This is a genomic window from Vibrio sp. V38_P2S17PM301, assembly GCF_009904845.1.
Lineage (GTDB): Bacteria > Pseudomonadota > Gammaproteobacteria > Enterobacterales > Vibrionaceae > Vibrio > Vibrio proteolyticus.
The window spans coordinates 1-46660 of record NZ_WXWO01000085.1 but is presented as its reverse complement, the minus strand read 5'-3'; the positions used below and the strand labels follow the sequence as shown (position 1 = coordinate 46660).

Below are 46660 nucleotides of genomic sequence, written 5' to 3'. Positions count from 1 at the left end.
GACCTGCTTTATATCCTTGAGATTGCGCTCGTTCCAGGCGGTCACGCTTTTGTCTCTTCATAGTGTCGTCCTCATACATAAAAAAGTGTCTAACGTACTACTATTAAATATTTGTGGAGCTTTTATGACTCCACTATTAAGAATCGATCAAAACGGCCGCTTTCTCAAGGTATAAAAAAAGCACAGATTCAAATTTGTGAACCTGTGCTCTAGTATACAAATTGACCTATTTTTTACGGAACCCTAGGAAGCCAAGCACTGTCAAAGCCAAGAAACCCAGGCTACCACCGCTGCGGCTTACTGGCGGACGCTCAACACTACGCTCTTGAATATCAGCGTTAGTCGCACTTTGGATTGGAACCAATTTCACCGCCACAATTTGCTCGGCACCGCTGCCGCCACCACAATAAGAGTTGTGCTCAATCGTGTCGTAACCACCGCTACATTTCAGGGCTGTCGCCGAGATGACGCCGGCATCGTTGATATCTGTAGCATCAATAACGCGGAACTGGTTGTTGTTACCTGTAGCGTTTCCATCATTGGTTAGATCATCCAGGATCCAAGCACGGTTACCAAAAACACTGTTTGGTGTCACGTCACCGATAGAAAGAGGATAAATAAAGCCACGTTTACGACGAGGTTTGCCATCAACTTCGCGGTTCTGTTCCGCGTCAGTCTGACCAACTAACTCGTTGAGATTGTTGATACTCCCCGCTTGGCCACCCGCACCTTTAAAGAAAATAGACTGACCAGAATCCGCCATGTAAGTGGCTGAAGGGCTTGTCACATCACTGACGTAGAACACTTTGTTCGCCGCCGAGCCGTTTTCTGGTTTGTTACCCGCTAGCTTAGCAACACCGATAGCCACACCGTTGGCATTGACCTTCTCAACCACAGAGTTGGAGTATTTGTAATCACTGCCACTGGTTGCGTTCGACACCTGCTTACTTGCGCAGTTAGACAATGTACCCGTTGAAGTATCACGGTCACAGCTAAACACGGTGGCATCAATACGCTGATCTTTGTAGGTGTTGTAGCCCACACCATAGAACTTGCTCTCTTTGACCAGAACATCGCGCATACTGGCTTGAGCTATTCGGTCAGAGTCCTGCTCTTTAGCACCACTTCCCCAAGAAAACTCTGTAACAGACGACGTATCATTGCTGTTCCAGACTGCTGCTTTCGATGAGTGGTGATCGCCGTTACCATTTTTCTTGAAGCGGGAGATGCTACCGACCACATAGTCGCCAGTATCATCTGAATTGAATGCTCGCGACTCAACAACGTTTGGTTCATTGGTTGGTAAAAACAGGCTAAATGGCGCAAACGCTTTGTTACGCGTGCTGCCATCACGGCTATTGCCAATCGCATTACCATTTTTGTCGAGGCTATTCAGAGACGTGTTCGAGTCAAAAGACTCACCACCAGCACCAACGATTTGCGCCTGACCATTAGTGTAATCGCCAGACAGCTCTTTGCTGTAACCTTCCCACTCTGTCTGCGCCCAAGACTCGCAAGTTGAGTAGCCTAGTTGCGCATTACAGTAGCTTTCAAAATCATTTTTATCGTCGATATAACGAAAGCGATTGTCCATCGCAAAAGGAAGCTCTTCACGGTAGCTGACGCCCTCTGCCCATTTGCGCCCTTCCACGCCCATCGCGTAGGCATCACCATTGCCACATGACGTACTGGTGAAACAGTTTTCTCCGTCTGCAGAAGGTTGAATTGCAACACCGTATGACTCGGCGTATCCAGATAAAGCAGATGGTGTAACCTCAACCACTTTGTAAATCGCAGCATTGGCGTTCATTGCGGCAAATACAGTGGCCGCAACTGCTGATAACTTGAATGTATTACTCATTGTTATTACTAACTATTCCTGTTGCATGGCTTCGAGCTCTTCCCAACGCTCGAATGCACTTTCTAATTCCTGCTCCGTAGCGGAGAGCTGATCCAAGATAGATTGGGTGGTATCGACAGGCTGACTAAAGAACTCCGGCGAATTCACCTGCTCTTGTAGCGTTTCTATCTCGGTTTCTAATTCTTCCAAACGCGCAGGCAAAGCCTCTAGTTCGCGCTGTAGTTTATACGATAACTTTTTCGACTTAGGCTTCTGTTGCGTTGTTTTGGGAGTTTCTTCAACTCGTTGCTGCGTTTTGGGTGCGTTATCAGCCGAACGAGCCTTACGCACCTGCAAACGCTGCTGTTGAGCGTCATGATATCCACCAACAAACTCTTCAATCTCACCATCGCCTTCGAAAATCCAGCTTGTCGTGACCGTATTATCGACAAATTGACGATCGTGGCTGACTAAAAGTAACGTGCCCTGATAATTGGCAAGTAAATCTTCTAAAAGTTCCAACGTTTCGATATCTAAATCGTTGGTTGGTTCATCGAGCACCAGCAAATTATTGGGTTTAAGGAAAATACGTGCGAGAAGCAAGCGGTTCTTTTCCCCACCAGATAACGCTTTTACGGGTGTTCTTGCGCGTTTAGGCGCGAACAGAAAATCCTGGAGGTAGCTCAAAGCATGACGCTGACGTCCAGCAACCATAACTTCCTGCTTGCCATCAGCAAGGTTATCGATGACGGATTTTTCTGGATCGAGTATCTCACGGTATTGATCAAAATACGCCACTTCCAGCTTGGTGCCACAATGCAATCGACCGGAATCCGGTTGAAGATCGCCCAGCAGAATTTTCAACAGGGTACTTTTGCCACAACCATTCGGGCCAATCAGTGCAATACGCTCCCCACGCATCACATTAAAACTGAAGTTCGATACGATCTTCTGACCGTCAATGCTGTAGCTGAGATCCTCAGCTTCAAATACGATCTTACCAGAGCGTGATGCATCATCGATCTGAATATTGGCTTTGCCTTGCACATCACGACGACTTTGACGCTCTTCCCGCAGTTTCTTCAGTGCTCTTACCCGGCCTTCATTACGCGTACGACGAGCTTTAATGCCCTGACGAATCCAAACTTCTTCCTGAGCGAGTTTTTTATCAAATTCTGCGTTTTGCATCTCTTCGACACGCAGCATCTCTTCTTTCTCTACCAGGTAATTCTCATAATTGCCCGGGAAAGAACTCAATTGGCCTCGGTCCAGGTCAACGATACGTGTCGCCATCGATTTAATAAAGGCTCGATCATGAGAAATAAAGATAATAGAACCACGAAAGTCCTTCAAAAAACCCTCGAGCCATTCAATGGTCGTGACATCCAGATGGTTGGTCGGCTCATCCAGCAACAGGACATCCGGGTCGCTCACCAACGCCCGGGCCAAGGCGGCTTTCCTTTGCCATCCACCCGACAAGTCGGTCAACTTGGTATGACCATCCAGTTTCAATGCGCTCAGAACATTTTTGATACGATCTTCAAAACGCCAGGCACCAGAGTGTTCAAGCTGCTCCTGAATACGCGATAACTTGTTAATATTGGTTTCTGAAGGGTCTTCGGTCACCAGATCTAATTGATCCTGATAGATCTTAAGTTGATGCCCGACTTCTTTCAGGCCACCAGCGACGTAATCAAAAACGTTACCGTCCTGATTACGAGGCGGATCCTGCTCCAGACGAGAAACAATGACATCCTGCATGATTTGCAGCTTGCCGTCGTCCATCTGAACTTCACCGGCCAACACTTTCATTAACGTGGACTTGCCTGCACCATTTCGGCCAACCAGACACACACGTTCATTTTCTTGCAGCGTAAAGTCTGCATTATCTAATAACGGGTGATCGCCAAATGCGAGTACCCCGTTATGGATGGTAAGTAATGCCATTATTTCCTAACCAATCTTTTAATTCTTCCAGGTCAAAAGGCCAATTGAGTTCCGAATCATTGTACTTAAGCACGGGGATGGTGACACCGTAACGTGAAAACAACGCATCATCCAGTGCAATATCAATAACCTGCACTGCATCTGCCATATCCAATTGTTTAACCAGTCCAAATGCCATCTCGCAGAGATGGCATCCTTCTGTACTGTACAACGTAATCAAATCAGTCTTCCTTGTGACTAATCAGCCAGCAGTTATGAATGTGTTTGTTGCGACTGAAATCCAGCGGCAACGTTTGAGACGAAATATTCTGTGCTTTCAGCCCCAGTTCCGTCAGTGCGTCCATGTCCATCTTGAAGTGACGCTTGTTATTGGAGAATACGATGGTGCCACCAGCACGTAACAAGCGCTTAAGATTTGTCATTAACTGTACGTGGTCGCGCTGAACATCGAATGTCTGCTCCATACGCTTAGAGTTAGAAAACGTCGGTGGATCGATAAAAATCAGATCGAACTGCTCCGATGCCTTTTCTAACCATTGCAAACAGTCGGCCTGTTCAAAACGATGCTGACGTCCGACTTGGCCATTCAGCTTCATGTTTTCCTTTGCCCAGTCCAAATACGTATTGGACATATCAACGGTTGTGGTGGATTTCGCACCGCCACATGCAGCATGAACCGTTGCAGACCCTGTATAAGCGAACAAATTAAGGAAGTCAGCTCCTTGCGCCATCTGACCCAGTTTCCGACGAGTCAGTTTATGGTCAAGGAACAGGCCGGTATCCAAATAGTCATGTAAGTTGACCAGAAGCTTTACACCATACTCCTGCACTTCCATCATTTGCGATTCCTGACCTAGCTTCTGATATTGAGAGCGGCCTTTTTGCTTTTCTCGTACCTTTAAAACAACTTTGTTAGCTTCTACCCCAAGCACCTGAATGGTCGCGCGGATAATGTCCGTCAGGCGTCGTTTCGCTTTTTCTTCTGGGATGTTTTTTGGAGCCGCATATTCCTGAATCACGACATTATCCAGATAGAGGTCAATCGCTACGTTATATTCTGGTAAATCTGCGTCATAAATTCGGTAGCAGTCCAATTTCTCTTTGCTCGCCCACTTGCCGATTTTACCCAGGTTCTTTTTCAAACGGTTCGCAAAATCAGGCGCAATTAATGACTCTTGATTGGTACTCTCGCCGCCATTCTCGCTCACCCGGGCTGAAATAGAATAGTTCTTTTGGTGACACGGTAACGCACCATTATTCAATTTGTATTGTTTGTCAGCGCGCATACGCAAACAGCTCAACAACTCATCTGAACTGGAGAATATCGATGCCTGGCATCCGCCAAATTGAGACTTAAGCTGCGCCCCAAACGCGGTGTACAGAGCAATTAATCCCGGATGAGTGCCCAAACGTTCACCATAGGGAGGGTTACAAATGATCACCCCCTCTTCGAAGCCTTCTGGACGACTAACCTGAGCCGCGTCTCCCTGTTCAAAGCGAATCAGTTCTTCAACACCAGCACGTCTGGCATTTTCGCGCGCTGTTTTCAACACCCGAGGGTCGTTGTCAAAGCCATAAAACTTAGCGTCAACTTTTTTGACACCGCGCCTTGCCTGTACATTCGCTTCAGATTTAATCTCTGCCCAGGTATCCGGTTCAAAGTCTTCTAGCACTTCAAAACCCCATTTCTTGCGCATGACGCCAGGCGCCATATTGGCCGCAATCAAAGCCGCTTCAATAAGCAAAGTACCTGAACCACACATAGGGTCTAACAGGGATTTAGATGCGTCCCACCCGCTTCGTAACACAATCGCTGCAGCAAGCGTCTCTCGTAGAGGTGCACGACCTGACTCAGTCCGATATCCACGCTGATGAAGACCACCACCGACCATATCGATACCGAGTAAAGCTTTGTCTTTGTGCAGGCGCACATGAAGGCGAAGATCCGCATGATCCTTACTGATCGACGGACGAGGTAAACCTTTCTTATTGAAACAATCCACCACCGCGTCTTTCACTTTCATCGCGCCATACTGGCTATTTCGAATCTCACGGTTTGTACCATTAAAATCCACCACAAACTTCTTCGAACTGTGGAAATGATTCACCCAGTTGACCGCAGACGCTGACAGGTAAAGATCCATGTCATCCTGACAAGTAAACTCGGCCAGCACACGCACAAATCTTGATGCCAACCGACTCCACAAACAGCAGCGATAGATCTGTTCATTTGTCGCTTTGAACTTAACCCCTGCCTGAACAGGTTTCGGATTGCTAATGCCTAACTGAATAAGCTCGTCAACTAACAGGTTCTCAAGACCGTTTGAGGTAACCGCAAGATATTGATGCATAGTGCTCTTTAGATAATAAAAATGACCCGTCATTATAGCCGACATCCCTGCATTGAGAAAATCTATCCTCCACTTTTCTCCGGTGGAGACACCAAACGGACATCAATTGACCAGCTTTGTCGCATTGTTTCTTAAAATTCTTCTCCATCAACTTCTCTTCGCACTCAATAACGTAAATAAAGACGCACAAGCGAAGTGAATACTTATTCCATGCAATATTGGTCTATACCACACAGACCTTTACAGTGTAAATTTATTACATTTTGACCTTAAAATGGGAATTTTTGAGGAATGACGATGAAATAATGGGCAAATAAGGAACAACAAAAAAGTGAAATTTTTGACCTATTTTAACTTTGAGACACCATGATGGTGTTCAATTGCTCTGGGTGTCCCTGCTTTCTCGCGTTCAGAATTGGTGGTGATAAGAGCGATTTCTGGCCGAATTGCGGACAAAAAAAATCGGCTCAGAGGCCGATATAGGAAATGAAACAAAAGGAACGAAACAAATGTATAGGGAAAGTGATTAGCCCACCATAGCGTATGAGTGGGTTTGAAATAACTGGTTGGCCAACAACATACGGTCGTGCATCACCTTAATAGCCTGACCAAACACAAGAGACTTACTGCCTGACATCTGGAATTCTTCAAGATCGATGTATGCAACTAAGCTGGCGTTATCCCCTACCTCTAACACGATGAAATGGCCCGAACTGGCGCTGTTGCTAAGTTTAACGATGTCACCTTCAGAGGGCTGACATTCGTCACCCTGTGCATCAAAAAACCAACTTTTAGGCTGAACAGGCTTATGGAATCGCTTCGCGGCAACACAATAAAGTGCCAATTCCGCCTGACGCGGCTCGCTCAGAGGCAGAAGAGAAATTTGTTCTTTAAACGTTTGGAATGCAGATGCATCATCAACCGAAAATTCGTTGATGCCAACGGCACAATCGACAAGCAGTTTACGCTCTAGATTGGTCTTGAATATCATGTCTTCGCCCAGGTCCAGCATTAAGTAGCCTTCCCTGTCTTCATAATACCAAGTCCATTTATCACTGGGTTTAAGCATCGTTCCAACTCTCAAATTCAGTTTATAATTAAACTTCCAAGGTAAAACGCTTAATTACCTTTGCCGACAATTACTGTAATTCTATGAGCGTATTGATAAAAAAAAAGAGGAAATGAATTTTCACTTCCTCTTTAAAAAACGAATTGCCACGACTAAATTTGAGGGTGACGGTGTCACTCAATCAAAGATTCTTAACGATGTCTCGCACCAATCCCGGACCATGGTAGATAAAACCAGAGTACACCTGAACCAGCTTGGCGCCGGCCAGCAGCTTTTCTTTGGCCGATACGTACGAATCGATACCACCCACCCCAATAATAGGTAGCTTGTCACCCAACTCTTCGTGAAGACGACGTACGACTTCCGTACTGCGCGACTGAACCGGGCGTCCACTTAATCCACCGGCTTCGTTCGCATGCTTCATTCCTTCCACCATAGTTCGGTCGAGTGTGGTGTTGGTTGCAATGACGCCATCGATATTATTTTTGATCAACGATTCACAGATCTGGGTGATCTCTTCGTCACTAAGATCCGGCGCGATCTTCAGGGTGAGCGGTACGTATTTGCCATACTTTTCCGCCAGTGCCGACTGCTTCTCTTTTAAAGATGACAGCAGTTCATCTAAAGCATCTCCATACTGCAGAGAACGAAGTCCAGGAGTATTCGGAGAGGAGATGTTCACTGCGATATAGCCGGCGTATTCGTACACCTTCTCCATACAAATCAAGTAGTCTTCAGTGCCCTTTTCAATTGGCGTATCTTTGTTCTTACCAATGTTGATACCCAGTACACATTCGAACTTCGCTTTTTTAACATTCTCAATCAGATTATCCACACCCAGGTTGTTGAACCCCATCCGGTTGATAATGCCTTCCGCTTCAACTAAACGGAAAAGACGTGGTTTGTCGTTACCTGGTTGAGGGCGAGGCGTAACGGTTCCCACCTCAACAAAGCCGAACCCCATTGCATCGAATGCCTCGATACACTCACCGTTTTTATCCAGACCCGCGGCCAGTCCAACTGGATTGCGGAAAGTCAGTCCCATGCATTCGACAGGTCGGTGTGGAAGTTGTTGACGGTAAAGAAGATCGAGAGGAGTGCCGGTGAAACGTTTGAAATTCTGAATTGCAAGATCATGTGCCTTTTCGGCATCAAGTTGAAAAAAGCCAGCTCTGGCTAGACGGTAAAGCATTGTGCCTCCGAAAGAAAAAAGCCCCGTATAAACGGGGCCTTATTATTTACTCATTTGCAGCACAATTCAAATTTAATAGCATCAATTCTCTCAATGCCACAGAGAATTTCGCAAATTCATGTACTGACCCCACTTTGAACTCATTGAGAATGTTGTCCCAACGTTGTAGTGAGACTTCGTTGGCCTGAATCCAGTCTTCCAGCGCTTGCATAACATCCAACTCTTCAGGTGCACAGCTGCAGCTCAGAACCTGGCCAGTCAACTGACGTTGCTGCCAATCCAGATCCTCACGGAAGGCCGCACGAGCCAGCGCTTGCCAGTTATTATCCACCGCCTGATTATTGATTTGTTTCAGGAACCAGTGCAATGACAAACGGTCACCCAAATTGAAATACAGTTTGGCGGTTTGTTCAACAGTTTTGCCTTTTTCACGGGACACTGTGGATATATCCAGTACTGAGTACAGGCTAGACAAACGTGCGACATAATTGGCCAATTCAGCCGAGATGCCCTTCTCAATCCACGCCTGTGCCATCTCATTGTGCTCAGCCACTTCCGATTCAACCAGCATATCATCCAGCTTCTCGGTTATGGTGTTCACATCGGACTGATACAGTTCCACCAGCAGTTTCACCGATTGCTTACCAGTGCGATTACGCAGTAACCAGCGAGCCAGTCGACGTAGCGTACGACGAACATAGAACATCAAATCGTATTGCGTTTGCGCTTCCGCTTTATTGTCTAGCTCTCGAATCTGCTGAAGCACTTTGTCCAGACCATAGATCTCACGGGATGCCGCATAAGCGTTAGCGATATCAACTACATTGGCACCAGTCTCTTCTTGCAGACGGGTGACAAAGTTACAGCCCATTTCATTCACCATTTGGTTCGCCAGCGCTGTTGCGATAATTTCCGCTCGCAACGGGTGGTTCTGCATATACTGAGAATAGTTACGGCGTAACTCAGTCGGGAAGTAGTTGATTAACTGCTGCGCATGATATTCATCGTTGGCGATATCATCGTGTACCAACTGTTCTTTCAACACCATTTTGCCATACGCAACCAGAACAGAAAGTTCAGGGCGAGTCAGTGCCAGGCCTTGCTTCTCACGCTCCAACAGCGTTTCATCATCTGGGATGTATTCCAATGCCCGATCCAACTGACCAGCTTTCTCCAAAGTATGGATAAAGCGGATCTGTTCTTTCACGGTAGAAACGCCCTGCTGTTCAGTCACTGAAATGGACTCAGACTGACAGTAGGCATCTTCCAGAACGATCTCGCCAACTTCGTCTTCCATCGATTCCAGGATCGTATTGCGCTGTTTGATCGTAAGATCGCCATTCGCCACTAAGCCATTAAGGAAGATCTTAATGTTGACCTCGTTATCTGAACAGTCAACACCGCCAACGTTATCGACAAAGTCGGTGTTCACGCGACCGCCAGTCAGAGCGTACTCAATTCGGCCAAGTTGCGTCATGCCCAGGTTACCACCTTCACCCACCACTTTGGCTCGCAATTCACGACCATCGATACGCAGTACATCATTCGCACGGTCACCTACGTCAGTATGCGTTTCCGTCGAAGCCTTCACGTAAGTTCCGATCCCGCCGTTCCACAGAAGATCCACTTTCATTTTCAGGATCATCTTAATCAGATCATTCGGCGCTACCGATGCCTTCTTGGTACCCAGCATCTTCTGAATTTCCGGCGTCAGTGAAATCGACTTGGCCCGGCGTGAGAAGATGCCGCCCCCTTTGGAAATCAGTTTAGGATCATAATCTTCCCAGCTTGAACGCGGCAGTTTGAACAAGCGATCACGTTCTTTCCAACTGCTTGCGGCATCTGGGGTTGGATCAATGAAGATATGCATGTGGTTAAAGGCTGCCTGCAGACGGATGTGTTTTGACAGCAGCATGCCGTTACCGAACACATCTCCCGCCATATCACCGACACCCACCGCAGTGAAATCTGTGGTTTGACAATCGATGCCCATTTCACGGAAATGACGTTTCACCGATTCCCAGCCACCTTTCGCCGTGATACCCATGGCTTTGTGGTCATAGCCGTTTGAGCCGCCAGACGCAAACGCGTCGCCCAACCAGAAGTTGTACTCCGCAGACACCGAGTTCGCCAGATCCGAGAATGTCGCGGTACCTTTATCCGCAGCAACAACCAAATATGGGTCATCCTCATCATGACGCACAACGCTCTGAGGCGGAATCACTTCCCCTTCAATGATGTTGTCAGAAACGTCAAGTAATGCACGGATAAAGCGCTTATAACAACGTTGTCCTTCTGCAAAGATCTCATCGCGGGTCGTCAATGATGGCTGGCGTTTACAAACGAAACCACCTTTTGCACCCACCGGTACGATAACCGTATTTTTAACTTGTTGCGCTTTCACCAGACCGAGAATTTCGGTACGGAAATCTTCCTGACGATCAGACCAACGCAGACCACCACGGGCTACTTTACCACCACGCAAGTGAACACCTTCAATATCCGGTGCATACACAAAGATCTCGTAGGCAGGTACTGGTTGTGGGATTTCTGGAATCTCACTTGGCTTCATCTTCAGAGACAACCAAGGTTTTGGCTGTTTGTTCTCATCAAGCTGGTAGTAGTTTGTGCGCAACGTCGCGGTAATCATTTCCATGTAGCGACGTAAGATACGGTCATCATCCAGGCTTTCGACATGATCCAGCTGCTCAGTAATATTGGCAATGAGATCCGCTTGTCCTTTCTGGCTGCCTTTGGTTTTTGGATCAAAGCGCTTCGAGAACAGCTCCACCAAACCTTTCGCCAAATCTGGGTAATGGTTTAGTGTGTCTTCAATGTACTGCTGACTAAATGGGAAGCCAACCTGGCGCATGTAGCGTGCATAAGCGCGAAGGATCGAAATCTCACGTCCTGTCAGTGATGCGCCCAATACCAAACGGTTAAAGCCGTCACTTTCCAGGTTACCGGCCCAAATGGCGGCAAAAGCTTGTTGGAAACGATCACGAGCTTCACGAAGATCCACAGTTTTCTCACTCTTATGCAGCATTGAGAAATCCAGGATCCAGTATGTCTGACCGTTGGACTTAATCACTTCGTACGGCGATTCGCCGATAACACGAAGACCAAGATTTTCCAGCATTGGCATTACATCAGACAAGTGAATTGGCTCGTCACGGTGATACAGCTTGAGACGTACTGCTTTGGAATCGGATGCTTCTTCTTGTGGACGGTAGAACAACATGCCGAGTTTATGATCATCACTCAGTGCTTCCAGTCGCTCAATATCCGCTACGGCGGAGCCTGGCATGACATCTTCTTTGTAAGAACGTGGGAAGGCGCGCAGGTATTCTTTTGACAAAGGCAGGCCTTTGCTTTCACCAAAGTTAGCTACGATCGCGTCAGACAGACGATCATCCCAGTTTGAAGATGCTTCCATTAAGTTTTGCTCGATCAGTTTTACATCAACGTCCATATTGTTGTTGTCAACACGAACAATATAGTGCGTTCTCGCCAGTGGGCTTTCAGAAAAGTAAGTGGTGAACTCGACTTCTTGTTCACAACCAAAATAGTTTTTCAATATACGCTGAGTTTGTCGGCGCAGCTCCGTGTTGTAACGATCTTTGGTGACATAGACCATACAACTGAAGAAACGCCCAAACGGGTCTTTACGGACAAACAAGCGCAGCAGATCGCGATCCTGCATCTGAACCACACCCATCCCCACTTCAAGCAATTCTTCTTCTTTTGCTTGCAGCAGCTCATCACGTGGGTAGTTCTCCATGATGTTGTGTAGCGCTTTGTAAGAATAGGAGCCTTCGCGGTAGCCGCTGGCTTTCAGGATACGTTCCACCTTCTCGCGGATCAGCGGAATGCTTTCCACACTCTGGTTATAAACCGCAGAGGTGTACAGGCCAGTAAAGCGATGTTCACCAATAACCTTACCGTTTTTGTCAAACTTCTTAATTCCGATGTAGTCGGTGTAGGCAGGACGGTGAATACGAGACTGTTTGTTTCCTTTCGTCACGATCAGCAGGTAGGGTTTCTTCGCTTCCAGACGAGCGGAGTCAGAAAACTCGGTCAGTTTTACGCTGCGTACACGGCTATCATCCTGGAACAGGCCCAGGCCTTTTTCTTTGGTCGGACGTAATTCGGTTACGCCATCCACTGAGACAAGATCGTATTCCTTGTACCCCATGAACGTGAAATTATGATCCCCCAGCCAACGCAGGAATTTGATCGTTTCTTCAAAACGATCCCCTTCGATCGGGATCTCTTTCTTATGTTTTTCTAGGTTGCCGGTTACCGTTTCCAGTTTGTCGACCATGGAGCGCCAGTCTTTCACGACTAGAGCAGTATCTTCAAGAATGCTGAGCAATTCCTGTTTAAGCGACGCCATTTCCTCTTTGCTGCTCAGGCGGTCAACTTCCACATGGAACAGAGACTGAAATACCCCTTCACCATTGTTGATCCCGGTTACGTCACCGGTTTCATCACGTTCGATCTGTGTCGGACCGTGAAGCATCAGGTGGGAAACAAGGTCTAGGCGGCTTAGCGCCATTTTGATGGAGTCAACAAGGAAAGGACTGTCAGGAAGGACGATTTCTACGATAGTGTGTGTCGATTGCCAGCCCTGTCGGCTGACGGTTGGGTTAAACACCCTGACTGATAACTCATCCGGCTTCTTATCATTGATGTGGTGCCACAAGCTGACCACCGCACCATAAAGGTCGGATTCATTTCTCTCAATCAAATCATCTTGAGAAATGTTGCTAAATAAATGTTGCGCAAGTTGAGTTACGAGGGGTTGATGAGCAAGCTCGAGTTTGTCTTGAATAAGCTTGTACACTTTTTCAAGAAGAACCGGCATCAGAGTTTCACGCGCGGTCATAAACGACTCCACTATAAGGCTATTTTTTATTGTAGGGGTTGGAGTAAGCATAGTGCCTACTACTGGTAATGCACGCCTTATTGTAAAAGCTTTATTGACAAATAGTTAATGATTTTAGAGCTGGTAAGAGGTGAAATGTTTGAGAATGTGATTAAGATTCTATTTAAATCGCTATGAAATTAGCTGCTCACAGAACTTCTAACTTTAAAAACTTATTGTTTTGGTCAGTTGTTAGCCGAAATCGACCTTTTACTCCAATCTGAGTTAAAAATGGACGAAAGCGTGATGCGGGTAATTGCAACCGCCCCCCCTGCTCAGTCACCACCAAAACAGATGCTGCCATACCAGAATAGTGTGCTAGAAAGGTCTGATACGAAATGTTAAGACGAAAAAAATACGTGTTCATCAGCTTAAAATCGGGGTGACCTTGGTCACCCCTTCAAAGGTTTATGCTTCCAGAGCCTTAGTGACTTTCTCATACAGATCGTTAGCCAAATTATCCATGCCCTTCAGCATTTCTAATTGGGCTTTGATCAGAGACTGACGCTCTTCATCATACTTGCGGAATTTAAGCAGAGGATCAATAAGACGAGAGGCCACTTGTGGATTCGAGCTGTTCAATTCGCGCAAAATCTCTCCGGCAAACGCATAACCTTCACCGCTCTTCGCGTGGAAACGCACTGGGTTCATGTTCAGGAACGAACCAATCAGGCTGCGGGTACGGTTTGGATTCTTAAGGCTGAATGCTTCATGACTCATCGTTTTCTTGATGACGTCCAATGCATTCTCCGCCGGATTACACCCTTGTAGCGCAAACCATTTGTCCATCACTAGGCCATCGTGTTTCCACTTATCGCTGTAATCCGCCATCAGAGTTTCACGGCAAGCCAGCTGAGCACTGTTGGCTCCAGCCATCGCAGCCATCGTGTCAGTCATGTTATTCGCCTGCGCGTACTGACTCTGTACCAACGCATCACCTTGCTCGGTATAGGCCAAGTAGCCAAGGCAGGCATTACGCAATGCACGTTTACCGATTGCAGCATGGTCAACACTGTAAACGTCTTGCTTGAGGCTATGGTAAAGCGCGCCAAATTCATCTTCCAACGCCTCAGCCAATTGCACTTTGATACCTTTCAGTACTGCAGCAATGGCATCAACATCTACCAGCTTGTACCAGCCAGAGACTTCATTATGAGAAGGCAGTGCCATCATTTCGGCGATAAATGCAGGTTCAAGCGTATCACTCAGCAAGACTCCACGGAATGCGTCGATAACCGCTTCCGGTAACACAATGTCTTCACCATTTTGCACACCAGCAACATTGCTACGAATGTATTTGGCCAGCAGCATCTGACCGGCATCCCAACGAGCAAACTCATTGCGTGCATGCACCATTAAGAAGATCAGGCTGTCATCTGAATAGTCGTACTCCAGTTTAACTGGCGCAGAAAACTCACGCAGCAGAGACGGAACCGGTTTCTCTGCCACCTTTTCAAACACAAACGTCTGTTTGGCCTGTTTCACATCAAGCACATTCGATACCGCTTCACCGCCAGAGATCAGCTCAATCACGTTACCTTTGGCATCATACAGCTCGACATCAAACGGAATGTGCAGCGCGTGTTTATCAGCCTGATCCTGAGTCGCTTCAGTCGACTGCTCAACCGTGAGCGTATACATTTGATCGGCCGCATTGTACTCATCCGTTACTTTCAAAGTTGGAGTGCCAGACTGGCTGTACCACAAACGGAATTGCTTGAGATCAATACCGGAGGCATCTTCCATCGCAGCCACGAAATCTTCACAAGTCGCCGCGGTACCGTCATGACGTTCAAAGTACAGCTTCATGCCTTTCTGGAATCCCTCTTCGCCCAGTAAGGTGTGCATCATTCGAATCACTTCACTGCCTTTCTCATACACCGTCAAGGTGTAGAAGTTATTCATTTCAATCACTTTCTCTGGACGAATCGGATGTGACATCGGGCTGGCATCTTCAGCAAACTGAGGACCGCGAATAATACGAACATTATTGATACGGTTTACGGCACGAGAGCCGAGATCGGATGAAAACTCCTGATCACGGAATACGGTCAACCCTTCTTTCAGGCTCAGTTGGAACCAGTCTCGGCATGTCACTCGGTTGCCAGTCCAGTTATGGAAATACTCATGACCAATAACCGCTTCAATACCCAGATAATCGGTATCTGTCGCTGTCTGATCATTGGCCAACACAAACTTAGAGTTAAAGATGTTCAGACCTTTGTTTTCCATCGCACCCATATTGAAGAAATCGACAGCCACAATCATGTAGATATCCAGATCGTACTCCAGGTCAAAACGCTCTTCGTCCCACTTCATTGAGTTGATCAGCGAAACCATGGCGTGATTGGCTCGATCAAGATTGCCTTTGTCGACAAAAATTTCCAGCGCCACATTGCGGCCTGATTTAGTGATGTAGCTGTCTCGCAATACGTCAAAATCGCCCGCCACCAATGCAAACAGATACGCAGGTTTCGGATGTGGATCCTGCCATTGAACCCAGTGGCGGCCACCTTCCAAATCACCTTCTGCAATTCGGTTACCATTACTAAGTAAATACGGATACTCAGCTTTGTCAGCAATCACTTTGGTGGTGTACTTCGCCAACACATCCGGGCGATCAAGATAATACGTGATGCGACGGAAACCTTCCGCTTCACACTGTGTACAGAATGCCCCGCCCGATTTGTACAACCCTTCCAGAGCCGAGTTAGCTTCTGGGTCAATCAGCGTAACAATCGTTAAATCAAATTCGATTGGCAGAGATAAAATCTCCAAGCCACTTTCTGTCAGGTTGTAGTCCGTCCATGGTGTGTCGTTGACCAGAATGTCCTTCAGCTCCAGACCTTCTCCATCCAGGCTCAGCGTTGTGCTGTCCTTCAACTGTCTTACCTTGGAAACGGCCGTAACAACGGTCGCGTTGTCATGCAAATCGAATGTCAGGTCAATATCAGTGATGGTGTGAGAAGGCGATTGATAATCTTTACGATATTTGGCTTGAGGAGTATGAGCCATTGTCTTAATCCTTTTGACGAGTTGATACCCTTATATCTGAGGGTGATGATACGCAGTTACAAGAGCGTAAACGAAAAAACGAGGTATTCAAAAAATACCTCGTTATTTTGCTGATATTATCTACAAAAACAGTGAAATATCTAGCGGAAACGGCAAACAAACATTATGTTATCTTATTCGGTCCAGCACTGCGAACATCTCTCCATCATCGCCTTGCAGCGTGAGTTGATCACGCTTCAAAGAATAAGTTGTCTCGTGCTCACCGTTTTCATACATCAAGACCAAATTATTGTCTTCGGTGTAGTAGACACCACGATGGATGGCCTCATCGCCTTCACCATTAGTGGCTCGAAACATAAAAATAAAGTCCGGCTGAAGCACCAAATCCATATGCTGAACGTCACTGGCTTGAATATCATCACCCGATAATTCAGCACTCGACCACACTCCTGCCAGGCCATTTGACAAGGCCTTGGTGAAAGTCACCCCGTTCAGGTTCAGTAAGTTATGGTTTCCTTCATACGCGTAAATCTGAGGCTCAGTCGTATTAACACCCAAGATGATCGTATCTTCATTGGCTGTATAAAAACCTTCCCAGTGATCCACACTGTAATCTTTCTTCTGGATATCAATGGAAAACGAGTACGTTGATCTCAAACTGAGTTTAATGGCGAGAAAGTTCTCCTGAGACTGCTCAGGCTCCGGATTAAGTAGGTACCAGTCACCCAACAGAAATGGTAAATCAAATTGAGTTAAATCATTTTTAGGTGGGGTCTCCCAACTCGCCGCGGTCAGGCTAAAACAAGCCAATAGCAACAAAATCCATTTCGTCATCGCGCATCTCCCGCACTTTTCTTTAAGCTTAGAACTGTTAATACGATAGCGCGATATTTTTGATATCCATCACAATAATTTAGAATACAAAAAAAGCGGGCATCACTGCCCGCTTCGATTTACTTTAGCTGGTTACTTGCTGTTTAGCATGTCTACCATGATAGCCACTGATTCATCCAGATACGCATCTGGCGCTTCGTAATCTTTAGGAATGTCATCCAACGATTTGAACGCTTTTTTACCTGTGGCTTTCTGACGCTCATTAATACGATCCAAACGTTGCTTATCCGCTTTGTCACTTTCCGCTTCACGAGTTTTCTCATTCAATGAAAGCATATTGTCGTCTTTTTCCGCTTTGTATTGCGCGATATCCTGCTGGATAAAACCAAACTCCATATCTTTAGCAACACGAGCTTCATGTTCAGACTGCAGCGTTTTGATAAGTGCAGAAAAATCATTCAACTTCCGGTAGTTGGCTTGATCGATGCTATCCCAAGGCAGCGCGTTATCTTCAACACTCTCACCGGTTTCACTTGGATCGATTGCCGTCGGATACGCGATATCTGGAATTACACCTTTATTCTGAGTACTGCCACCATCAATTCGGTAAAATTTCTGGATCGTGTACTGCACGTAGCCGAGCTGTTTATCGAACAGATCGTAGATATGATTCAGCGAACGATGCTGCTGAACCGTACCTTTCCCGAATGAGTTCTCACCTAGAATGATGGCACGACCGTAATCTTGCATTGCGGCAGCAAAGATCTCTGAAGCCGATGCGGAATAGCGGTTGATCAGCACGGTCATTGGGCCGTTATAGCTGATTTGCCCATCCGTATCACTATTCACATTTACACGACCGTAACTGTCACGAACCTGTACCACCGGGCCACTAGTAATAAACAAGCCCGATAACGCCGTAGCTTCTGTCAAAGCGCCGCCACCGTTATTGCGTAGATCGACAATAATCCCCTCGACGCCTTTCTTCTTGAGATCCGAAATCAGTTTGTCGGTATCTTTTGCCAGACCAACGTAGAAACTTGGCACTTCAAGCACGCCAATTTTCTTGCCATTCTTTTCAATCAGTTCTGATTTTACGGCGCGGTCTTCCAGGCGAATCTTATCTCGGACAATTGTGACAGTGTGACTTTTTACATCTTTACCTTCCGGCAAGACTTGCAGTATCACTTTGGTCCCTTTTGGCCCTTTAATCAGCTCAACAACATCGTCTAAACGCCAGCCAATGACATCAACGACCGCCTTGCCTTCCTGGCCAACACCAATGATTCTGTCGCCTTCACTCAATTGCTTGCTCTTAGACGCAGGGCCACCAGCAACCAGTGATCGAATCACAGTGTAATCGTCCGTCATTTGCAACACAGCACCGATCCCTTCCAGAGACAAATTCATTTCTGACTGGAACTGTTCGGCGTTGCGTGGAGACAGATAACTGGTGTGGGGATCGACCTGACGTGCGAATGCATTCATGTAGAGCTGGAACGCATCTTCGTTGTGAGTTTGGCTAAGACGTTTGATGGCGTTGTTGTAACGTTTACCCAACATCTCCTGAATCTCTGGCCAGGTTTTGCCCGTCATTTTCAGATTCAGTTGGTCGTATTTCACCCTCTTACGCCACAAATCATTCAACTCTGCTTCATCTTTCGGCCAGGCCGCTTTGGAGCGATCCAACTCAATCGACTCATCAGTATCGAACGTCATCTCTTTATCGAGTAACGATAATGCGTATTTAAACCGATCGTAACGCTTTTGCATCGACAGGTTATAAACCTCAAACGCAATCTGGTTATTGCCGGCTTTCAGTTGATAATCCAACTGAACTGACCACGCTTTGAAGGAGTCAATATCAGCCTGAGTGAAAATATTACGATTGTAATCCAGAAGTTCCAGATAACGCTCGAATATCGCTTCCGAGAACTGGTCATCCAGTGTGAAGTGTTTGTAGTGAGAACGAGTAAAGCGTGAGGTTACCCGCTTGGCAGCGGTTTCATGCTGAACTTCAGGTTGAAGAACGGGTAAATCGTCCTTCGCGATTTTGGCTTCAAGAGCCTGAACTGAAAAAGCTGCCAGCCAGAGGCCAGCAGCGATCATAGTTAGTTTTGAACGGCATTTCATGCGTAGGAGTATCTCCTTTATGCGCGCAGGTGCTCCGCTTTTACAACCATTTGAAGGCCGTTTGCTAGTTGAACACGCACATCTTCCTTATTGATTTCAACAATGGTCGCAGCCATGTTTCCTTTACCCATGTTTACGTTAACCTGCTTGCCGACGGTCATTTCATCTGCATTTAAAGCACGCGTTTCAACTGGTTTATTTGGTTTTTGAGACTTAGGTTGGGCGCGGCGAGCCTGTTGAGGCTTTTTGTTCGCTTTTGGTTTTGCTTTACCTTCATCACGGGCTTTTTGAGCTTGCTCTTTGCGACGAGCCTGAACACGAGCCTTACTTTCAGCAAGTGCTGTTTTTGCGTGTTCAACGTGTTCTTCTTCTAATACACCACATTCGTTGCCATCTAGGTCAACACGAACTGCACCCGGTTTAACACCGTGCAGGTAACGCCATGAAGATGTGTATTGTCTTAACGCTGCGCGAAGCTGGGTCTTACTTACTTTCGGGTCTTCATTCAGACGGTCAGCAAGGTCCTGAAAAATACCAATTTTCAGAGGTTTTGCTTCACCTTCTAAAGTAAAGCACTTAGGGAAACATTCAGCAATGTATGCGATAACTTCTTTGCTGTTTTTTAACTTTTCAGTGTTTTCCATGAGGATTCCTGGTTAATGCGGTTTTCCGCGAGCATTAAGATAAATATTTCAGGTATTATAGTGACCTGCAAGCGAAAAACCACAGTCTAGAAGCAAATTATGCGTTGGCTGCGTGCGAATTGAGCAGCTTTTCAACTTCTGACATCAAAAGTGTTAATCCTTCCTCATCAGTGTCGCTAAAACGACCAACTGAAGGGCTGTCGATATCTAATACACCAACAATGTTGCCATTGATTGAAAATGGGATAACAATTTCCGAGTTACTTGCCGCATCGCAAGCAATATGTCCTTCAAAAGCGTGTACATCATGCACACGCTGAACTGCATTGGTTGCCACAGCAGTACCACATACGCCGCGACCAACCGGGATACGTACACACGCTGGTTTGCCCTGGAACGGTCCAAGCACCAACTCGTCATCTTTCATCAGGTAAAATCCAACCCAGTTCAGGTCTTCCAATTCCATGTTTAACAACGCACTGAGATTCGACAGGTTAGCGATAAGATCTTTTTCTGATTCCAAAAGCGCAACTGCTTGCTTAGTTAAGCGCTGATAATGTTCTATTTTCATATTAACTTCCAAGTGAAAACTAGAGACTTCCAAATAGGTTATCAGTACAATACCAAAATCTAAATAGGATTCATTCTCATTATAATGACTAACAACCCTGACACTATTAGCCGTTCCTGGCTTATAAAACAAGTAAAAAAACATAAGGCCAAGCTGATTCTCGCCAACCTGATTGCGGTGGTGGCCACTTTGGTCAGCGTCCCTATCCCACTGCTGATGCCACTCATGGTAGATGAAGTTCTGCTGAACAAGCCTGGTACGGGTCTGGCGATGATGAACGCGGTGATGCCTCTGCAATGGCAAACAGCAACAGGTTACATCATGTTAACTCTGCTGTTGGTTGTTTTAATGCGCACCATCAGTCAGGGATTAAACATCGTCCAAAGCCGCCAGTTTACACTGGTGTCGAAAACCATCACGTACAAAATGCGTGAGAAAATGATCGATAAACTCGGACGCATCAGCATCCGCCAATACGAAACTAAAGGCAGCGGTGGCATCAATGCTCATTTGATTACAGACATCGAAACCATTGATCAGTTCATCGGTTCTACTTTGAGCAAATTCATCATCAGTTTTTTAACGGTGATCGGTACCGCGATTGTATTGCTATGGCTGGAGTGGCGTCTCGGATTGTTTATTCTGCTGGTGAACCCTGTCGTGATCTACTTCTCGCGAAAACTCGGAAGCAAAGTCAAGCATTTGAAAAAGAAAGAAAACCAATCGTTCGAAGCCTTCCAGAATCGTCTGGTAGAGACGCTTGATGGGATCTATCAACTCAGAGCAGCCAACCGGGAACGGGAGTTTTTGCAACAGCTGAAGCTTCAAGCCAATGACGTACGCCTGGCTGCGGACAAGTATGCCTGGCAATCAGAAGCTGCCGGCCGCATTTCCTTTCTGCTTTTTTTACTCGGTTTTGAACTGTTTCGTGCCGTTGCGATGCTGATGGTGCTATTTAGTGACCTTACGATTGGTCAGATCTTTGCCGTGTTCGGCTATCTTTGGTTTATGCTTGGTCCAGTCCAGGAGTTGCTAGGCATTCAGTTTTCCTGGTATAGCGCCAAAGCCGCACTAAATCGGATCAATGCCCTGCTCGACTTAGAAGAGGAACAGCGACCAAAAAGTAAAATCAACCCGTTCACTGATGATCGTGAAGTTGACGTGATGGTCGATAACGTCAGTTTTGCTTATCACTCCGATCATCAGGTATTAAACAACCTGTCGTTGTGCATTCCTGCTGGTAAGAAAGTCGCGCTGGTTGGCGCCAGTGGCGGGGGTAAATCGACTCTGATTCAATTACTTATCGGCGTCTATCAGCCTTCGTCAGGTGAGATCCGTTTCAACGGCGCATCAACCACCGATATCAGCTTTGACGTTATTCGTGATCAAATAGCCGTGGTATTACAACAACCTATACTATTTAATGACAGCTTAAGGCATAATCTGACCCTCGGGGGGCACTACGATGACTTGTCATTATGGCGGGCATTGGAAGTTGCTCAGATGCAGGATGTCACGATTCAACTCAGTGAAGGGTTGGATACGCAAATTGGTAAAAACGGCATTCGTTTATCCGGTGGACAACGACAACGTCTGGCGATTGCCCGGATGGTACTGAGCGATCCAAAATTCGTCATTCTGGATGAAGCGACATCGGCGTTAGACACGGCCACTGAAGCGGCACTGCATAAAGCCCTGTCCGAATTTCTGAATGGACGGACAACATTAATCGTGGCACACCGCCTGTCGGCGGTAAAACAAGCCGACCTCATCTATGTTTTGGAAGACGGTCAGGTAACTCAAACGGGGACGCATGGAGAACTGGTTGAACAGGACGGCTTGTATCAAACACTATACGGGAGTGTACAGTCTTCCGCGTATTAGTGACAGCGTAACCAAATTAGCGGGCACTCAGTGAGAAACGCCCGTCCCCTGAACGCCCATCAAGCGGACGTCAATACCGTCCGCTTATGCCAAGGCTGTGAGCTGCCTGTCGATGTCGTGGATGTCGAGCACGGTAAAAGTGCTTACTGCCCCCGCTGTGGCACGCGGCTCTACCGAGGAGGTTCCGCTTCTCTGTCTGGCAATCTGGCAATCGCCATTACCTGTTTACTGCTGTTCCTTCCGTCTCATTTGTTTAACTTCATCAGTATCCGTCTATTTGGTGTCATGATTCCGGCCACACTGCCCGATGGCGTATTTACTCTGATGCAAGAAGGCTTTGTCATGTTAGGGATACTGGTACTGTTCTGCAGCTCTATCGCCCCATTCATTGTCTGCGCCTCAGTAGTCGCCGCACATGCTGCGTTGCGTATCCACTCCTTCAAAACACTGCGTGTGTCGCTGTGGTTGATCCAACACCTTAAACACTGGGTGATGCTTGATGTGTTTCTGGTGAGTATCGCCATTAGTTGTTTTAAACTGCAGGATTATTCAGACATTTTTGTCGGACCCGGCCTGTACGGACTTGTGCTGTTGCAACTCGCCGTTGTGCTATTGATCAGTCGAATTAGCGTACGTCGTTACTGGGAAGCCTGGAGTCCGGAGATCAATTACGCCTTCCAATGCAAAGAGTTACACTGTCACAACTGCCACCTGTCCCAGCCGGAAGGCAAACAGTGCATTCGCTGCCATGAAGCGATTCACCATCGTAAACCACGCTCCATTCAGAAAACCTGGGCCTACTTGGTCGCCGCTGCCATTGCTATTTTTCCAGCGAACCTGATTCCAATATCGATTTTGATCACCAACGGACAGCGCTTGCAAGATACCATCTTCTCTGGCGTCGCCTCTTTGGTAAACAATGGCATGTCCGGTATTGCTGCCATTATTTTTATTGCCAGTATTGTGGTGCCTGTCGCCAAGATACTCGGTTTAAGCTATTTGTTACTGGCCATCAAGTTCAAACGTCAGGTGTATCATCGCCAGCGAATGACTATCTTTTTTGTCGTCAAATGGATAGGAAAATGGTCAGTGATGGATTTGTTTGTTATTTCTATAATGATGACATTAGTCGATCGCGGACAAATCCTTGATTTCACGCCGGGTTACGGCGCTGTAGCTTTTGGTGTGGTGGTTGTACTGACAATGCTTGCTGCCGAAAGCCTCGATCCGAGACTTATCTGGGACAACTACCGCGAATCTACACCACAAAATGAGTCAGAGAATGAGTAAAGAATCATCGAATCAAAACTCGTATACACCAGACGTAAAACGTAACAAAGGTATCTCGCCACTTTGGATTTTACCCATCCTCACTATGGTATTGGCCGGGTGGCTGCTGGTGAAAGCGATACACGATGCCGGTGACCGGATTCAAATTTATTTCTCTGATGCGCAGGGGCTGGTCGCTGGACGAACAACCATCCGCTATCAAGGTCTCGAAGTCGGAATGGTACGTGACATCAAACTTACCGACGATCTGCAAAATATTTATGTCGATGCCGATATCTATCCCGAAGCCACAAAACTGCTGTCGAAAGATACCCGCTTTTGGCTGGTGAAACCAACGGCCAGTCTTTCCGGGATTTCCGGTTTGGATGCGCTGGTCTCGGGAAACTATATCGCCATTCAACCCAGTGACGTCAAGTCGGAACCGCTCAACCAGTACACCGCACTCGACCGGGCACCTGCGGATCTCAAAGGTCGTGAAGGACTGACCATTACGCTCAAAGCGCGCGATCTGGGTGGCGTTTCCATGGGGTCACAGATCGTTTATAAAAAAATCCCCATTGGCGAAGTGTACAACTATCAATTAGACCCGGACGCCAAGTCGGTATTAATTCAGGCTTACATCAAAGATGAATACCGCAAGATCATCACAGACCAAAGCCGATTCTGGAACGTGAGCGGTATCGGAACCAGTATCGGCTTTGATGGTGTGGATGTACGTTTGGAGAGCTTTAGTGCCCTTTTGAGCGGTGCCATTGCGGTGGATTCTCCGGATGGCGGTCTGCCGGTTGAAGAGAACACGCAATTCAGGCTCTACCAGGATCTTAAGACCGCAGGGCGCGGTATCCCAATCAAAATCATCCTGCCCGATGACAACCAGATCAGCGCGCACGGCGCACCCATCATGTATCGAGGTTTGGAAATTGGTCAGGTCACGGACTTACAACTAAGCGAAGGCAGACAGCAAATTATCGCCTCCGCAGCGATACAGCCGGCATTCAGTGACATGCTCAACACGGGCAGTAAATTTGTCCTTGAAGAGGCCAAAGTATCTTTGTCCGGCATTGAAAACATTGCCAATTTAGTAAAAGGCAACTATCTGACCATCTATCCGGGTAACGGCGATCGTTCACGCCTGTTTACGGCGGATCGCAAAGATGAGTTCAACAAAGAACAAGCGCGTTCTGTAGTGGTACGCCTATACTCTGATAACTCTTACGGGCTGGACGTCGGGGCTAACATTCTCTACAAAGGTATTGCTGTCGGCTCCATCACACAGGTCGCGCTGGAGCATGACAAAGTGCGTTTCGATACACTGATAGACAATCGGTACGCCAATCTCATCAAATCCAGAAACCGCTTTTATGTCACTGGCAGCGCCAGTGCTGAATTGACAGAATCTGGTCTTAACATCTCTGTCCCGCCCGCCAAACAACTGTTGTCCGGATCCATCAGTTTTGTCAGCGAAGGCGCAGAAAAAGCGGCCGAGTCCTACCCGCTCTATCCAAACAAATCCCTCGCTGAGCTGGCCAAGTACAATCAATCCGGCTCTAAGCGCCTGACCCTGTTTGCCAGTGAACTACCGCCTATTTCAGCAGGCAGTCCACTGCTGTATCGAAACTTGCAGGTCGGCAGTATCGCCGATTTTCATTTGGTTGACGGTGGCGTCGTCATCACTGCTACGATTGAAAATCAATATCAACACCTGCTTACACCACAAACGGTATTCTGGAACCGTTCTGGTGTTGAGGTTGATGCTAGCCTGACGGGAATCAACGTCAAAGCCGCGCCACTTAAAACGCTTATCCAGGGTGGCATCGCCTTTGACTCTCTACCGGGAGTTGAAAACAAACTCAATAAAAAGTGGAAGCTCTACCCTGACTTTAAGTCGGCGCGAAAATTTGGCCATGTTATTACCTTGCTCGCCCAGGGGGATACGGGCATCAGTGAAGGCACCCCTCTGAAATACAATGGTGTACAGGTGGGTGAAGTATCACTCGTTTACCCAAGTTTCAAAAGTAATGAAGTCGAGGTGAAAGTGCGCGTCTTACCTGAATTTGCCGATCACATCGCACGAGCCGGTAGTCACTTTTGGATGGCGGAGCCTGAAATTGGCCTTGGTGGTGTTAAAAACTTGCAGAATCTGCTGAGTAAATCAATTGACGTCGCCCCCGGCAAAGGAAAAACCCAGAGTCTATTTTCTCTGGGTCACCAACCGATGCAAACCAACAGTATTGAGTTTACCTTACAGGCAGAAAAGCGTGGTTCCGTGGCCGTAGGTACGCCAGTTTTATTCCGTGATATGGAAGTTGGTGAGGTCACAGACGTGCGTTTGGGCGAATTCGCTGATCGTGTGGTCAGTACCATCCGGATCCAGCCTCAATACGCCTATTTGATTCGCACTAATACCGTATTCTGGAATACTTCCGGTGTCGATGTTTCGATTGGTCTGGCAGGCGCGAGCATAAAAGCCGGCACATTGGACTCACTGGTGCGCGGCGGAATTTCTTTCGCGACACCTGAACAGCCCAATCTCTCTCCTGCAGCGAAAAAAGGCCAGTCTTTCTACCTTTATCCCGCCGCCGAAGATAACTGGCTCAAATGGCGGACCGCCATTCCTAAGCCGTAGTCTCCGATACACCGCGCAGCCAATGGCGGCGCGGTTTCTTTGTGTGAAACACTCCAATTACCGCACTTTTCCGTTATAATCTGCGCAAATTTTTTAACGGGCTAAACACTTGCACCAGAATGTCTATCTGCCAGACGCGTTTCTTCAGGAAATAGCGTCTATCCTTCCTACTCATCTCAACATGGACGATTTCGTGGCAGCGTGCCAACGTCCGTTGCGTAAGAGCATCCGTGTAAACACCCTGAAAGTTTCCGTCGACGATTTCCTAAGCCGTGCCGCCACAAAAGGTTGGGTTCTGTCTCCGGTTCCCTGGTGTGAGACCGGTTTCTGGATTGAAGCAGACGAATCGCAGGTCCCACTAGGGAACACCGCTGAGCACATGGCTGGTTTGTTCTATATCCAGGAAGCCAGTTCAATGATGCCGGTGTCCGCATTATTTGAGCACCAACCACAATTTAATGCCGTGCTGGACATGGCCGCGGCTCCGGGTTCAAAGACCACACAAATCGCGGCTTTGATGAACAATCAGGGCGTTCTAGTCGCCAACGAGTTTTCATCCAGCCGGGTAAAAGTCCTGCATGCCAACATTGAACGTTGCGGCGTAAGAAACAGTGCGTTGAGCAACTTTGACGGCCGTGTTTTTGGTGGCTGGTTACCAGAGCAATTTGACGCGGTCTTGATTGATGCGCCCTGTTCCGGGGAAGGCACCGTGCGTAAGGATGCCGATGCGATGAAAAACTGGAGCAAAGAGTCAGTCATTTCCATCTCTGAAACGCAGAAGGATTTGATTGAAAGCGCATTCCATGCCCTCAAGCCGGGTGGTGTCATGGTGTATTCAACTTGTACATTGAGTATTGAAGAAAACCAGCAGGTTTGTCATCACCTGAAAAACACGTTTGGTGAAAACGTTGAGTTCGAACCACTGAGCTCTCTGTTTGAAGGCGCAGAACATGCCATCACCGAGGATGGCTTTTTGCACATTTTCCCGCAGGTATACGATTGCGAAGGCTTCTTTGTGGCCCGACTTCGTAAAACAGGCTCAGTCGTCCCGCCAGACGTAAAGAAGAAGATGGGCAAGTTCCCGTTTGAAAAAGCCTCGAAGAAAGTCAGTAGCGATATCGAAATACAGTTACGTAACACCCTAGACATCAGGCTGCCTGATAACACCCAAATCTGGCTGCGTGACAACGACGTGTGGCTGTTTCCTGAAGCACTGGAACCTATGATTGGCGAGTTACGCTTTTCACGTATGGGGATAAAAATCGCCGAGGCGCACAAAAAAGGATATCGCTGGCAACATCAGGTCGCAACAGCATTAGCCACCGGTGATGAAGCAAACAGCGTCTGCATATCGGTAGACGATGCACGAGAGTGGTTTATGGGCCGGGATGTGCGCCCAGAGGGTCTGTCAGGCCAGGGAGAAGTGATCGTAAAATTAGATAACGATGTGATCGGCCTTGGAAAATGGGTAGGCAACCGGATTAAAAATGGCCTTCCAAGAGAACTAGTTAGAGATAAAAACTTATTCTGAACCGTCAAACGATAGTATGAAATTCTGCCAGAGCCTAGCGAAATCACGATTATGTACTACAATTAAGTAGTCATTAAGTGAAATGATATCAGTGATTTAGCGCAGGCTCTGTAGGAGCCCTTCCCCTAGGCCTAAAACAGGATCGGTTTTAGGCCGTTTTTTTAACCGCTGCGTTATGCGAGACGAATGCCATCCTTTTCAATGACAATTCGGCCTTGCTTATACAAGCCGCCAATCGTCTTTTTAAATGTGCCTTTACTGGTTCGGAACGCAGCAAAAATAGCCTCCGGCGATGACTTGTCATTCAAAGGTAGGAACCCGCCTTTTTTCTCAAGTAGATCAAGTACTTTTTCGCTCAAATCATCCATTTTAGCGACGCCCACTTTCTGTAACGACAAGTTGATTTTGCCATCTGGGCGCAGTTCTTTGATGTACCCTTTTAAGCGCTTACCGATGAAAACCTTGCCAAAAACATCCGATGAAAAAATCATGCCCCAATGCTTGCCGTCAATGATCGCTTTATAACCCAGATCACTACGTTCAGCGATCAGCAGTTCAACCTGCTGATTACACGTGTAATTAGCCGGTTCTTTGTCCAATAGTTTATTAAACTTCGTGGTACCAACAATACGACCCGACGCCTTATCGGTATAGACATATACCAGGATCGTTTGTCCTGCGCGTAAACGACTACGTTGCTCGCTGTATGGGATTAGCAGATCTTTGTCTTTAATCCCCCAACTGGCGAACACGCCCGTGCTGTTTACGCCTTCAATTTTCATCAGCCCCCACTCGCCCACTTGAGCAATGGGCTCTTCGGTCGTAGCCACAAGCTGACTGTCTGAATCAAAATACAGAAACACATCCAGAGACTGCCCAATTTCTGTCCCTTCCGGCACATGTCTGTTTGGCAGCAGCGTGGTACCAAAGTCACCCGCATCCAGAAAAAGTCCAAAATCCGCGCGTTTTACCACTTCCAGGCGGTTTATTTGACCAACTTTAATCATTTTTTCTGTCTCATCTCAAATTTGCGGTGATTATACCTAAACTCTGATATCCTTGCTCTCTCTTCGAAAGGAATTTATCTATTTTTTCAGGGGCGCACTTTTGGTCACAGTTGATAAACACGATGGCATCACTCTCCGCATTTCTCACGCGCTGGCAACCAGCAAAAAATGTCGATTAGATTGGTATCTGTTTGTCCCCGGTGAGTTGGGACTGACACCGGAAGTCACCTCCGAATCCGAGCTGTACTACGGCTCAATGCAGCAGAAACGTGCCTACTTCAGTGACAAGATACTTCTGCCTTTGGTACACAGTCGCCTGGCAAAACGGGGCCACCTTTCTACCACGCAATACCGGGTCAGCCTGAGCTTGTTCGCCTATCAGTACGTGATTGCTCTGGATAAGGCCGTTAGTGAACTACGAAAAAATGAAGCGTCACCGGTCACCGAAGACGAAATTGATGAAATTATAGAGCTCGCACTCGATATTCTAAAACGCCTGCGCCGTAGTATCCCGTATGAAGAAAACCTCAAACGTTACTATGCCAATATTGATAATTACCTCTCCTGGTATACCGGTCAGAAGTTTCTGGCGCTGGTGGCTCACCTGCCCCGCGAAGGTGACTACAAAACCATTAAAGAACGCCTGATAGCTATTGTTGAAAAAGAAGCCGCGCATCGTAAGCTCAACGAATACAATTCTCAAAGCGTGCGTGAAGATGTCACGCGCATGAGCAATAAAATGCGCCTGTTGCGTCGTTTGATTGAGCACCCGATTCTGCTTAAAGAGAAAACCATATCTCTGGGAAAAAATATGAAACGCGCAGTCAAAGGCTTTGCAACAGGTCTGGTGATGGTGTTTGTAACCATCACCGCCGTTCTAGCCCGAGACTATTGGGGAGAAATCACTGCTTCTTTCATCGTTGCCATGTCTTTGATTTACGCTCTGCGCGAAATTTTTAAAGACGACCTGCGTGATGCCTTATGGCGTTGGATTCGCAGAGGTAAGCCTAAATGGCGTCGACGCTACATCGACCCGACGACCAACAAAACCGTCGGTCAGAAAAGCGAGTGGCTGGACTTTGAAAAACTCAGTGAGTTGCCAGACCGTATTCAGACAATCCGCAAAAAGCGCGTGGCACAACGTGAAGAACAAATCCTGCATTACCGCTCGCACACGGAAATGTCGACCTCTAAATTCATGAGCGGTTACGAAGAAACACGGGAGACCATGTTTATTAACATGCGTTTCCTCACTCGGTTGATGGATAAAGGTTCAAACAAACTCTACGTACTGAATAATGGCCAGGTCACCAGAGAGTCGGTAGAGAAACGTCACCTGCTCAACCTTGTCGCCAAAGAGAACACTCTCAATGGCGAAGTGAAATACTATCGCTGGAAGATTGTATTAAACCGCAGCCGAATCGTGGCCATTGAACAAATTGAACTGGATGACTAAGCCACTTTCTTCAGTGACAGTGTCAATAAAAACTCTGCCATAGGCTCGTCACCATGTAATGTCGGACAGACGGCGGTGATTTTCACCGCCTGATTGACGCGCTCGCCCGAACGACATGTTTCATCCAGCATGGCATCAATCAGTGGGCCATCCTCACAAACAAAATGCACGTCAGCTTCTGGCCGTTTGAGGAACTTCCCTTCAACCGCTTTAAACGCTAGTGAAATCTTCTCGCCGCGTGACTCTGCTTTGCTCATCGCCATGAAGCCGCCAGCCACATCAGCACCAACAGCCAAGACGCCGAAATACATGCTGTTGAGGTGATTTTTGGTTTTCTTTTTCAGAGGAATACGGACCTCAACTTTACGCTCATCGAGGTGGAGGATTTTAGGACGGCACCACCAAATCAGCGGTACTTTAAAGAAGCCGAACAAACTGAGGTACAGGTTTGCTTTGCGTAGAGAAGAATTCATGACATCTGCCTGCCTTTAACTTGGTCAGACCAGTTGATAAAAAAACCAGCAAAATGTCAATGAAATGTTACAAGTGGCGAGATGACAGTCTCTTATATTCCTCTCTCGCCACCGGTTAAGTTACGCCGTCACTGCAACATCTATTCCTTGGTGTTCAACAATATAATCTTGCAGTTTCGGGTATTCTGCTAGCGCCTGAATCAGTAATAACACTGGTTTAGACGATGAAGACGCGGCATGCACAGCAGTATCAATTAGTGTGAGCACCGCCTCATTTTCTGGGTCAAACAAAGGGGTAAGCCCTTGATTTGTTTTATCCACTCCAAACGTAAACTCCGTGAGTGAATCCACATCAATTACGAGCCCATCAAAGTAGTGCAGCAAGCGTTCAGACAGTAGTGCAGCAGACGGCACGTTAACACTGTACAACACTTTCAGCCCCTCAAGGCCTCTGGGTAGCCCCTGCTCTGCCAACAGATCAATGATTTTGGCTGCATCGGACAATGCGCGCACAAACGGTACCACAATTTGTATATCGTGACCGTTTTTACGCAAGCGTTTTATCACTTCGCATTCAAGCACAAAGGCAGGGCTATAACAGCTACTGGCAAAGCGGGAAACGCCACGTGTCCCCATTAACGGGTTATGCTCTTCTTTTTCGGAAGTATGCCCGCCAATCAGTGCAATATAGCTGCGACTGTCTGCATCACTTAAAGCAACACGAATTGCCTGATGCGCTGGCTGGATCGCCGCTTCAATCTCACTCACCAGAGACTCAACCAGATGAACGCCTGGTTCGGCTTGGCCAACAATCGCATGCAATGCATCTCGCTCAGTATCTGATAGTTCCTCATCATCAGTATTGACGGCTGGGTGATAAAAAAGTTTGTCGAGAATCAGTTCAGAGAGTGACACATAAAGGTGTGACCCGCTGATGGCTTCGACATGTGTCGGATGTACACTTCCCGGCTGAATCTGGGAATGAATAGCATTTTGACTTTCGTGACTCATAACAGCTCCATGTGAATCAAGAGATTATCCGTTGAAAATAACCACAGAAACCGCACAACACAAGCCATAAATGACATTTTATTTATTTAAAATGCATAAATCAGCAAACAAACGATTTCGTCCCAATTAGATTAGGGATAAGTAGTTTATTCCTAATCACAATTCCGTTATCTTTACTGCTTCGCAATAGATACAACAGGCTGCCTTATGCCATTAAAAACAGATGAATTGAGAACCCAGGCACTGGGGCCAATGCCAACACCGGCTGAATTGAGTCATGCTCATCCCATCACCGACGACGTAGCCGAGCGAATCGAACAATCCCGTCGCCAAATTGAGAACATTCTGACAGGTGAAGACAACCGCCTTCTTGTTATTGTAGGCCCTTGTTCTGTGCACGACACAAAAGCCGCGCTGGATTATGCACAACGTCTCGCAGCAATTCAGGAGCAGTACAAAGATCAACTGTTCATTGTCATGCGTACTTACTTTGAAAAGCCGCGTACTGTCGTCGGCTGGAAAGGTCTGATTACCGATCCAAACCTTGACGGTTCTTACGCGCTGGAAGCTGGATTGAACAAAGCACGTAAGCTTCTTCTGGATATCAATAAACTTGGTCTGGCTACCGCGACTGAATTCTTAGACATGATTACCGGCCAGTACATTGCTGACCTCATTACCTGGGGCGCGATCGGTGCACGCACAACTGAATCCCAAATCCATCGTGAGATGGCCTCTGCTCTGTCTTGTCCCGTCGGATTCAAAAATGGAACAAACGGTAATGTTAAAATCGCCATTGATGCAATTCGCGCATCGAAGGCTTCACACTACTTCTACTCTCCAGATAAAAATGGCCGTATGACCGTGTACCGCACCAGTGGTAACCCATATGGACACATCATTCTTCGTGGTGGTGATAAAGGCCCTAACTTTGACGCGACATCTGTAGAACAAGCGTGCCAAAAGCTCGCTGAGTTTAATCTGCCACAGCGCTTGATCGTCGACTTCAGCCACGCTAACTGCCAAAAACAGCATCGCAAACAACTTGATGTTGCCAAAGACATTTGCGAGCAGATTAAATCTGGAAAAAACTACGTTGCTGGTATCATGGCAGAAAGTTTCATTGAAGAAGGCAACCAGCCAATGGATGACATCCATAGTCTTCATTACGGTCAGTCCATCACCGACCCTTGTCTGGGCTGGAATGACACCACAACGATGTTAGATATGCTAGCTGACGCAGTAAAAGCGCGCAGTTGATTTTTAAGAGGACAGATTCATGCCATCATTTGACATTATTTCTGAGATTGACGCGGTTGAACTGCGAAATGCAGTCGACAATGCCTCACGCGAGCTGTCTACCCGTTTCGATTTTCGCAACGTAGAAGCCAGCTTTGATATACAGAAAGACGACTCCGTCAAGCTAAGCTCCGAAGGCGATTTTCAGTTAAAACAGATGCGCGATATTTTGCGTGCTAACCTGACTAAACGCGGCGTCGACGTGAACGCGATGGAAGCGAAAGACGCAGAAGCTTCAGGAAAAAACTGGCACCAGCAAGTGGTATTCAAACAAGGTATTGATGCCGCCACAGCGAAAAAAATCGTCAAGCTCATCAAAGACGCCAAAGTGAAAGTACAGGCATCAATTCAAGGTGAGAAAGTTCGTGTGACGGGTAAAAAGCGCGATGACCTTCAAGCCGCCATCGCACTGATTCGCGAAGCAGAACTTGGCCAACCATTCCAGTTCGAAAACTTTCGCGATTAACCGAAATGAAAAACCGCCCTTTGGCGGTTTTTTTGTTATCGAATTTCTCCTGGGCGTATGTGTGCATCATCCGCACCCAATAACGCATACTCCGACGAGTTGAGTGGCACCAGAACCACAATACGCAATCGCTCTGTTTTCGCATTTTCCAGTTTCAACGATAACTCGACACCATCTTTAAAGCCTTCTCGTTCAGCATCGCGGCGACACAGATCAATGAATGAGAATGGGCATCCATCCCGGTATAAAACCAGTTCAGCCTGTTGCATCAGACGCAACGCTTTCATAGGCAATAGTTCGACATCCTGACCATACTCAACCCAGGTACACTGTCCAGCATCATCCAGTGACTCATTCAGTGCCGATTGATAAAGCTGCTCTAACAATTCTCGGCTATTTGCTTGCTCAACTTTAGGGTTGTTTAAGAAGCTTTCCCAAAATTTACGACGCAAGTCCACAGACGGCAACGCTGACTTAATCGAGTTGCGCTTGGACGCCCCAAAATCTGCTAATAACCCCAGATTTTGGGGCAACACAGATTCGATGGTTTCACGCAAATTTCGGATCAACACGGGCGATGCCCCACCACTCGAAATAGCGAGCTGTACCCGACCCCGGGTGATCATCGACGGGGTGATAAAATCACAATAAGGCTGATCATCAACTACGTTGACCAGAATGCCCGACTTTTTGGCGTCCGCATGTACCTGATGGTTCAGGTCCGGGTTATCTGTGGTCGCCCATACCTGAATGTAACGACGGTCAATGTACTCTGATGAATAGAAGGTCTTAATCCAGTGACACTTTCCTTCGCCAGCCAAGCGTTGAAGAAACGGTTCAATCGTGGGTGACACAATCGTGACATCGGCTCCTGCGCGCAGTAAAGCATCGACTTTACGGCTGGCGACTTCACCACCACCAATAACCAGTACTGGTTTATTGTTTAAATCCAGAAAGAGAGGAAAGTACTGCATTTCATTCCTTGAATAAGGCTTTGAACTAATCGGAGCATGCTAACAAAATTAGTGCATCAGCCACACCCCACCAAACCACAGAACAATATTTATCTCCAAATTTAAATCAAACTTTGGTTTATTATCCCGCTTAAATTTTATCGACCAAAATGTTAATAGAGTGTAAATACCCCTTATCAATCAATACATTCTGTTGCACCAATAATGCGCACTCTTGCACTATTTACATTCATGTAACATTTGTTCATTCTAACTATGGCAAGGATTTGCGTTTGAATACAAATATCTATGCATATTCTGTATTTGAGAAAACACAATTCCTTACCTACGCTTATAAACGGTTGATTTGTATAAATGCAACTAGATTGAGTCAACCAATAAAACACAATACACAACATTCTATTCGTACGTTGTATCAGGGGTCACCTGGTTTAACATGGATCATACAGGAAGGATACAAATGGCAAATAAACTAACACTTATTGCATCAGTAGTAGCGGCATCGACTGCTTTGATGGCAACAAGCGCGCAAGCAGCAGAAAGCACTCTGGAAAAAGTCACCAAACAAGGTTTTCTAACTTGTGGTGTCAGTACCGGTCTGCCTGGTTTCTCTAACCCAAACTCGAAAGGTGAATGGGAAGGTATTGACGTAGAGTATTGTCAGGCACTTGCTGCAGCGGTGTTGGGCGACAAGACCAAAGTCAAGTATGTTCCTCTGACAGCAAAAGAGCGATTCACTGCCCTGCAATCGGGTGAGATCGATGTCCTGTCACGTAATACCACCTGGACACTTCAGCGAGACACGGCGCTGGGTTTGAACTTCGTGGGCGTCAACTACTACGATGGTCAGGGCTTTATGGTCAAAAAAGACCTGGGCATCAAGAGTGCTAAAGAACTGGATGGTGCATCAGTTTGTGTGCAGTCTGGTACAACAACAGAACTCAACCTGGCTGACTACTTCCGAAACAGCGGCATGTCATACAAACCCGTGGTATTTGATACCGCAGCTCAGACATCGAAAGGTTTCGATGCCGGACGTTGCGACGTGCTGACAACTGACCAATCGGGCCTGTACGCTCTGCGCCTGAATCTGGCCGATCCTAGCTCAGCCGTGGTACTACCTGAAATCATTTCAAAAGAGCCTCTGGGCCCAGTTGTACGTCAGGATGACGACAAATGGTTCAACGTTGCAAAATGGACGCTGTTTGCCATGGTCAACGCAGAGGAATATGGCATTACGTCTAAGAACGCAGATGACATGTTGAAATCGAACGATCCTAACGTGAAGCGCATCCTGGGTGTCGACGGTCCGAAAGGTAAAGGCCTGGGCATTCGTGATGACTGGGGCTATCAAGTGGTTAAGCAAGTCGGCAACTATGGTGAAAGCTTCGAGCGCACTGTCGGCCAAGGTTCTCCACTGAAAATTTCACGTGGCGTAAATGCGCTGTGGAATGCAGGTGGCTTTATGTACGCTCCACCAATCCGTTAATGAAACACCAGAAACGGGCGGTTTAAAAGCCGCCCTTTTTTCAAAAAATGGATTTGAGGTTATAGCTGTATGAAACCTGATAACAATATTGCCTCTAGGCCGGATAACGGATCGGCCAAGAGTACAAATCTCCTTTACAATCCCACCTTCAGATCGGTCGTGTTCCAAGTTATTGCTGTCGCAGCGCTGATCTTTTTCTTTTACACCATTGTTAACAATGCCCTTACCAATCTAGATGCGCGAGGCATCGCAACAGGTTTTGGATTCCTCAATCAAGAAGCTGGCTTTGGGATTGGCCTGTCGTTGATTGAATATAATGAAACCTTTACTTACGGACGAACCTTTATCGTCGGCTTACTGAATACCGCCCTGGTATCATTTTTGGGTATTATTCTCGCCACGGTGATTGGATTCGTTATTGGTATTGCACGACTGTCTTCTAACTGGTTGGTGAGCCGTTTCGCAGCCGTTTATATCGAGACATTTCGCAATATCCCCTTGCTGTTGCAGATTTTCTTCTGGTACTTTGCCGTACTTCAGGCTTTACCAAGCCCGCGTCAGAGCCTCTCATTAGGCGAAGCTGTTTTCCTGAACGTTCGAGGTCTCTACTTCCCTGCTCCCGTATTTGAACAAGGTTCCAGTGTCGTGTTTATTACACTACTGGCCGGCATAGTGGCATCTGTCATTATCGGAATATGGGCTCGAAATAAACAGCGTCTAACGGGGCGACAAACGCCAATGGGACGCATCATTCTCACACTGTGCGTCGGCGTGCCTCTGGTGGTGTATTTCATCATGGGTGCTCCAATCAGCGCAAATTACCCAGAACTGAAAGGGTTCAACTTCCGCGGTGGAGTGTCCATCATTCCGGAACTGGCGGCGCTGCTACTGGCTCTGAGCATTTATACGGCATCGTTTATCGCAGAAATCGTTCGTTCCGGGATAAATGCCGTCAGCCATGGGCAGACAGAAGCGGCAATGTCTTTGGGGTTACCACGCGCTAAAACATTAAAGCTGGTCGTGATTCCACAGGCACTTCGTATCATCATCCCACCACTCACCAGTCAATACCTGAACCTGACGAAAAACTCGTCGTTGGCGATGGCCATTGGCTATCCGGACTTGGTGTCTGTATTCGCTGGTACGACACTGAACCAGACCGGTCAGGCAATTGAAATCATTGCGATGACGATGGCAGTTTACCTCACCTTGAGTTTGCTGACATCCGCTCTGATGAACCTATACAACCGTAAAGTTGCGTTGGTGGAGAGGTAATATGAAAGTACATCAATTTCAGCCAGACCTGCCTCCTCCGTCAAATACGGTCGGGGTGATCGGCTGGCTACGCAAAAACCTGTTTAACAGCCCGGCAAACTCGGTTTTAACACTGATCCTTGGTTATCTGGCTTTTTCAGGTATCTGGGCCGTCTTCGATTGGGCTATTCTGAGTGCCGATTGGGTGGGCACAACCCGTGACGCTTGCTCTCGCGATGGCGCTTGTTGGGTATTTATCAACGTACGTTGGGATCAGTTTATGTTCGGCTTCTACCCTGAAGCTGAATTATGGCGCCCTAAGCTGTTTTACTTCACTCTGGCTGTATTTACCGCCCTGCTCGCTTACGAAAAAACGCCTAAACGTCTGTGGATTTGGCTCTTTTTTGTCAATGTTTACCCGTTCTTAGCAGCAGCGCTGTTGTACGGCGGCGTATTCGGGCTTGAAGTGGTGGATACCCATAAATGGGGGGGGTTGCTGGTTACACTGATCATTGCACTAGTCGGTATTATCGTCTCCTTACCGATTGGCGTCGCACTGGCTTTGGGTCGTCGCTCTGAGATGCCAATCATTCGCAGCATCTGTACCGTCTACATCGAAGTATGGCGTGGGGTTCCGTTGATCACCGTGCTGTTTATGGCTTCGGTGATGCTGCCTTTATTTCTGACTGAAGGGTCTGAGACCGACAAACTGCTCCGGGCGTTAATTGGTGTCGTGATGTTCAGTGCCGCATACATGGCAGAGGTGGTGCGCGGTGGCTTGCAGGCAATACCAAAAGGACAGTACGAAGCCGCCGACGCGCTTGGGCTGACCTACTGGAAAAAAATGGGGCTAATCATCCTTCCTCAGGCGTTGAAAATCACCATTCCTTCGATTGTGAACACGTTTATCGGCCTGTTTAAAGATACCAGCCTGGTATTGATTATCGGGATGTTTGACGTTCTGGGGATTGGTCAGGCGGCCAACACCGACCCTGACTGGCTGGGCTTTGCCACAGAAAGTTATGTATTTGTCGCGTTAGTGTTCTGGGTGTTTTGTTTCGGCATGTCGAGATATTCGATCTGGCTAGAAAACAAACTTCATACCGGTCACAAACGATAGTTAATCAGCTCAAGGACGTATTATGACGCAACAACAAGACTACATGATCCAAATTAAGGACATGAATAAGTGGTACGGAGAGTTTCACGTGCTGAAAAACATCAACTTAGATGTTAAAAAAGGTGAACGAATCGTTATTTGTGGCCCTTCTGGTTCAGGAAAATCGACCATGATTCGCTGCATAAACCGCTTAGAGGAACATCAGAAAGGTCAGATCATCGTGTCAGGAAACGAACTGACCGAAGACTTAAAAAACATCGAAGCGGTGCGCCGTGAAGTCGGCATGTGTTTCCAGCACTTCAATTTGTTCCCGCACTTAACCGTTCTGGAAAACTGCACTCTTGCGCCAATTTGGGTGAAAAAAATGCCTAAGCAGGAAGCAGAAGCCGTCGCGATGAAATACCTTGAACGGGTCAAAATCCCGGATCAGGCCGATAAATACCCGGGCCAGTTATCTGGTGGTCAGCAGCAACGTGTTGCTATCGCCCGCTCACTGTGTATGAACCCTCAAGTGATGTTGTTTGACGAGCCAACGTCAGCACTTGACCCTGAAATGGTGCGCGAAGTGCTTGATGTTATGGTCGAATTAGCCGAAGAAGGCATGACCATGCTGTGTGTCACTCATGAGATGGGCTTTGCCAAAGAAGTGGCCGACCGGGTGATATTCATGGATGCCGGCGAGATAATCGAAGAAAACAATCCCGTTGATTTCTTCGAGAATCCACAGTCGGACAGAACACAAAACTTCCTCGCTCAGATACTTCATCATTAACAAAAATATGATAACTAATTGAAAAGGCGATATTCATCGCCTTTTTTCATTGTTATATTGTGTTACATCTTGGAAAATACACACTTGAATATTTCCATTATTATCTAACGTATAGACATTAGGCTGAATCTTGAAATCGGGAACTTTCAGCCCCATAAATGTACATATAAACATAGCCCTTTCATGAGGAAGATTATGAACAATTCTATGTATTCACGTACCGCGACTCGCGAGAGTGCGATCCAGACAAACAAAGTTCTGCGTAACACCTACGCATTACTGTCGATGACCCTGCTTTGGTCAGCGGTAGTGGCTGGTGTGTCCATGGCGCTGGAGCTTCCTCGCCCTGGCATTATCATCATGCTGGTTGGTTTTTACGGCTTGCTGTTCCTGACAGAGAAAAACCGCAATAACGGTTTGGGCCTGGTATTCACCTTCCTGTTCACAGGTTTCCTGGGTTACACGGTCGGTCCTCTGCTTAACATGTACATCGGCGCCGGCATGGGCGATGTTGTATTAACTGCTCTGGGCGGAACCGCCTTATCCTTTATGGCGGCATCTGCGTACGCTCTGACCACAAAACGGGACCTGTCTATGATGGGTGGCCTGATGTTATCTCTGTTTGTTGTACTGGTCGTTGGTATGATCGCCAGTATCTTCATTCAATCTACAGTTCTGCACCTTGCCATCAGCAGCCTGTTCATTGTGTTCTCTACAATGGCGATTCTGATGACAACTCAAGGCATCATCCGTGGTGGTGAGACAAACTACATCTCAGCAACAGTGACTCTGTATGTGTCGATCTACAACATCTTCATCAGTCTGCTAAGCATTCTTGGCATTATGAATGATGACTAATCGAACAAATTGATGCAAAAAAAGCCCGAAGGTTAATCTCCTTCGGGCTTTTTCTTTTCCGGTAGTTGAGCCGACCAGCAAAGGTAAGCTACCCTATTAGAGTTGTAGTTTTTCGGACAGAGATCATGTTTGAATATAAAGGTAAAAACATTGAAACCGACGCTCAGGGATACCTGCTTGACCATACACAGTGGGACGAAGGTATGATCCTGGTTCTGGCAGAGCAAGAAGGGATTGAATTAACCGATGCCCATTTGGAAGTCATTCACTTCGTGCGCGATTTTTATGAGGAATTTAATACCTCTCCCGCGGTTCGCATGTTGGTAAAAGCCATGGAAAAAGCGCACGGTCCCGAAAAAGGTAATAGTAAATATCTGTTTAAACTGTTTAAACAAGGCCCAGCCAAGCAAGCGACAAAGCTGGCCGGTTTACCGAAACCTGCGAAATGTCTGTAAGGTTTGCTACAGAATTTCAAACCCTTTGAACTCCTTATAGACCGCCTCTTCTCTTTCCAGGCGGTCTACCGTTGCCATCTTCGGTCCATTATTCAGCCATTGAGCCAACGCTTCTATGCTCTCTTCCTGACCACAAGCCATGACTTCGACGTCCCCATTTGACAGATTTTTAGCATAACCGGTTAATCCAAGACATAGGCCTTCATAACAGGTGTGATAACGAAAACCTACTCCCTGAACCACACCAGAGACTGTAAACTTAACGCATTTCTGTTCCATATCGTACACCTCCTCTCTTCGTGAGTAATACATTTGCCAACGTCTGTTGCCCCGCTCACTATGAAAGTGAATCTCTCATTGGGGTATTATGAAACAGACTCCATTTCGTTGAATCGACAAACATCTCATTCACCTGAAAATTCAATAAAAGAACCGTCTTCTTCTGATCTTACCTCTTCGCGCCTTTGTTCTATTCACTCTGGTATTAAATCGCGCCACTGACAAGCTGCTCGATGAACTTTATCAAGAAGAACGAATAATGCAGCAACCATGGCGACAAAACATTCAAGTGGTTCTGGTCCTTAAAAGATGCACCACTAAAGCTCCAAAATTCCGCAAGTATGCAACTCTTTTTGTTCGTATTTCATTTGCTTTTGTATAGCGCTTCCCGGACAATATGCCCCCTTTCAAACAGCCCAATATGAGTATTGAAATGACCCCGGCAATTCATCTTGTTAAAGGACGTGACAAAACACCCTTGGATCTTCTCACGTGGCATCCTGCGAGTAGAAGGCGAGCCAACGCTGGGCGAAACGGTCGATGTTTATGCTCATGATGGACAATGGCTGGCGAAAGCCGCGTACTCCCCCCATTCACAGATTCGAGCTCGCGTCTGGAGCTTCGATAAAGTCAGTATCGATACTGACTTCTTTGTGCGTCGCATTCAGGATGCCCAGCTCTTGCGCGAAGATATCATTCAGCGAGACGGATTAACGGGCTATCGTCTGATTGCTGCAGAGTCCGACGGCTTGCCGGGTATCACCATTGATAAATATGACCACTTCCTGGTATGCCAACTCCTGAGTGCCGGTGCTGAATACCAAAAAGACAAACTGGTTGCCGCTCTTACGCAGGTTTTTCCGGATTGCAATATTTACGAGCGTTCAGATGTGTCTGTACGTAAAAAAGAAGGCTTGGAGGAGACGACAGGTGTACTCCATGGCGAAGAGCCACCAAAATCGGTCGTTATTGAAGAGAACGGCGTAAAGATCAGTGTCGATATTGTAGGTGGACACAAAACCGGCTTTTATCTTGATCAGCGTGATAGCCGTCAGCAAGCCGTGAAATACGTACAGAACAAAGAAGTATTGAACTGCTTTTCATACACTGGCGGATTTGGTTTGTACGCACTAAAAGGTGGAGCAAAACGTGTAATTAACGCGGATGTATCTCAACCGGCCTTGGATACAGCCAGGTACAACGCCGAGCTGAACGAGTTTGATATTTCTAAAAAACGTGCGGTATTTTTGAATGCTGACGTCTTTAAACTGTTGCGTGAATATCGCGATCAAGGTACTCAATTTGATGTGGTCATTATGGACCCACCTAAGTTCGCTGAATCGAAAGCACAGCTCAACGGCGCCTGCCGAGGCTACAAAGACATCAACATGCTCGCCATGCAGATTCTTAAACCGGGTGGCACACTATTAACGTATTCATGTTCGGGTTTGATGGATCAGGTATTATTCCAGAAAATCATCGCCGACGCCGCATTGGATGCCAAGCGACAAGTGAAGTTTGTTGAGCGTTTTGAGCAAGCGGCCGACCATCCGACTGACAGTGCGTATCCTGAAGGTTTCTACCTCAAAGGCTTTGCCTGCAAAGTACTTTAAAGTCAGCAAAACTCGCATCAAAAAAGGGCCTGAATCAGGCCCTTTTTATATCGTTAGCTATCTACGTTATGCTTGGTGAGCGAGTTTAATACATCCTGAGCAAACCCGGACGGATCAGCACTGATCATATCGCTGAATGCATCTGCGCCATTCTTGATCACAATCGTTTGACTCTCACCAGTCTCTCCATGTGGAATATCCAGCGTTAAATCATTACCCGAAATTTCCACCTGAATCGAACTCAACAGCTCATCCATAGTGTTGTGACCTGTCTCGCCAACGATGTCACTGAAGTCGAGGACATCTTCACCGCGTTGGAAATCTTCGACCACATCGGTGCCGTTATCCAACGAGCCTTCTGTCCACTTAAAGATATCGGCATCAGCACCACCAGTCAGGATGTCATCACCTAATCCACCGATTAAGGTATCCTGCCCCGTACCGCCGATCAGAATATCGTTACCGAGCCCGCCATCGAGCGTGTCATCCCCACCCTGACCGAACAGAATGTCATTGCCCTCACCTCCGACAAGCGTATCCGCTTTGTCGTTGGTGCGGGATTGATCAAACTCTTCAACATGTTCACGAATGTACTCGTGAATATCACGGGCGTTGACGGCTGAAAGCTCTTCTCCGGTTTGTGCGGCGACATACTTTTGAATCGCCGGAACGCCCTGGCCACTGATACCATCAAACTGCACCAGGTCACCGAAGAGAATATCATCCCCTGACTTCGCGTCGATCGTGTCTCCACCTTGCAGCAAATCGATCTCTTTACCCAGAATGACATTCGACAAGTCAGACACATCAATGGCAGTATCCACAACACCATCACTGTCGTAGTCGTCCAATGTATCCTGATCTAAGTAGTAACCAATACCAATAGCTTCTACAGAAGACATCAGTGCCAATAGCTGATACATATGCTGGCTTTGCTGAGTCACGTTAGCGCGATCGTAATAGTCATAAGAAATATTATTCTTACTCATATCCCCCAAGCGCGCCCCCGTCAATGGAGAGTACAGTTTACCGTTTTTATCGATGATCTCCTGACCTTTGTACATCACCACACCAGAGGTATAATTGCTCGGCAGAATGTCTGCCAGAGTAATCAGTTTGTTATTCGCCGTATCATAATCCAAATACAGCTCATCAAACTGGTACGCATACAGATCATCTTCTGTCGCATACTGTGGCTCCCCGTCAGAAATAAAGTAGGTAATGTTATTACCGCCTTCCTGAGTGGCGAACCAATCTACAGCACCTTTAAACGCTGCCTCATAGTTAGTATTGCCAGATCCTTGGTCACCGATCTGATTCAATGCTGACACAAACTGAGAACGTGGGTCCGATGAGCTCAAATCAACAGATACAGAGTGATTGAGCCCGGTAGAAAAATCAGTGATCAGAACATTAACCTGACCAGCATGATCACCCTGAGCACTTTCAAGTAAGGTATCGAATACCACAAGTAACTCAGACTTCGCCGTCTCAACATCCCATCCCATACTACCGGAAGTATCGAGAACAAAAGCGATATTATAGTCTTCACCGGCCACAATCTGCAGGCCACGGACGTCACCCACAATCAAATCATGCTCTTCGGAGCCTTCTATTGTGTCATCACCATAAGACCCGGTTGATAGTGCGTAGTCACGGAAAGAAAGGTTTTCCGTCACGCTTTGTTCCGCCGTGTCATTGTTTGAGTTTTCGACCGAAGCCGCGGTCACCTCAATTGGAAAATCAAGTGTTCCCTGATAATTGTACGGCACCTTCAACTCAAACGAAGCGTCACCATCATTATCGAGTGATAGCGTATATGCACCGTCACTGCCGCGCGTAACCTCCTGGCCGTTCACCAACAAGCTAACACCATCTGGAATACCTGTGATGACGATATCGTCGTTTAACATCTCACTGCCATCGGTATCCACTAATGCCACATCCACCTCAACCGGAATGACTTTATCCGTTAAGATTTCATGGGTACCATCGGGGTGCAGTTCAATAATGCCATCTTTAAAGTAAAGACGTTCAATACCATACAGGTGATCGCCATCGTCAGTGTGTGGCGAATTATCACTGGACGTATCACGTTCAAGACTATCTTTTACTAACCAGTAAGGTTGATCCGCGTGCTCATAACCACGGTATTCAATCACGTACTCGCTAACGCTTCCCTGATACACCACAGAGTCGATTGCTGTCTCACTATCCTGAGAGCCATTACCACCATAAAACGAGTCGTTACCGCTGGTGCCGATAAACATGTCGCTGCCTTGCTCATTGACGTTTGCCGCTTGAGTATCACCGACAAAACTCTGAGGTGCAGCGCCATCAGGAGCAATCATCAAGTCATTACCAGCATTACCATTATTAAATGCTGGCGCAGTATCGACATGTTCAAACGCAATACCTCCGATATCCAGATTGCCAGTATTAATCTGCTCACGGATGTCTTCAGGTAGCGTACTGAAATCAGGCACTGCATTCACTTGTTGCAGATCCCCGACATTCACTGAAATTAATGGAGCATCAGCTACCGCTTCTATCGAGATATCGAGCGTCGCGGTTTTCCCTGTATTCGTGGTGTATACAATTGTCGGTACGTCACCAGACCAGTGCTGATTTGGAACAAACTCATAAGAACCGTCAGGGTTCAGTGTCAAAGCACCTTCATTCAACGCTACAGTGTCACCGCTTGGGTGTTCTACGCCATTCACTTCGAATTGAACAACGGATAGTGCGGAATCTGGGTCTGTATCATTAGCCAGTACATTACCAGAAACCGTCGTGTCCTCCTGACCCAAAGCCGAATCATCCTGAGCAATGGTCGGTGCATTCGGATAAACAGTGACATCAATTTGGGCAACTGAACTCGCCGTACTGTCAGAGTAATGTTCGCTCGCAGTGGATGTAACAGTGATGGAAAAATCATCACTGCTGCCTGCTGGCGGAAGTACTGACAAGCTGTCCAAATCCCAATCGGTGATATCAACCACTTGACCGGAGTCAGTCATTTCGAATTCGTTTACGCCATCACTCAGTGTCGCTCCAACAGGCAACCCCTCCAGAGTAAGAGTCAAAGTTTCAGAGTCGTCACTATCCACTAAACTGCTGCTAATTTCAGATAATGGAATGCGAGTATCCTGAGCTCCCTCATTCACGCCGTATACCTGATACACTTCAACACCATCCACAGACATCAAATCCGAAGTTCTGATATCCGTCTCCTGTAGCGCTTGTGCATCCGTCACAACAGATAAGTGGCTGTTACTAAGGTCAACGGCGTCCTGGCCATCGATTTTAACGTTGAGATCAAAATTACCTGGGCCGCTCTGATTATGATGATAGATGGAGATCGGGTAGAACCCGGATACAGTTGGTGTAAAGCTGTCTCCCTGAATGGAACCACTGTTGCTCCCCCAACGTGCGACATCGGTCATTGCCCCACCAATGAGCAGAGCAAAACTGTCATCCGCATTGCCGACAAAGTCGTAACTTACGCCAGCTTCCAGATAAACAAGACCTGTGATCAGTACCGCAGTATCTGCTGGGGTCGCATTCGTACCCAGTTGTTGCGCATTCGCAATTTGAGACGTTGCTGCGTTTTCTGAGCTCAACGCATTAATCGCGTTGACTAGGGTACTGCCCTGAACACCGTTTCCTCCGTGGCCTCCGATGTTCACACCAGACCACGTAGAAATGTTGAAATTCTGCTGAGGTAGGGCTAACTCTGGGTTTGTGACGTCCAGATTTGGCTTATCGGCAACCGGGGTCACATCGATTGAGATAGACACCTCGTCTCCGGTAACATCACCATCAGTAGGTTTAAAACTAAACTGTGCATAGTCTTGATGTTGATCGCCAACACCGGCCTGTTCGTGCTGATCATAACCTGATTCGTTCAACTCTGGCGTGAAACGGACCTTGCCGCTGTCAAAATCTGATTTGCTCAGGATCTGATCCATTGCAACGAGCTGCCAAACGCCATTTGAATCCTGATATTCAAGCGTGCCATTTGCTGGAAGACCCGTGACCTGAACTCCAAGTTGGTCATCTGCTGTATCGATATCTGAAACACCCACCTGCGACCATGCGATCAACACTGATGTGTCTTCCAGAGTTTCAATCACTGTTGGTGATGCTATAGGCGCATCGTTCACCGGTGTGACGTTAATCGCCACAGTCGCGGTTTCAGTGACCCCACCGGAAGTGACCGTATAGGTAAAGCTGTCCGCCCCGTTGTAATTGTCGTTCGGTGTGTAGGTGATGGTGCC

32 protein-coding genes and 2 pseudogenes are annotated in these 46660 nt (G+C 47.1%); 14 read left to right on the top strand and 20 right to left on the bottom strand.

The window, feature by feature from the left end; all coding sequences use genetic code 11:
* The 14 genes and pseudogenes from CAG64_RS18225 to CAG64_RS18160 form a co-directional block, all read right to left on the bottom strand.
* Positions 1–61, bottom strand: a pseudogene (locus CAG64_RS18225) (ribosome modulation factor); the annotation flags it as partial.
* A 165-nt stretch (positions 62–226) separates the two neighbouring features.
* The gene (locus CAG64_RS18220) at positions 227–1861 is read right to left on the bottom strand and encodes a DUF3466 family protein (protein ID WP_161448814.1); all 1635 of its coding nucleotides are present in this window, start codon (positions 1859–1861) and stop codon (positions 227–229) included.
* A gap of 12 nt (positions 1862–1873) precedes the next feature.
* Positions 1874–3787 carry an ABC transporter ATP-binding protein gene (locus CAG64_RS18215; protein WP_161448816.1) on the bottom strand — a complete coding sequence of 638 codons (1914 nt, stop codon included), beginning with the start codon at positions 3785–3787 and terminating at the stop codon, positions 1874–1876.
* On the bottom strand, positions 3765–4007 hold the full coding sequence (locus CAG64_RS18210) for a glutaredoxin family protein (RefSeq protein ID WP_161448817.1): 243 nt from the start codon (positions 4005–4007) through the stop codon (positions 3765–3767). The genes CAG64_RS18215 and CAG64_RS18210 overlap by 23 nt, the downstream gene beginning before the upstream one ends.
* A gap of 1 nt (position 4008) precedes the next feature.
* Positions 4009–6138, bottom strand: coding sequence for a bifunctional 23S rRNA (guanine(2069)-N(7))-methyltransferase RlmK/23S rRNA (guanine(2445)-N(2))-methyltransferase RlmL (rlmKL, locus tag CAG64_RS18205; RefSeq protein ID WP_161448819.1), 2130 nt, complete (start codon positions 6136–6138; stop codon positions 4009–4011).
* Positions 6139–6664: 526 nt separating this feature from the next.
* The gene (locus CAG64_RS18200) at positions 6665–7207 is read right to left on the bottom strand and encodes a cell division protein ZapC (RefSeq protein ID WP_021703249.1); all 543 of its coding nucleotides are present in this window, start codon (positions 7205–7207) and stop codon (positions 6665–6667) included.
* Positions 7208–7388: 181 nt separating this feature from the next.
* Entirely contained in the window at positions 7389–8399 is a 1011-nt protein-coding gene (pyrD, locus tag CAG64_RS18195) for a quinone-dependent dihydroorotate dehydrogenase (RefSeq protein ID WP_161448821.1), read from the bottom strand.
* A 46-nt stretch (positions 8400–8445) separates the two neighbouring features.
* Positions 8446–13287, bottom strand: coding sequence for an NAD-glutamate dehydrogenase (locus tag CAG64_RS18190; RefSeq protein WP_161448823.1), 4842 nt, complete (start codon positions 13285–13287; stop codon positions 8446–8448).
* A 187-nt stretch (positions 13288–13474) separates the two neighbouring features.
* The gene (locus CAG64_RS18185; protein ID WP_161448825.1) at positions 13475–13693 is read right to left on the bottom strand and encodes a DUF2835 domain-containing protein; all 219 of its coding nucleotides are present in this window, start codon (positions 13691–13693) and stop codon (positions 13475–13477) included.
* A 41-nt stretch (positions 13694–13734) separates the two neighbouring features.
* On the bottom strand, positions 13735–16341 hold the full coding sequence (pepN, locus tag CAG64_RS18180) for an aminopeptidase N (protein WP_161448827.1): 2607 nt from the start codon (positions 16339–16341) through the stop codon (positions 13735–13737).
* A gap of 168 nt (positions 16342–16509) precedes the next feature.
* Positions 16510–17175 carry a hypothetical protein gene (locus tag CAG64_RS18175; RefSeq protein WP_161448829.1) on the bottom strand — a complete coding sequence of 222 codons (666 nt, stop codon included), beginning with the start codon at positions 17173–17175 and terminating at the stop codon, positions 16510–16512.
* 132 nt (positions 17176–17307) lie between these two features.
* A complete protein-coding gene (gene prc / locus CAG64_RS18170) occupies positions 17308–19308 on the bottom strand; it encodes a carboxy terminal-processing peptidase (protein ID WP_161457856.1) in 2001 nt (666 codons plus the stop codon).
* 17 nt (positions 19309–19325) lie between these two features.
* Positions 19326–19952, bottom strand: a complete 627-nt coding sequence (proQ, locus tag CAG64_RS18165; protein ID WP_021703242.1) for an RNA chaperone ProQ — start codon at positions 19950–19952, stop codon at positions 19326–19328.
* A gap of 97 nt (positions 19953–20049) precedes the next feature.
* A complete protein-coding gene (locus tag CAG64_RS18160; protein ID WP_021703241.1) occupies positions 20050–20523 on the bottom strand; it encodes a GAF domain-containing protein in 474 nt (157 codons plus the stop codon).
* Positions 20524–20607: 84 nt separating this feature from the next.
* On the opposite strand from CAG64_RS18160, the gene CAG64_RS18155 reads away from it, so the two are divergent.
* The 4 genes from CAG64_RS18155 to rsmF all read left to right on the top strand — a co-directional run bounded on the left by CAG64_RS18155 (position 20608) and on the right by rsmF (position 27854).
* Positions 20608–22407, top strand: coding sequence for an ABC transporter ATP-binding protein (locus CAG64_RS18155; RefSeq protein WP_161457857.1), 1800 nt, complete (start codon positions 20608–20610; stop codon positions 22405–22407).
* Between the two features lie 30 nt (positions 22408–22437).
* Positions 22438–23697 carry a PqiA/YebS family transporter subunit gene (locus CAG64_RS18150; RefSeq protein ID WP_161448749.1) on the top strand — a complete coding sequence of 420 codons (1260 nt, stop codon included), beginning with the start codon at positions 22438–22440 and terminating at the stop codon, positions 23695–23697.
* A complete protein-coding gene (locus CAG64_RS18145) occupies positions 23690–26323 on the top strand; it encodes a PqiB family protein (RefSeq protein WP_161448747.1) in 2634 nt (877 codons plus the stop codon). Before CAG64_RS18150 ends, CAG64_RS18145 begins: the two co-directional genes overlap by 8 nt.
* A gap of 109 nt (positions 26324–26432) precedes the next feature.
* A complete protein-coding gene (rsmF, locus tag CAG64_RS18140; protein ID WP_161448745.1) occupies positions 26433–27854 on the top strand; it encodes a 16S rRNA (cytosine(1407)-C(5))-methyltransferase RsmF in 1422 nt (473 codons plus the stop codon).
* A gap of 173 nt (positions 27855–28027) precedes the next feature.
* On the opposite strand, the gene CAG64_RS18135 is transcribed toward rsmF, so the two are convergent.
* The gene (locus CAG64_RS18135) at positions 28028–28861 is read right to left on the bottom strand and encodes a CvfB family protein (RefSeq protein WP_161457858.1); all 834 of its coding nucleotides are present in this window, start codon (positions 28859–28861) and stop codon (positions 28028–28030) included.
* A 100-nt stretch (positions 28862–28961) separates the two neighbouring features.
* Here CAG64_RS18135 and CAG64_RS18130 point away from each other — a divergent pair, with 100 nt between their 5' ends.
* Positions 28962–30317, top strand: coding sequence for a hypothetical protein (locus tag CAG64_RS18130; protein ID WP_021703235.1), 1356 nt, complete (start codon positions 28962–28964; stop codon positions 30315–30317).
* On the opposite strand, the gene CAG64_RS18125 is transcribed toward CAG64_RS18130, so the two are convergent.
* A complete protein-coding gene (locus CAG64_RS18125; RefSeq protein WP_161457859.1) occupies positions 30314–30790 on the bottom strand; it encodes a PaaI family thioesterase in 477 nt (158 codons plus the stop codon). The two genes, CAG64_RS18130 and CAG64_RS18125, sit on opposite strands and share 4 nt — an antisense overlap.
* A gap of 120 nt (positions 30791–30910) precedes the next feature.
* Positions 30911–31801, bottom strand: a complete 891-nt coding sequence (locus CAG64_RS18120; protein WP_161457860.1) for a putative PEP-binding protein — start codon at positions 31799–31801, stop codon at positions 30911–30913.
* A 207-nt stretch (positions 31802–32008) separates the two neighbouring features.
* Between CAG64_RS18120 and CAG64_RS18115 the strand changes: the two genes are divergently transcribed.
* Positions 32009–33061 (top strand): 3-deoxy-7-phosphoheptulonate synthase, encoded by a 1053-nt coding sequence (locus CAG64_RS18115; RefSeq protein WP_161451987.1) that lies wholly within the window; start codon positions 32009–32011, stop codon positions 33059–33061.
* A 19-nt stretch (positions 33062–33080) separates the two neighbouring features.
* Positions 33081–33566, top strand: a complete 486-nt coding sequence (locus tag CAG64_RS18110; RefSeq protein ID WP_021703231.1) for a YajQ family cyclic di-GMP-binding protein — start codon at positions 33081–33083, stop codon at positions 33564–33566.
* Positions 33567–33601: 35 nt separating this feature from the next.
* On the opposite strand, the gene CAG64_RS18105 is transcribed toward CAG64_RS18110, so the two are convergent.
* Positions 33602–34540, bottom strand: a complete 939-nt coding sequence (locus tag CAG64_RS18105) for a precorrin-2 dehydrogenase/sirohydrochlorin ferrochelatase family protein (RefSeq protein ID WP_021703230.1) — start codon at positions 34538–34540, stop codon at positions 33602–33604.
* Between the two features lie 460 nt (positions 34541–35000).
* Between CAG64_RS18105 and CAG64_RS18100 the strand changes: the two genes are divergently transcribed.
* From CAG64_RS18100 to CAG64_RS18075, 6 genes are all read left to right on the top strand, one after another.
* Positions 35001–36029: an amino acid ABC transporter substrate-binding protein gene (locus tag CAG64_RS18100; RefSeq protein WP_021703228.1), complete on the top strand. Its 1029-nt coding sequence runs from the start codon at positions 35001–35003 to the stop codon at positions 36027–36029.
* 69 nt (positions 36030–36098) lie between these two features.
* Positions 36099–37304: an amino acid ABC transporter permease gene (locus CAG64_RS18095; RefSeq protein WP_021703227.1), complete on the top strand. Its 1206-nt coding sequence runs from the start codon at positions 36099–36101 to the stop codon at positions 37302–37304.
* Between the two features lies 1 nt (position 37305).
* The gene (locus CAG64_RS18090) at positions 37306–38403 is read left to right on the top strand and encodes an amino acid ABC transporter permease (RefSeq protein WP_161457861.1); all 1098 of its coding nucleotides are present in this window, start codon (positions 37306–37308) and stop codon (positions 38401–38403) included.
* 22 nt (positions 38404–38425) lie between these two features.
* Positions 38426–39175, top strand: a complete 750-nt coding sequence (locus tag CAG64_RS18085) for an amino acid ABC transporter ATP-binding protein (RefSeq protein WP_021703225.1) — start codon at positions 38426–38428, stop codon at positions 39173–39175.
* Positions 39176–39370: 195 nt separating this feature from the next.
* Entirely contained in the window at positions 39371–40033 is a 663-nt protein-coding gene (locus CAG64_RS18080; protein ID WP_021703224.1) for a Bax inhibitor-1/YccA family protein, read from the top strand.
* Between the two features lie 125 nt (positions 40034–40158).
* Positions 40159–40488: a TusE/DsrC/DsvC family sulfur relay protein gene (locus CAG64_RS18075; protein ID WP_021703223.1), complete on the top strand. Its 330-nt coding sequence runs from the start codon at positions 40159–40161 to the stop codon at positions 40486–40488.
* Positions 40489–40494: 6 nt separating this feature from the next.
* On the opposite strand, the gene yccX is transcribed toward CAG64_RS18075, so the two are convergent.
* Positions 40495–40767, bottom strand: a complete 273-nt coding sequence (gene yccX, locus CAG64_RS18070) for an acylphosphatase (RefSeq protein ID WP_161452408.1) — start codon at positions 40765–40767, stop codon at positions 40495–40497.
* 433 nt (positions 40768–41200) lie between these two features.
* Here yccX and CAG64_RS18065 point away from each other — a divergent pair.
* Positions 41201–42380 (top strand): annotated as a pseudogene (locus CAG64_RS18065) (class I SAM-dependent methyltransferase).
* 53 nt (positions 42381–42433) lie between these two features.
* Here the strand turns inward: CAG64_RS18065 and CAG64_RS18060 are convergent.
* Positions 42434–46660: Ig-like domain-containing protein (locus tag CAG64_RS18060; RefSeq protein WP_161489346.1), on the bottom strand; the 4227-nt coding region annotated here is incomplete at its 5' end.

Bases quoted from the DNA above. Each gene is read 5' to 3' on its own strand.
- CAG64_RS18190 (WP_161448823.1), bottom strand. From the start codon at position 13,287: ATGACCGCGCGTGAAACTCTGATGCCGGTTCTTCTTGAAAAAGTGTAC.
- CAG64_RS18220 (WP_161448814.1), bottom strand. From the start codon at position 1,861: ATGAGTAATACATTCAAGTTATCAGCAGTTGCGGCCACTGTATTTGCC.
- yccX (WP_161452408.1), bottom strand. From the start codon at position 40,767: ATGGAACAGAAATGCGTTAAGTTTACAGTCTCTGGTGTGGTTCAGGGA.
- rlmKL (WP_161448819.1), bottom strand. From the start codon at position 6,138: ATGCATCAATATCTTGCGGTTACCTCAAACGGTCTTGAGAACCTGTTA.
- CAG64_RS18155 (WP_161457857.1), top strand. From the start codon at position 20,608: ATGACTAACAACCCTGACACTATTAGCCGTTCCTGGCTTATAAAACAA.
- CAG64_RS18135 (WP_161457858.1), bottom strand. From the start codon at position 28,861: ATGATTAAAGTTGGTCAAATAAACCGCCTGGAAGTGGTAAAACGCGCG.
- CAG64_RS18090 (WP_161457861.1), top strand. From the start codon at position 37,306: ATGAAAGTACATCAATTTCAGCCAGACCTGCCTCCTCCGTCAAATACG.
- proQ (WP_021703242.1), bottom strand. From the start codon at position 19,952: ATGGAAAACACTGAAAAGTTAAAAAACAGCAAAGAAGTTATCGCATAC.
- pyrD (WP_161448821.1), bottom strand. From the start codon at position 8,399: ATGCTTTACCGTCTAGCCAGAGCTGGCTTTTTTCAACTTGATGCCGAA.
- CAG64_RS18160 (WP_021703241.1), bottom strand. From the start codon at position 20,523: ATGAAAATAGAACATTATCAGCGCTTAACTAAGCAAGCAGTTGCGCTT.
- CAG64_RS18175 (WP_161448829.1), bottom strand. From the start codon at position 17,175: ATGACGAAATGGATTTTGTTGCTATTGGCTTGTTTTAGCCTGACCGCG.
- CAG64_RS18115 (WP_161451987.1), top strand. From the start codon at position 32,009: ATGCCATTAAAAACAGATGAATTGAGAACCCAGGCACTGGGGCCAATG.
- prc (WP_161457856.1), bottom strand. From the start codon at position 19,308: ATGAAATGCCGTTCAAAACTAACTATGATCGCTGCTGGCCTCTGGCTG.
- CAG64_RS18185 (WP_161448825.1), bottom strand. From the start codon at position 13,693: ATGAACACGTATTTTTTTCGTCTTAACATTTCGTATCAGACCTTTCTA.
- CAG64_RS18095 (WP_021703227.1), top strand. From the start codon at position 36,099: ATGAAACCTGATAACAATATTGCCTCTAGGCCGGATAACGGATCGGCC.
- CAG64_RS18145 (WP_161448747.1), top strand. From the start codon at position 23,690: ATGAGTAAAGAATCATCGAATCAAAACTCGTATACACCAGACGTAAAA.
- CAG64_RS18105 (WP_021703230.1), bottom strand. From the start codon at position 34,540: ATGCAGTACTTTCCTCTCTTTCTGGATTTAAACAATAAACCAGTACTG.
- CAG64_RS18200 (WP_021703249.1), bottom strand. From the start codon at position 7,207: ATGCTTAAACCCAGTGATAAATGGACTTGGTATTATGAAGACAGGGAA.
- CAG64_RS18110 (WP_021703231.1), top strand. From the start codon at position 33,081: ATGCCATCATTTGACATTATTTCTGAGATTGACGCGGTTGAACTGCGA.
- CAG64_RS18100 (WP_021703228.1), top strand. From the start codon at position 35,001: ATGGCAAATAAACTAACACTTATTGCATCAGTAGTAGCGGCATCGACT.
- CAG64_RS18080 (WP_021703224.1), top strand. From the start codon at position 39,371: ATGAACAATTCTATGTATTCACGTACCGCGACTCGCGAGAGTGCGATC.
- CAG64_RS18125 (WP_161457859.1), bottom strand. From the start codon at position 30,790: ATGAATTCTTCTCTACGCAAAGCAAACCTGTACCTCAGTTTGTTCGGC.
- pepN (WP_161448827.1), bottom strand. From the start codon at position 16,341: ATGGCTCATACTCCTCAAGCCAAATATCGTAAAGATTATCAATCGCCT.
- CAG64_RS18120 (WP_161457860.1), bottom strand. From the start codon at position 31,801: ATGAGTCACGAAAGTCAAAATGCTATTCATTCCCAGATTCAGCCGGGA.
- CAG64_RS18075 (WP_021703223.1), top strand. From the start codon at position 40,159: ATGTTTGAATATAAAGGTAAAAACATTGAAACCGACGCTCAGGGATAC.
- CAG64_RS18085 (WP_021703225.1), top strand. From the start codon at position 38,426: ATGACGCAACAACAAGACTACATGATCCAAATTAAGGACATGAATAAG.
- CAG64_RS18215 (WP_161448816.1), bottom strand. From the start codon at position 3,787: ATGGCATTACTTACCATCCATAACGGGGTACTCGCATTTGGCGATCAC.